Here is a 57671-nt window from a genome sequence, read left to right as displayed (position 1 = left end):
TCCTCTTCAGCGCTCAGGCCATGGTCTACGCGGCCGTCGCGGCACGCTCGGCCGACGGTCACCGCGCCACGGCGGTCGGCTGGGTCTCGGGCATCGGCCGCTTCGGCGCGGTGTTCGGCCCGTGGCTCGGCGGGCAGCTGGTCGCTGCCCACAACGAGACGTGGGGCTTCGGGGCGTTCGCGATCGCGGGCGTGCTGGCCACGGTCTTCATCAGCCTGACCGGTCTGCGCACCGCGCCTGCGACCCCGGCGAACGGCACCGTCCTCCCTCACTCGACCACCGCCTGACCCACCCTCTCCCGACACAGCGAGGAGCTCAACCGTGAAGCGCAGGACCGTACTAGGAGCAGCGGCCGCGGCGGCTGCCGTGCCGACGACAGCGGCCTTCGGAGCCGGTATGGCGAAGGCCGCCACGCGCTCCGCCGCACACGGGCTGGTCTTCGACGAGGCCACGTATACCACCGTGACGGAGACGATCACCACGGACACGGGCGACAAGGAGGTGACCTACCACTTCTACGGCCCGCTCACCTATGTCACCCGTCCTTCCGACGCGACCCACCAGTCCCTGGTCATCAGCGTGCCCGTGACGATCGACGGCAGAGCGGTGGACGCGACGCGAGCCCCGGTCGTGCTGGCCAACGGGATCGGGGGCTACTTCCCGTCGTCGGTCGCGAGCGCGACGGGCGTCGGCCAGTCCACGATGGAGATGGGCGGCGGCGCACCCGGTGGCCCGGGCGACGGCGGCGCTCCGGGCGGCCCCGGTGGTGGTGGTGCTCCGGGTGGCGGCGCGATGGTCAGCATCCCGAAGCTGGCCCTGGCGGCCGGTTACGTCGTGGCGGAGCCCGGGGCGCGGGGCCGGACCCTCACCGACGCCGGCGGTACGTACTACGGCACGGCGCCCGCCGCCATCGTCGACCTGAAGGCGGCTGTCCGCTACCTGCGCGCCAACAAGGGCCGGGTGCCCGGTGACACGGACCGAATCGTGTCGACCGGTACGAGCGCGGGCGGCGCCCTCTCCTCGCTGCTCGGCGCCTCGGGTGACAGTCACCTCTACACGCCGTACCTCAAGGAGGCGGGTGCGGCGGACGCGAGCGACGCGGTGTTCGCAACCGGCGCCTGGTGCCCGATCACCGACCTGGAGCACGCCGACATGGCATACGAGTGGTGCTGGAGCGACAACGTCACGCAGGCCACCGGCGCACAGGTGGACCGGACGGTGTCCAGGGACCTGACGAAGGCATTCGCCGACTACCAGACCTCCCTGCGGCTGCGGACGAACCGCGGCGTTCTGAGGGCGTCGGACCTGGACGACCACATCCTCCGCACCTACCTGCGACCGGCGGCCACACGCTACCTGGCAGCTCTGACGGACACGGCTCGTACGGCGTATCTCGCGGCCAACCCCTTCATCACCTGGTCGGCCGGCCAGGCCACCTTCTCCTGGCGGGACTTCACCGCCCACGTGGGCCCGCGCAAGAAGGGCGCCCCGGCGTTCGACGCCTTCGATCTTTCGGCGGGAGAGAACAACGAGTACGGGACGGGCACCACGGCCGCCCGCCACTTCACGACCTACAGTCTCCGCGAGGACACCGGCAGTTCCAGCTCACGCCTTGACGGCGACATCCCCGGGAAGCTCGCCCTGATGAATCCGATGCACCACATCGCCGTCCGGAACCCGTCCCGTTCGAAGCACTGGTGGCTCCGCGTCGGCACCGGCGACACGGACTCCTCACCGGTGATCGTCAGCAACCTGGCGCTGGCCCTGGAGAACCTGGGGGACGACGTCGACCCGCTGATGTACTGGGACGAGGGCCACGGCGCGAACACCGACGCGGCGGACTTCCTGGCCTGGATCGCGAAGGTCACGGGCCACCGGCAGGGGTAGCCCCCTCCTCTCGGAGAGTTCGGCGCCTGGGCACTTCGGCGCCTGGTCATACCGGAAAGCCCGCGCGCCACGGTCCTGGAGGCCGTGGCGCGCGGGCTTTCCCGGCCTTGCGCCGCCTCCCCCCGTTCAGTACGTCCGTTCCGGACCGGACGCCGGAGCAGCGGGTGCTCCAGGGGGAGCTTCCCTGCGTCGGGAACCTTCATTGTCGGACAGCCCTTCGCCGAGGCGACTCGGCGTTTCTGTGAATGTGAGGTTCTCTCTGCACACTTCTTGTGCCACCTGAGGGGCGGTGTTACGTTCCCATTACCGGTTGTCGGACAATCTTGGCGGCGCGCAGTGTCGCCGAAGGCCGCATCAGCGGGAGAGTCCAGCCGGGCCCGATGTCCGTTCGCGTGCATCGGGCGCACCACCTGTCACAGCACCGCCACCCACACATGCCGCCACAGGCGCGAGCGCACGGCCCCCGCTTCATCTCTTGCGAGGAGGAGGCCGAGGAGACAGATATGTCGACCACACAGCGCACCTCCCACCCGGAGGCCCTCCGTCTCGACCACGTCACTCTGGAGTTTCCCGGCACGCACCGGCCGGCGATCGAGGACGTGTCGTTCTCGGTCGACCGCGGCAGAGTCGTCGCCGTGATCGGACCCAGCGGGTGCGGGAAGAGCACCGTGCTCAACCTGGCCGCCGGGCTGCTCACTCCCACACAGGGGCAGGTCCACTACGCCGGCGAACCGGTCACCGCGGTCAACTCCGATGCCGCGTACGTGACTCAGCAGTCCCATCTGCTGCCCTGGCTGAGTGTCAGGGCCAACATCGGCCTGGCACTGAAGTTCCGCAAGGTGCCCAAGGAGGAACGCGAGGAGCGCATCGCTCACTGGATCGGGCTCGTCGGTCTGACCGGCTTCGAGAACCACTTCCCCCGGGAGCTGTCGGGCGGCATGCAGAAGCGCTGCGCGATAGCACGAGCGCTGATCTACAACCCGTCCATCGTGCTGATGGACGAGCCGTTCGGGCCGCTCGACGCCATCACCAGGCTCGAACTCCAGCAGGAACTGCTCAACATCTGGCGGGAGCAGAACGGGACTCTGATCTTCGTCACGCACGACCTCAACGAGGCCATCTACCTGGCCGACGAGGTCATCGTGATGTCCAAGGGCCCGGGCACGATCCGCCGTGTCATCCAGGTCCCCTTCGAACGCCCGCGCCAGATCGGCTCGCTCGTCGAGTCGCCCGAGTTCTCCGAGCTCTACAACGACCTCTGGGGGCTCTTCGCCGAGGAACGGAAGGCCGCCGCGTAACGCGGCCGAGCCCCTCCCGCCACCGGGGCGTCCCCCGTGCGCGCCCCCAGGTCCTGCGCCCGGAGTCCTGCGCCCGGAGTTCTGCGCCCCCGAGTCGCCCAAGTCGCCACGTAGCCCAGCCGCCCAGCCGGTTGCGCCGTCATGCCCTTCTGCCCCGACGCCGCGCCCGCCGCCGAGTGAGGTTCACAGCTTTGATATCGATCACGGAAGAGATCCTTGTACCGAGTCCGCCCGGACGTGTCTGGGAGGTGATCTCCGATCCCTCGGCCGTCGTGTCCTGCATCGGAGGCGCCGAACTCGGGCCTTCGCACGACGACGGGTCCTTCGACGGCACGCTGGCCATCAGGTTCGGCGGTCTGCGCGTCAAGTTCGCCGCCCGGGTCTCCCTCGACCTGGACGAGTCCGCGCACGAGGGCCGCCTCACAGCCCGTGGCGCCGACGGTCAGCGGGCCACCCGCTTCAGTGCCGGCGCCACCTTCCGGGTCGTCGAGGGGGACACCCCGGGCGGGTCACGGGTCTTCTGCGACGGCGAGATCAAACTCAACGGCAAGCTCGCCAAGTTGATCGAGTCGGGTGCGGGGATGGTGGTCTCCCGGATGACGAAGGAGTTCACCGAGCAACTGGTCCAGAAGTGCGCCGAGCCGGCCGGTCCGCGCCTGGCGGCCTCCGCCCAGCCGGACGTTCCGCTCGTGGCGGCCTCCGCCGAGGCACCCACGGCCGTCTCTCCCGCTCCCGCCGAGGCAGCCTCCGCCGAGCCGCTCTCCGCGGCATCCACCGCTGCGGCATCCACCGGCCCGGCATCCACCGGCCCGGCATCCACCGGCGTAACCACGGCCCCGCCCCGGCCGGCCGGACTGTTCGCACGTCTGCGGGCGTGGTGGACAGGGCGCCGGTCCGGGCGCCCGGGGCAACCGCCGCAGGCGACACGGCCCGCGGCCGAGAACACATCCGGTGAAGCACTGGGCCAGGGAGGCCGACGATGACAACGACACCATCCAGGTTCAACAAGGTGATCGGCGCCCTGGAAGCGGGGCTGCACGTCCTCGCCACCTTCTCGGCGGCCGACCCGGCGTCCGCGGTCGAGCTGAGCAACTCCGACTACGACGCCGTGGTGTTCGAGATGGAGCACAAGCCCTGGGACATCAACGCCCTCAAGGACAGCTTCCAGTACCTGATGAGCAGGCGCCGGGTCTTCGAGGCGGACAGCCTCGCCCCGGCCGTCACCCCGCTCGTGCGCATCCCCGCCAACGGCGCCGAGAAGGCACAGTGGCACGCCAAACAGGCCCTGGACCTGGGCGCGTTCGGCATCATCTGGCCGCACATCTCCACGGTGGAGGAGGCCAGGAACGCCGTCGCCGCCTGCCGCTACCCGCGGCTGCCCGACGCCCCCCGTTACGAGCCGGCCGGCCTGCGCGGGGACGGCCCGCACGCGGCGACCCGCTACTGGGGCATCTCGAACACCGAGTACTACGCCCGGGCCGACGTGTGGCCGCTCGCGCCGGACGGCGAGATCCTGGTGGGCCTCATGATCGAGGACCAGCTCGGCATCAAGAACCTGCCGGACATCCTCGACCAGGTGCCGGGCATCGGGCTGATCCTGATCGGCGAGGGCGACATGAGCCAGGAACTGGGCTTCCCCCGCCAGTACGAACACCCCCGCGTCCTGGAGTGCAAGCGGCAGATCCTCGACATCTGCAACGCACGCGGGATCGCCGTGGCCCATCCCCATGTGACCGCAGGCAACGTCCAGCAGGTGCTCGACGACGGCTACCGGTTCCTGATGTCGGCGCCGGTGCGCACCTACCCCGGCCTCAACAAGGCCCGGGAGCTGACCGGCCGTGCCTGACGGGGCCCTGCCGCCCCCGCCGTACACCGTGCGACCACCGCACAGCGAGTTTCGGAGCAATTCATGATCATCGACAGCCATGGCCACTTCACCACGGCGCCACCCGCGCTGGGCAAGTGGCGGGAGAAACAGATCCGGGCCTTCGAGGAGACCGGCGCCCGGGTCCCGCCCGGCGAACTGCGCATCAGCGACGACGAGATCCGCACCGCCATCGAGAACGGTCAGCTGAAGCTGCAGACCGAGCGCGGCACCGACCTGACGGTCTTCTCGCCGGGCGCGGGCAAGATGGCCCACCACTACGGCGACGCGCGGACCAGCCTCGACTGGTCGCACGTCAGCAACGACCTGATCGCCCGGGTGTGCGGTCTCTTCCCCGAGCGGTTCGTGGGCGTGTGCCAGCTCCCGCAGTCACCCGGCGACCAACTGGCCGCCTCCGTAAGCAACTCGGTCACCGAACTGGAGCGCTGTGTCGAGGAGCTGGGGTTCGTCGGCTGTCTGCTCAACCCGGACCCCTCGGACGGCTACTACCAGGGGCCGCCGCTGACGGACCGGGTCTACTACCCGCTCTACGAGAAGATGGCCGAGCTCGACGTCCCCGCGATGATCCATGTCGCCATGTCGAGGAACCCGGCGATGCAGGGCACCTGCGCCCACTACCTCGCCGGTGACACCGCGGCGTTCATGCAACTGTGCGAGTCGGACCTGTTCAAGGACTTTCCGACGCTGAAGCTGATCCTGCCGCACGGCGGCGGCGCCGTCCCGTACCACTGGGGCCGCTACCGCGGAATGATGCTGGACCGCGGCCGGCCGCCGCTGGAGGAGTCGGTCCTGCGCAATGTCTTCTTCGACACCTGCGTGTACCACAAGCGCGGCATGGAGCTGCTGCTCGACATCATTCCCGCCGAGAACGTCCTGTTCGCCTCGGAGATGATCGGCGCCGTCCGCAGCGTGGACCCGGAGACCGGGCGGCGGTTCGACGACACCAAGTACACCCTCGACTCCATCGGCAGCCTGAGCGAGACCGACCGGCAGGCGGTCTACGGAGGCAACGCGCTCCGGGTCTTCTCCCGGCTCGACGGCGTCCTGAAAGCGCGGGCGACAGCCGCGGCGAACGTGAAGGAGTCCCAGAAGTGAAGGTCTACGAAGCACTGGCCGAGGCGTTCGTCAAGGAAGGCACCAGCGATGTCTTCGGCATGATGGGCGACGCCAACATGCACTGGATGGCCGCACTCGCCGACCGCGGCGTGCGGTTGTACGAGGTGCGGCACGAGGGTTCCGGCCTCGGTATGGCGGACGGCTGGGCCCGTGGCACGGGACAGCCGGGCGTGGTCACCACGACCAGCGGCCCCGGTGTCTCGCAGCTGGCCACCTCGATGCTCTGCGCGAGCCGGGCGGGCACCCCGCTGGTCGCCTTCTGCGGGGAGACACCGCTGGGGGACGAGGGGGCCACCCAGTACCTCGACCAGCGTCGCTTCGCCGCCGCGATCGAGTGCGAGTTCATCCAGGTCACCCGGCCCGAGAACGCCCAGGAGGCCGTGCGAAGCGCCTTCTACCGGGCGCGGACCGAGTCCAGGCCGGTCATGATCAGCGCGCCCTTCGACGTCCAGGTCGCCGACCTGGACGACTACGACGAGGACTACGTACCGTCCACCGCCCTGATCGAGAGGCCCCGGCTGCTGCCGGACCCGGCGGGGATCGAGGCCGCCTGCGACCTGATCCAGGACGCCAAGCGTGTGGTGATCATCGCGGGGCGCGGTGCGCGCGGGGCGGACTCCGGCGAGGAGATCCTCGCCCTCCAGGAGCGGACCGGCGCCCTGCTGGCCACCACCCTCCAGGCGAAGAACTGGCTGTGCGACCGCACCGAGTTCCACGTCGGTCTGTCCGGGCTGTTCGGCGACAAGACGTCGATGGAACTGCTCCAGGAGGCCGACTGCGTGATCGCGGTGGGCGCCAGCCTGAACCACTACACCATCGAGAGCGGCTACCTCTACCCCGAGGCCAAGTACGTCCAGATCGACACCGCCCCGCATCTGGTCATGGGCAACGGCCGGAGGGCGGACTGCTATCTGCAGGCCGACGCGGTCACCGCCCTCACCGAGCTGACCCGGGTGCTGGCTGAGCGGTCCGTCCGGCTGGAGGGCTTCCACACCGACCAGGTCCAGCGGCATCTGAGCGCCCGGGCCCAGCAGCCGGCCGACTACGTCCGCGAGCCGGGACGCCTCGACCCGCGCGAGGCGATCTGGATCCTCGACCACGAACTCCCCGGCGAGATGGGGCTGGTGCTGGGCAGCGGCCACCAGACCGACTTCGGCACCATGCTCTTCCAGCGCTCCCGCGACGTGCTCTCCAACTACGGCATGTTCGGCGCCATCGGCCAGGCCCCGCTGATCGCCATGGGCCAGATGGTCGCGCGGGGCAACAAGCCCGGCTTCGTGGTCGAGGGCGACGCGAGCTTCATCATGCACCTGTCCGAGTTCGAGACGGCGTGCCGGTACGACATCCCCCTGCTGGTCGTCGTGATGAACGACCAGGGCCTCGGCGCCGAATACCACAAGGCGAAGGCGAAGGGACTCGACCCGGACCTGGCGACCATCTCCACACCCGAACTGGGCACGGTCGCCCGGGCACTCGGCGGCGGCGGGGCCACGGTCCGCACCCCGCAGGAGCTGCGCGACGCCCTGGCGGAGTACGTACGGGCCCCCAGGCCCACCGTGATCGACGTCCGCATCACCCGTGAGGTGCTCAGCACCCCGTACCGCCGTATCCAGTACGGCGAGGACGTGTGAGCGGCGTGGGCGGGGCTCAGCCGGCGGCGCTGGACGTACTGCTGGGCAACTACCCGCACACCCGGCCGCTGAAGGACGGGACCGTCCCGGTGGACGGCGTGGACTGCCGGTACCTGGAGTCCGCCCCGCTGCCCCCGGCCTTCGCGCGGATGGTCCGCGAACTGGCCTACGACATCTGCGAGATGCCGATGGCCACCTACCTCCAGGCCCGGGACGCCGGTGTGCCGGTGACGCTGTTGCCCGTGGTGCTGGTGGGAGGCACCCACCACCGCTCCCTGACCCGGCTGCCGGACTCCCCGGAGACCGGCCCCGGGGATCTCGCCGGCCGGCGCGTGGGCGTCCGCGCGTACGGCCAGACCACCGGTCTGTGGGTGCGGGGCTGGCTGCAGGAGGAGTACGGGGTCAGGTCGTCCGACGTCACCTGGGTGACCACCGAGGACGTCCATGTCGCCCAGTACGTCAACCCTCCGTACGTGGAACGGTCGGATGCCGGGCGGGTCGTGGACCTGCTGCGCTCCCACGACGTCTCCGCGGCGGTCCTGGGCCCCAAGGCGATCGGCGGACAGGGCGCGGGACTTGTCCCGCTCGTGGCGGACGCCGAGAACGCCGGCCTGGCGTGGGCGCAGCGGCACGGAACGATCCCGGCGAACCATCTGCTGGTGGTGCGCGACGACGTCCTGCGTACCCGTCCCGACGCCGTGCTCGCCTTCTACCGGTCCCTGCGGAAGGCCATCGCGGACACCGCGGGCGAGCGTGACGACTCACCCGCGGGGCGCGCGGTCGCGGCCGGGTGGGGCACATCGCTGACCGCCTGTGTGGAGATCGCCGGACGGTACGCCCTGGAGCAGAGCCTCATCGCGGAACCGGTGGATGTCGCGGAGGCGGAGCGGAAGACGGCCTTCCTCGACAGCTGAGGGGGCCGCACACAGGGGGTGCGCCGCCCGGCGGCGCACTGGTGAAGCAAGACCGGAACACCGAAAGGAGGAGCAGCGATGAGAGAGCCGGTAGGGCTGCGCAAGCGGGGCAACCCGCCCACGCGCGAGCCGGAGATCTGGACACCCGACCTGCTCGACAAGGTCGCCTGGCGGGTGAAGGCGGCCAACGAACCCTTCCGCGGGGTGGCCACGTCGGACGGCATCAGGCCAGGACTGTTCCCACTGCGCGACACGGGCGCGGACGTCACCCGGGTGCACCGGGCGGCGGAGGACTACCTGGCCGGCCTGACGGAGCAACAGCTCGCCGGCGGCCGCTTCCCGATGGACGACGTGAGCTGGCGCCACTGGAACAACGGCGCCCGCTACTTCCTGCGCCACGGCATATTGCTGGAGGACCTCGACGACGCGGGGCGCGAGCGGGCCCTGGCCGTCATCAGGGAGAGCCTCAGCGTGGACGGGTACCGCCAGACGGTCGACCTGATGCACCTCAACCTCACCATCGGCGAGCTGAGCGACAACACACACGGGCTCAACGAGTGGCTGTACTGGTTCTCCCTCTACGGCGAGCCGGAGAACGGCGGCCCGTGGGGCTGGCAGCTGGACGGGCACCACGTCAACATCAACTGCGTCTTCGTCGGGGACCAGATGGTCCTCACCCCCTCCTTCCTCGGCGCGGAGCCGGTGATCGCCGGGTCAGGGAAGTACGCGGGGACCGTGGCGTTCCGGGGCGAGGAGGCACTCGGCCACGAGCTGTTCACCCGGCTCGACGGACGACAGCGGGAGCGGGCGGTCATCGCGGACACGATGCCGCAGGAGCTGCTCGTCGGCGCCTTCCGGGACAACTGGGAGCTCGACTACCAGGGGCTGCGGCTCGCCGAGATGTCCTCGGGACAACGGGACACCGCGCTCCAGCTCCTCGGCCTGTACGTGAACCGAGCCGGTGACCAGCACGCCAGGGCGCGTATGGCGGAGGTGCTGGCCCACGAGGGGGACACCCGCTTCGGCTGGGCCGGGGATCCCGACGGCACCTTCTACTACCGCCTGCACAGCCCGGTGATCCTCATCGAGTTCGAGCACATGGCCGGCGTGCTCTTCGACAACGACTACCCCTCACGCCGGCACATCCACACCATCGTCCGCACCCCCAACGGCAACGACTTCGGCGCCGACCTGCTGCGGCAGCACCACGAGCGGCACCACAGGCCGCGGACGGCGCACCCCGACCAGTCCTGAGCCCCGGTTCCCGTGAACAAAGAGGAGAGACACATGAAGTTGGTGCTCGGCCGTGAGGATCTCGCGGCTGCCGCGCTTTCGGCGGCCCGCGAAGCGGGTTCGGAGCCGGAGCGTGTCGACATCAAGCCGGTGCACAGGGCTTCCCGGGGTTTTGTGAACGACTCGGACGTGGACCTGTGTGAACTGGCGATCGTGACCGTTCTGCAGGCCCTCGCCTACGGCAAGCCGGTGCTGCTGCTGCCCGTCACGACCCTCGGACGCCACCAGCACCAGACCCTGGTGACCCTCGGCAAACTGTCGGTCGCCGACGTGGAGGGCCACAGCGTCGGAGTCCGCGCCTGGAGCCAGACGACCGGGGTGTGGATGCGCGGATTCCTCACCGAGCAGTACGGGGTCGACCTGCGCAAGGCGAACTGGACGACGTACGAGGGCCACCACGTCGAGGGTGCCGAGGACCCGTCCTGGGTGACACGGGCGCCGCAGGGGGCCAAGCTGCCCGCTGACTTCCTGGAGGGCCGGGTCGACTTCGGGGTCATGGGCAACGAACTGCCCTCCGACGACCGCATCCGCACCGCGGTCGACAACGCCCATGAGGTCGCCGAACAGTGGTCGAAGGCCCAGGGGTTCATCCCGGTCAACCATGTGGTCGGGGTGTCCGAGGCAGCCGCCGCCGAACACCCGGCCGCCGTCCTCGCCGCGTACGACGCGATGCGGGAGGTGCTCACGGCGAAGGAGGAGGGCGGGCCGGTCGCCCTGCACCCCGTGGGCTTCGAGGGGCTGCGCGCCGCGTTCACCAAGGCGGCCGCCTACGCGCTGGAGCAGGACGTGATCCCGCGCGCGGTGGACTACGACGAACTCGTCGAGCGGACCTGCGCGGCGCTCGGCGTACCGGCGGCCCGCCTCGGCGGCTGAAGACCGCAGCGCGGGCAGTCGGACCAGAATCACAGACACAGCAAAGGACAGGGTATGGACAAGCTCACGGTGGTCGTCGGAGAGTTCCCGCACGCACAGCCGCTGCTGGACGGCGATGTCGAGACGGAGGGCTATGCGGTCGAGCCGGTGGAGGTCAAGCCGGTCATCGGCGCCTACCGGCGGATGATCAGGGACCTGGAGTTCGACGTGTGCGAGCTGGCACCGGTCTCGTACCTGATGGCACGTCAGGCAGGGGTCCCGCTCACCGCGATTCCGGTGTTCCTCAACCGGCGCTTCCACCACGGCGACGTGCAGTGCGCCGCCCACTCCGGCATCCGCGTGCCGCGGGACCTGGAGGGACGCCGGGTCGGCGTGCGCGCCTACTCGGTGAGCACCGGTGTGTGGGTGCGTGGCGTGCTGCGTGACGAGTACGGGGTGGACATCGACAAGATCACCTGGGTGGTGGACGACGACGACCATGTCGAGGGCCGCATCCCGGCCAACGTCGAGCGCGTCACCGACGGCCGCTCGCTGGGCGAGCTGCTGCGCGCCGGAGAGATCGACGCCGCGCTGACCGGGAACGCCGGAACGGGACGGGCGGGCGCGCCCAAGGCCGGCTGGACGGCGGCCGCCGAGCCGGAGCCCGGGAGCGACGACAGCCCCTACCCGCTCTTCCCGGAAGCCGGCACGCTCGCCGTGGATCACTACGTGCGGACCGGTGTCTACCCGCTGCACTCGCTGATCTCGGTGCGCACCGAGCTCGTGGAGCGCGACCCCGGCCTGCCGGCCAAGCTGTACGCCGCGTTCGCGGAGAGCAAGCGCCGGCACCTCGCGGACCGGCCCGAGTGGTCGGCGGTGCCCCGGCTGGCCCGGCAGGGAGCAGCGATCGGCGGCGACCCCGTCCCGTACGGCATCAGGGCCAACGACCCCAGCCTGCACGCGATGGTGCGGTTCGCCGGGGAACAGGGCCTGCTCGACGCGGACTTCCCCACCGACCTGCGCTCGCTGTTCGCCGCCGGCGACTTCCCCGACGCCTGAGCCGGCCCGTACGGAACCCACCCGAGACACCCGTACGGAACCCACCCAAAGACAAGGGAGCACCACACGTGGACATCGTCGACGCACACTGCCACATCATCTCCGAAGACCGGACCGGCTACCCCGAGGCCCCGCTCGGGGGCAAGCAGTCGAAGTGGGCCGCGACCCGGCCGGTGACCGCCGAAGGCATGGTCAGCCGCATGGACGAGACCGGCATCGGCCAGGCCGTCCTGGTCCAGGCCACCACGCACTACGGCTACGACAACTCGTACGTCCTCGACAGCAGCCGTCACCGGCCGGAGCGCTTCGTCGCGGTCGGCACGGTCGACCCGCTGCGTCCGGAGGCTGCCGCTGACCTCAGGGCCGCGGTCGGCGAAGGCGGCCTGGCCGGTGTGCGGCTGTTCACCAGCGGCAGTACCGTGCCCACACAGGGGGAGTGGTTCGTCGCCCCGGAGACCTTCCCCTTCTGGGAGCAGGCCGGGGAACTCGGCCTGCCGGTCTGCCTCCAGATGCGGCTCGGGCCTGCCACCGGGCAGCTGGTGGAACTCCTGGAGCGGTTCCCCGGCGTGCAGGTGCTCCTCGATCACATCGGCTACCCCGACATCGAAGCGTCGCCCGCCCGCGCCGGTGCCGAGGTCGCGGCACTCGCGGCCCACCCGGGCCTGCACCTCAAACTCACCCACCGCAACCTGGAACGGCTGCTGGACGCCGGGGAGCAGGCCGGTGACTTCCTCGGCCCGGTCGTCGGAGCGTTCGGGGCGGAGCGGATCGCCTGGGGGTCGAACTGCCCGGCGGCCGAGCAGACCATGCCGGAACTCCTCGACCTCGCCCGGAAGGTCCTCGCGGGGCTGCCGGAGCGGGACCAGCAGGAGATCTTCGCGGGAACGGCCCGGCGTCTGTACCCGTCCCTGGGCGGATACGGGAGCTGATGGAACATGCCGTCGGCTAGGGTTCCCGCCTCGGATCTCATCCCTACAGAAGGCAAAGGCGGCCAAGGTGGACAGCGACAGCATCGGTGCGGATTCCGGGGCGAAGACGCCGGGCACCCGCTACAGCCAGGCGTACGAGGGTCTTCGCGCACTGCTGCTGTCGGGGAGCATCGAACCCGGCACACGGTTGACCGAGGCGGACCTGACCAGGATGTTCAACGTCTCCCGCAGTACGATGCGCAGCGCGCTGGTGCGGCTGACGCAGGAGGGCTACGTCACCAGCGAGGTCAATCGCGGGGTACGGACGAGGAGCTTCTCCCCGGAGGAGGCGGCGGACATCCTGGAGGCCCGCGAAACGCTGGAGTCGGCCCTCGCAGGCAAGGCGGCGGAGCGGGCCACCGAAGAGGAGATCGAGGACATGCGCCGAACCCTCCAGGAGATGGAGGAGGCGCGGTCCCGCGGGGACCAGGACTCCTACTCCCGCGGCAACCGCCGCTTCCACCAGCAGATCAAGCACGCCGCGCACCAGACGACCCTCGCCCGCGCCTACGACACGCTGCTCTACCCCCTGGTGATGCGCCAGTACCGCAATCTCTCCGTACAGCACCCGCGAACCGGGTCGATGGAGGAACACCAGGTCATCTTTTTCGCCATTGTCACCCGCAACCCCGACGCCGCCCTCGCGGCGATGCGCCATCACGTCGGCTCCGCCCGCAGGGCGCTGCTGTTGGACAAGTCCCCGGTGACGCCAGCCACCTGAAGCGGCGCCGGGGCCGGAAGGACCCCATGCGTCACACCGTGGACACGGAAGCAGGGCCCGTCGAGGGCATACCGTGCCGGAACCGTTCCGTCACCGTCTTCCGCGGCATCCCCTACGCGGCCGCGCCCGTCGGCGACCTGAGGTGGCGGCCGCCGCAGCCGCCGCCACGCTGGGAGGGGGTCCGCCGGGCCGACCGGTTCGGCCCGATGTGCCCCCAGGCGCCGACCGAGGCGGCCGCGACCGGCGTCGACGTGCCGATGAGCGAGGACTGCCTGAGCCTGAACATCTGGACGGGCGCGCCCTCCTCCGCGGAACTCCGCCCGGTCCTGGTGTGGATCTACGGCGGCGGTTTCCGCGAGGGTACGGGGGCACATCCCCGCTACGACGGCGAGAAGCTGGCGGACAAGGGCCTCGTCGTCGTCACCTTCAACTACCGTCTCGGCGCCTTCGGTTTCCTCGCCACACCGGAGCTGAGCGAGGAGTCGGAGCACGGCGCGTCCGGGAACTACGGGCTGCTCGACTGCGTCGCCGCCCTGCGGTGGGTGCGCGACAACATCACGCGCTTCGGCGGCGACGCAGGCCGGGTCACCGTCGCGGGCCAGTCGGCGGGCGCCGGCGCGGTCAACTTCCTCGCGCTGTCCCCGCAGGCGAAGGGGCTGTTCCGCCGTGCGATCGCGCAGAGCCACGCCAGGTACGCACGCGATCCGGAACTCCGCTATCTGTCCACCTCCTACCGTCTGTCGGCCGACGCCGAGGCCGCCGGGGACCGGTACACCCGGGAACACGGCGCGCGCACCATCGCCGAGCTGCGGTCCCTGCACTGGCGGAAGCTGGTCGACGGGCACCATCCGCTGGACACGGCAGTCGAGACCGGAGGGGCGGCGGGGCCGCCGCTGTTCCGTCCCGTCGTCGACGGGTGGGTGATCCCCGCCGGCTACGACGAGACGTACACCAAAGGTCTGCAGAACGACGTCGACTACCTCACCGGGAACAACCTCGACGAGAGCGGGGCCGTCCCGCAGAGCATGGTCGCGGCCCTGCGCACCGGGCGTCGTACGGTCAGGCCCGGATCGCCTCCCGTGCATGTGACGCTCGACCAGCACACCGCGGCGGCCAGGCGGAAGTTCGGGGCTCTCGCCGAGGAATTCCTGCGGCTCTACCCGGCCCGCACGGACGACGAGGCGGCCCTCGCGAGCAGCTGTGCGGCACGCGACAACTCCCGTATCTCCACCTGGCTGTGGGGCACCGACTGGACACGCCGGGCCAGCGGCGGGCTGCACACCTACTTCTGGACCCACCGCACGACGGCCGCCGACGCGGGCCCCCGGCGCGCATCCCACGGCTCCGAGATCGACTACGTCTTCGGCAACCCGGCGGGCGGCACCGGGGCGTGGACCGGGACGGACCACGAGATCGCGCGGACCCTCTCCTCCTACTGGTCCAACTTCGTCGCCACCGGTGACCCCAACGGCGCCGGTCTGCCCCACTGGCCCGCCTTCTCGGCGGACGCCGGCAGCGTCATGGAGATCGGCGCCGCCTTCGGGCCCGTCCCGGTCGCGGACCGGGCGCACACCGACTTCTGGATCCGATTCTTCTCCACCCAACAGCCTTGGTGAACAAAGGAGTTCCCATGAATTACCGCAGGAACCGCCCCTTCTTCGCACTGTCCGCCTCCGTGGTGCTCAGCGCCGCGCTGATGACCGCCTGCGGCAACGACGGCTCGCCGTCGGTCGGTTCGGACGGCAAGACCACGGTGTCGGTGGGGGTGAGCGGCAATGTCTTCGACCTGTCCATTCGCCTGGCGGAGGAGAACGGCTACTTCGCCAAGCAGAACATCAAGATCAAGTACGTGACGCTGACCGCGGCGACGGGCACCTCGGCCCTGCAGTCGGGTTCGGTGCAGTTCCTCAACTCCAGTCCGACCAGCTATCTGGCAGGACTCTCCAAGGGGCTGCCTGAGCTGTCGGTCGCCACCAACGGAGGAGGCAATCCGCTCGGCGTGGTCGTCAGTACCAGGTTCGCGAAGAAGCACGGCCTGAGCGCCGCCAGCCCGGCCGACAAGGTGGCCAAGGCGCTGGCCGGCTCGACGGCCGGCGCCAGCTCCGCCAACACCAAGGCCGAGGCGGGCATCTTCCTCAAGGCGCACGGTGTCGCCCCGGACGGGCTCAAGTGGGTCTCCCTGCCGAGCCCGGCCGCCGACAAGGCCGCCCTCACCAAGGGCGAGGTCGACTGGTTCATCACATCCGAGCCGATACCGCTGCAGGTCCAGCACGAGGGCGACGGCATCGTGGTGGCCGATCCGCTCAAGGTCCCCCAGTGGTCCTACGCGGACGCCGGATACGGCCAGGTCGTGGCCGTGAAGCAGAGCTACGCCAAGTCCGACCCCACCACGGTGAAGGGCTTCGCCACCGCCGTACAGCAGGCCACCGCCTACCTCAAGACGCACGCAGCCGATGACAAGAACGTGCTGGGCGCGGCGCGCAAGACCCTGCCGGGCGTGCCCGACGACGTACTGAGCGCCGCGGTCAAGCAGGTGGACTGGCCCAGGAGCGCGGCGCAGGACGCCTCCGGGTGGAAGAAGACCGTCGCCTTTGTGAAGAACGGCATCGGCGCGGTGCCGGACGCGAGCGTGTCGTCCGGCGACTGGACCAACAAGTACCTGCCGTGACACGTCCGAACTCAACCGGAAGGGAGCAGACCATGGCGATCCTCACCGACAAAGCAGTGACCAAGCCCGAGCCCGGCACATCCGGGCGGCCCGCGAAGAAGAAGTACGCGGGCTGGCAGAGCACGACCAGTGTCATCGCCCTGCGCGTCCTGGTGATCGTGGCCGCCCTCGTCCTGTGGCAGGTGATGAGCGGTCCCGTTGTGCCCGAGTACGCGGTCAGCAAGCCCACCGACGTCTACGACGCGCTCGTCAAGATGTTCAGTTCGGCCTCCGGGTGGACCGACATCAAGGTCACCGCCACCGAGGTGCTGGCGGGCTTCGGTCTCGGCGTCGTCGCGGGGACGGTGATGGGCCTGGTGCTGGGCTCCTTCCCGCTCCTGGGACGGGTGCTCGAACCGCTCGTCGCGGCCGTCAACGGCATTCCGAAGATCGCGCTCGCCCCGCTGTTCCTGCTGTTCTTCGGTATCGGCCCCTGGTCGAAGATCACCATCGCGATGACCGGTGTCGCCTTCGTGGTCTTCTACAACATCTATCTCGGGCTGCGGCTGCGTGAACGCGAACTCGTCGAGGTCGTCCAGGTGATGGGCGGGCACAGGCACCACGTCCTAGGCTACGTGACGATACCGACGCTCGCCGCCCCCTTCTTCGCCGCGCTCAAGACGGGCGGCCCGCTGGCCATCCTCGGTGTGATCGGCGGTGAGTTCATCGCCTCGTCCGAAGGCGTGGGGCACGAGCTGTTCACCGCGGCCCAGAACCTCGACGCGGCAGCCGAGTTCGCCGGTCTCATCGTCCTCGTCGTGCTGACGCTCGCCCTCAACGGTGTGCTGAGCGCGCTGGACTCGTACGCCCTGAAACGGCTCGGCCTCGCGGCCCGCCGCCGCCCACAGCCCAAGGGCTGAGCCGCGCCGGCCGCAGGCCCCGACAACCGGAAAGGACAGTCCCACCGATGAACGAACTCCCGCGCACCTCACCGCCCGTCAGCCGGGGAGCGGGGTCGCCGCTGTCCCGGCGGCCCTCCCGCAGGGCGGTGCTCGCCGCGGCCACGGCGTCGGCCGCGACCGCCCTGCCACTGCTCTCCGCCACATCCGCCGCCGCATCCGCCGCGGCCGTGGACCGGCACGGTGACTTGCTCTACATCGGCACCTGGGGCCAGAACCAGGTGCATGCCGTCCGGTTCGACCCCGTCCGCGGCACCATGGACCCTCTAGGGGCCGTGGCGGAGGTCAGCTCGAACTGGGTCGCGGCGCACCCGGACCGCCCTGTCCTGTACGTCGCCGGCGGCGAACAGGGCGGGCTCGTCCGTACCTTCCGTGTCGACGACGCGTCGGGGGCCCTCAGCCTGACCGGCGAGATCGCGACGGAGGCGGTCCCCGGCGGCAGCGGCGGCCTGTCGTACATCGGGCTGAACGCGGACGCGGACACACTGCTGGTCGCCGACTTCGCGACCGGCTGCGCGGCGACCGTACCGGCCGGACCCGACGGCGGGCTCGGTGCCGTGGCCTCCAGCGTCCAGGACACCGGGTCAGGGCCGAATCCGCGTCAGGCCGGGCCGCATACGCACCATGTGGTCATCGACCCGAGCCGCAGGTTCGCCCTGGTCGCGGACTTCGGCGCCGACCGGGTGTTCGTCCGCGACTACGACCGGGCCTCGCACCGGCTGTCCGCCCGGACGCCCGCGGGCCGCGGCTCCTGGGCGACGGCTCCGGGGTCCGGCCCGCGGCGCCTGGTGTTCCACCCGGGAGGGCGGACGGTCTATCTGCTGAACGAACTCACCGCCGACATCCAGATCCTGGGATGGGACTCCAGGACCGGCGTCCTGACGCCCCGCCGGCTCCTGACGACCAACGCGCCGGGCCACACCGGCGCCACGAGCGGCGCCGAACTGGCGATCAGCCGGGACGGCCGTCACGTCTACACCTCCAACCGCGGTGACAACACCCTGGTCGTCTTCTCGGCCGACCCCGGCACCGGCCTGCTCACCGAGACACAGCGGCTGCCCTGCGGCGGCGTCACACCGTGGAGCTTCTCCCTGCACCCCGGCGGGCGCTGGCTGTTCGTGGCGAACGAGGCCAGCGGCACGGTCAACCTCTTCCGTGTGGACCCGGGGTCCGGGCGCCTCACGGACACCGGTACCTCCGTGGCCGTCCCCAACCCCGACTGCGTCGCGGTCCGTGTATCGAGGGGCTCGGCGGGCCCCAGCCGCTTCTGACCATGTGACTCCGCCGTACCGAACGAGCCTGTTTCACAGCGGGAGTTGAGGAGCTGAGGCCCTCAACTCCCGTTTGATTGTCGGACAACAAAATACGGACCCGTGGCTGTGCGTCGATGTGTGCACCGTGTTTGTGCGGGATCCCTTGTGGGGGGATTCCCCTGGTGTTACGGTCACGCCGAACTTGTTCGACAATCCATGCGACGGATGCATGTGATCCGCGAACCGAGGCGCCTCCTGGGAACCGGGCTGAGCCGCAGCCGGCAGAGCCTCCCCTCACCCACAACTGCCCTTCACCCGGTGCGCGGTGGTTCTCCCGGGCGGTCGTACGTCCGTCGCCGACGAAAGGACCCGAACAGCGATGTCACCTGACATGAAGCGTCGAGCGTTCCTCACCGCAGGGGCGGCCGTCGCCGGCGCAGCGCTGCTGCCCAGGCCGTTCGCCGTGGCGGCGGCCGCCGCCGGCAAGAAGGGGGTGATGCTGATGAACCGCATCGGTCCGTCCTCGTCCACCCTGTACCTCGCCGACGCCGACGGCTCCAACGAGCGTGTGCTGCTGCAGAACGCGGGGTTCGACTACCACGCGGCCTTCTCCGCCGACGGCGCCTCGGTGTTCTTCACGTCGGAGCGGGCGGGCGACGGCAACTCCTGCCTGTACCGGGCCAGTACGGACGGCTCGGGCGTCCAGTCCCTGGTCACCGGCCCGGCGATGAACGACTGGGCCGTGCCGTCCCCCGACGGCACGAAGGCGGCCTTCGTCTCCACGAGCGGGGACCACAGGACACAGATCTGGCTGCTCGACCTCACCACGAAGAAGCTGACGGACCTGACCGGCACCGCGGCACTCGCCGGTGACCCCGCGAGCCCGGACGGACACTTCCGGCCCTCCTGGTCACCCGACGGCCAGTGGATCGCCTTCTCCAGCGACCGCAACACGGCCTGGCGCGGGCACGGCAACGGCACCGGCTGGGAGCACACGCAGGAGCTGAGCATCTACCTGGTACGCCCGGACGGCACCGGCTTCCGCCAGGTCGCGACCCGGGACGGGTACTGCCTCGGCTCGCCGAAGTGGTCGCCGGACGGCTCCCGGATCGTCTTCTACGAGATCACCGTCGAAGGAACCTGGGGTGCGCACCGCCCGGAGGACATCGGGACCGTGGAATCCCAGATCGTCTCGGTCGATGTGGCCACGGGCGCCCGTGTCGAGCACACCTCGGGCCCCAACCTGAAGGTGGCGCCCCAGTACGTGACCGCGACGGAGATCGGTTACCTCGTCAAGGGCGGCGCCGACGAAGGGCTGGCCTATGTCTCCGGTACGCTTCCGGCCGTCAAGCGGACGCTGCGCTCTCCGGTCTGGTCGCCGGACGGGACATCGGTGATCTACGAGAAGCTCGACTACACGACGCGCGCTCTCGACGCGCCGCTCCACAGCTGGGACGAGGACTGGGACTACCGCTTCTGCGACGTCTTCCCTGTGCTGTCCAAGGACGGGCGCCTCGCGATCACGGACAAGCAGGTCGGCACGTCCTCGATCGTCACCATGCGCCCGGACGGTTCGGACCAGAAGGTCGTCTTCGACAGCTCCACATCGGGCCTGGACCCGGTGATGGTCGCGCAGGGGCTGGCCGGTGCCTTCCGGCCCGCCTGGTCGCACGACGGCAAGTGGATCGCGTTCGGTGTGGGCGGCTGGTTCCAGACCCGCGCGACGAGTGGTGCCGTGCTCGTGCGGGTGCCCAGCGACGGCTCCTCGCACGAGGTGCTCACGGACGGCACGGTCAACTCCGGCTTCCCCAGCTATTCGCAGGACGGCAAGCGGATCGTCTACCGCGTGTGGGGCCAGGAAATGGGCCTGCGCATCCTCGACCTGGACACCGGCGCGACGACGGTCCTCACCACCGAGTCCGACAACCTCCCCGACTGGTCCTGGGACGGCAAGCTCATCCTCTTCACCCGGAAGACGAGCCCGACCAACTTCGACGTATGCACCATCAAGCCCGACGGCAGCGGCCTGAAGATCCTCACCAGCAGTGGTGCCAACGACGCCCACGCCGTCTGGAACTACGACGGCCGCATTCTCTACAGCAGCGGTATGTACGGCTTCCAGGAAGAGGCCGCGCTGTACGACGACACGTTCCAGCCGTACGGCCAGATCTTCAGCATGAACGCGGACGGTTCCGACAAGAAGATGCTGACCGACAGCCAGTGGGAGGACTCCATGCCGCTCTTCCTGACCCAGGACGTCCTGTCCAAGTGACCTGACCGGCACCCGCAGGGGCGGCCGAAGCCGGTGACAGGGGATTCGGCCGCCCTTCGCGTGTCCGCCGAGGCCAGGGGGGAGGACCGGGCCGGCGGCGGATCAACCTGATCGTGCTCAGCTCTTCAGCACGTTCTGCTCTTTCAGCTCTTCAGTCGGGCCTCCTGTCCGTGGCGGTCAGTGCTTTGAACAGCCCGGCCCTGACCGTGGTGAGGAGCCGGGACGACATCTTGCGTTTGGGTACGGCCATGGGAATTCCTTGAACGTGGTGTCGTGTCCGGATGGGGCGGCAGGGGAGCAGCCGTGCAGGGCAGCACCGCCACCCGCGGGCGCTGGCGTCCGCTCAGTGGGCGGGGTCGAGAAGGCTGTCGAAGGCCGCCGGAAAGTCCTTCCAGGCTTCGGCTCCGCCCTCCATCTCGTGGTCGGTGAGCAGGCACGATGTGAGGACGGCGGTCAGCCGGTCCCGGTCGAGGCCGGGTGAGGTGAAGACCAGGTGCTGGCAGCGGTCCCCGTGTTCGGGGTGCCAGTCGAGTGCGGCGGCCGCCCGGCGGACCGCCGGTACGAGGTCCCATGCCGCGTCCGGCAGCGAGGCCAGCCAGGGCCCTGTTCCCTCCACGCACAGGGCGCCGCCCGCCGCGTCCCAGGACAGGAGCGTGTCGGGCCGGTCGGCCAGCCAGAAGCGGCCCCGGCTGCGCGTCGCCGCGCAGCAGAGGTCCTCCAGGGCGTCGTACAGGCGCTCCGGGTGGAACGGGCGTCTGCTGTGCCAGACCAGCGTGGCGACTCCAGCCTCGTCCGCGTCCTGGGGGAGCAGGGCGCAGGCCGGGTGCTGCGCCGCGGCGGCGGCGCCCACGTCGAAGCCGGCGAACGCCAGGCGGGCGAGCTGCGGAGAGTCGAGCGCGACGCGGCGCGCCGTCGGGTGCAACTGCCGCAGCAGGGCGAGGTCGGCCGGGTCCGCGTCGTCGTGGTCGACCAGGACGTGCACGGCCGGGTATTCGAGCTGGCGGGCGAAGGTGTCGCCGACGGTCCTGCGGTCCGTCCCGGCGGCCGCCAGGCCGGCCTCCGCGAGGTCGTCCCCGTTGCCGAGGCAGGCGAGCAGCAGGGACGGGTCCACGGCCGCCATCACATTGGTCACCCGCAGGAAGCCCTCTCCGTGGGCGGCCACCAGCTCCGCCATGGCGCGTGGTTCGACGGAGTCCCAGAGTTCGACCACCGCGAGGCGGGTCGTACCGTCCTCGGCCAGCCGTTGCAGCTCAGGGACCAGGTCCTCCCGCAGGGCGCAGCACGCACAGTCGTTGATCAGCGGCGTCTCGCCGTGTGACCAGGTGTCCGCGGTGTCGCGGAGGCTGCGCAGCACGGTTCCGGAGGGGGCCGTCGACAGATCGTGATGGAGAGCGACGCTGCCGGGTACGTCGAACAGCAGCCGGTTCACGGTCCGTCCGCGTGCCTCGGCGTGCAGCCCGGCGACGATGACGACCGGCAGCTCGGCGGGGTGCGGAGCCATCACCGGGCTCCGTGGCGGTGGCGGGAATGCGGGTCGGATTTCACAGCGGTTCGGTCCTTGTCGGGGTGGGGTCGGGGTCGGCGTACGGCTCGGGGGGTGCCGTACAGGGCCGGGAGGCTCACCGTTCTTCGCGGAACTCGACGTGCCTGCGCACGACCGGGTCGTACTTCCGCAGGGTCAGGCGGTCGGGGTCATTGCGCCGGTTCTTCCGGGTCACGTAGGTGCAGCCGGTGCCTGCTGTCGAGCGGAGTCTGACGATCGGGCGGATCTCGTTGCGTGCCATACGGGTAGCATACGACAACGATTTTCATTTCCGATAGGGGTTCGCCCCGGGGAAGGACAGCCCTCCGTATGTCTGCGCACTGCCAACTGACCGGCGCCCGTCCGGGCTTCGGCAACAACATCTCCCATTCGCACCGCCGCACCCCGCGCCGGTTCGACCCGAACATCCAGCGCAAGCGGTACTGGCTCCCGAGCGAGGGCCGTCACGTCCGGCTCGTCCTCAGCGCCAGGGCGATCAGGACCGTCGACACCATCGGCATCGAGGCCGCCGTGGCACGTATCAGGGCGCGAGGGGGGCGTGTCTGATGGCCCGCAAGAGCAAGATCGCGAAGAACGAACAGCGCAGGGAGACCGTCCGGCGCTACGCCGCCCGCCGGGCCGAACTCAAGGAGACCGTCCGCAGGCCGGACACCGGTGACGCCGAACGGGCCGCCGCTCTGGCCGAGTTGCGCCGCCAGCCGAGGGACGCCAGTGCGACCCGGGTCCGCAACCGCGACAGTGTGGACGGCCGCCCGCGCGGGCACCTGCGCAAGTTCGGTCTCTCCCGGGTGCGGATGCGGGAACAGGCGCATGCCGGTTTCCTGCCCGGAGTGACCAAGTCCTCCTGGTGAGGCCACGACAAAGCCCCGAGGTCCCGAGGTCCCGAGGTCCCGAGGTCCCGAGGTCCCGAGGTCCCGAGGCCCTGAGGTGCTGATGCCGTGAAGCCGGCCGCCGGGGTCCGGTGAGGTTCCCGGCGGGCGGGTCCGTGGCCGTACGGGCCCGCCCGCCGGGGCTCAGCGCCGTGCCCGTCCTCCGGGGGACGCCGTCGTGCGAGCCGGGCCTCCCCGAGTGTCCCTGGGTGATCTTGCAACTGGCCCCGATGAACGGCATCGTGCGTGGTTCGGTCGCGTTACCACCAGCACACCGCCGGGGCGTCCCGGACGGCCGAGGGTACGGCCGACGAAGCGCCCGAAGGGGCGCCCGAAGGCACCGGGCGGCGTGCACCCCGCGCACTCTGGAGGCCACCATGGCAAGCCGTGATCCGCTGCATCCGAATGTTCTCGTCATCCTCAGTGACGACCAGGCCCATTGGGCGCTGGGCTGTGCGGGCAACGAGGAGATCATCACCCCCCGGCTGGACGCGCTCGCCGCCGGAGGCACCCGCCTGGAGAACTTCTTCTGTACCTCCCCGGTCTGCTCGCCCGCCAGGGCCAGCCTGTTCACCGGGCAGATCCCGTCCCGCCACGGCGTGCACGACTGGCTCTCCGGCGGTCATGTGGGAGAAGGCGGTACCGACTTCCTGGCCGGGCAGCGCCTGTTCACCGACGACTTCGCCGCGGCCGGGTACCGCCTGGCGCTGTCGGGCAAGTGGCATCTCGGCGCGAACGACCGGCCCCGGCAGGGCTTCACCCACTGGTACTCCCACGAAAGCGGCGGCAGCCCGTACCACGACGCCCCCATGTACCGCGACGGCGTACGGGCGCCGGCCGACGGATACCTCACCGACCTGCTCGCCGACGACGCCCTGGGCTGGATACGGACCGAGGCCGGCAGCGACTCACCCTTCTATCTCTCCCTGCACTTCACCGCCCCGCACAAGCCCTGGAAGGGCCAGCACCCGCCGAACATCGAGAGTCTGTACGCGGACTGCGCCTTCGACAGCTGTCCGCAGGAGGCGCCGCACCCCTGGCAGCCGCTGGTCGACGGGGTGCCCGTCGGGGGCGAACCCGATGTACGCGCGGCCCTCGTCGGCTATTTCGCCTCGGTCACCGCCATGGACACCGGCATCGGCCGGGTGCTCGACACCCTGGCCGAAGAGGGGCTGACCGACAGCACCCTCGTCGTCTTCTCCAGCGACAACGGGTTCAACTGCGGCCACCACGGCATCTGGGGCAAGGGCAACGGCACCTTCCCGCAGAACATGTACGACAGCTCGGTCAAGGTCCCCGCGATCATCTCGCAGCCGGGCCGGATCACCGCGGGCCAGGTGCGCCAGGAGCTGCTGTCGGCCTACGACTTCGCGGCCACGCTCATGGAGTGCGCGGGCCTGGACCCCGAGCCGTACGAACAGGGGCCGGGCAGCTCCTTCGCGGGGCTGCTTCTCGGCGACGAGCCGGAAGGGCGGCCCGCACCGTCCCGGCCCGTGGTGGTCTACGACGAGTACGGGCCGGTCCGCATGATCCGGACCACCGACTGGAAGTACGTCCACCGCTATCCGTACGGCCCGCACGAGCTGTACCACCTGGCCGTGGACCCGGGCGAGCGCGTCAACCTGGCCGGTGATCCGGCCCACTCCGGGCGGACCGGGGCTCTGCGGCAGCGGCTGGACACCTGGTTCCTTGAGCACGGGGAGCCCGGACGGGACGGGAGCCGGCTGCCGGTCACCGGGGCGGGGCAGTCGGCGCCGCTGGACGGTGACCCGACGGGAGCGTTCGACGCCCCGGACTGGCCGCTGCGCTACCCGCCGCTCGGCCCGTCCTGACCAGGGCGCCTTCACCGGCCCGTCCTGACCAGGAGACCTTGACCGGCCCGTCCGGCCGGCCCTTCCGTGCTCCGCCGTGCGGGCCGGGCCGGACCCCGTCGTCACCGTAGAACCGACCCCGTTACCATATGAGCACTGCCTAGCTCGAAAGATGCACCTGTGACTGTCAATGACGACTCGTTCACCCATTGGAAGACCCGCGAGGAGATCGCGGAGTCGATGATCCCCGTCATCGGGAAGCTGCACAGGGAGCGGGACGTCACGGTCCTCCTCCACAGCCGCTCCCTGGTGAACAAGTCGGTGGTCAGCATCCTCAAGACCCACCGGTTCGCCCGGCAGATAGCCGGCGTGGAACTGTCGGTCACCGAGACACTGCCGTTCCTGCGGGCTCTCACCACGCTCGATCTCGGGCCTTCCCAGATCGACATCGGGCTGCTCGCCGAGGCGTACAAGACCGACGACCGCGGCCTGTCGGCCGAGGAGTTCACCGCCGAGGCCGTCGCCGGCGCCACGGGCGACAACAAGATCGAGCGCCGGGAGCCCAGGGACGTCGTCCTCTACGGCTTCGGCCGCATCGGCCGCCTCGTGGCCCGCCTGCTGATCGAGAAGGCCGGCTCGGGGAACGGGCTGCGGCTGCGCGCCATCGTCGTCCGCAAGGGCTCGGCCGATGACGCCAAGGACATCGTCAAGCGCGCCTCGCTGCTGCGCCGTGACTCCATCCACGGCCAGTTCCAGGGCACGATCACCGTTGACGAGGCGAACAACACGATCATCGCCAACGGCAACGAGATCAAGGTGATCTACTCCGACGCCCCGACTTCGGTGGACTACACGGATTACGGCATCAAGAACGCCATCCTCATCGACAACACGGGCAAGTGGCGCGACCGCGAGGGGCTCTCGCAGCACCTGCGGCCCGGCATCGCCAAGGTCGTCCTGACCGCGCCCGGCAAGGGCGACGTCCCCAATGTCGTGCACGGTGTGAACCACGACATGATCAAGCCGGACGAGCAGATCCTGTCCTGCGCCTCCTGCACCACCAACGCGATCGTCCCGCCGCTGAAGGCCATGGCGGACGAGTACGGCGTCCTGCGTGGCCACGTGGAGACCATCCACTCCTTCACCAACGACCAGAACCTGCTGGACAACTACCACGTGGGTGACCGCCGCGGCCGCTCGGCGCCGCTCAACATGGTCATCACCGAGACCGGCGCCGCCTCCGCCGTCGCCAAGGCGCTGCCGGACCTCCAGGCCACGATCACCGGCAGCTCGATCCGTGTCCCGGTGCCGGACGTCTCCATCGCGATCCTCAGCCTGCGGCTCGGACGTGAGGCCGCCCGCGATGAGGTCCTCGACTACCTCCGCAATGTGTCGCTGTCCTCGCCGCTCAAGCGCCAGATCGACTTCACGAGCGCCCCGGACGCCGTCTCCAGCGACTTCATCGGCTCGCGCCACGCGTCGATCGTCGACGCCGGAGCCACCAAGGTCGACGGCGACAACGCGATCCTCTACCTGTGGTACGACAACGAGTTCGGCTACTCCTGCCAGGTCATCCGCGTCGTCCAGTACGTCTCCGGGGTGGAGTACCCGACCTACCCGGCGCCCGCGGTCTGACCCGGCCCGGTGGGCGACCCGGTCGCCGCGGCCGTGGCCGGGGGCCCACCTGTACCGGTGGCCGCCTACAGGGCCCGGCCGCGGCTCGCCCTCATCCGGCGGGGGTGGTGCGGATGGCGGCGATGTCGAACTGGAGGCGGACCTTCTCGCTCACCATGGCTCCGCCCTCGGCCAGCCTGGCGTTGTAGGTCAGCCCCCAGTCGGAACGGTTGATGGTGGTGGTGCCGTCGAAGCCGACCCGTTCGTAACCGAACGGGTCGGTGACGTGACCGATGTAGGTGAACTCCAGGACGACGGGGCGGGTGGTGTCCTTGATGGTGAGGTCACCGATCATGCGGAAGACGTCGTCGTCCGCCATCTGCACGGCGGTGCTGCGGAAGGTCATCCGCGGGTACTCCGCGGCGTTCAGGAAGTCCCGCCCCACCAGGTGGGCGTCGCGCTGCTCCACACCCGTGTCGACACCGGCGGTGGACAGGACGATCTCGGCCCGGGAGCGGGCCGGGTTGCGGCCGTCGAAGTAGAGGCGGCTCTCGTACTCGGTGAAGGCGCCGCGCACCGTCGTCACCATGGCGTGCCGCACGGAGAAGCCGATCCTGCTGTGTGCGGGGTCGATGATCCACTCTCCGGTGAGACCCGCCATGGCGGGATCCGGCAGGGCCGGGCCGGTGGGAGCAGCCGGAGCGGCGTACGCCGCGCGTCGGGCTGAGGGGCTGCGGTTGAAAAGGTTCATGGCGCAGGTAGCTAATCCGGAACGGCTGACGCCCGCAAGGCATGGTCAGGAAACCCGCCACCCCCCGGAGTGGATCTTCACAGTTTGGAGGTCACGGCCCCGCGGACTACCAGTGGCCGTGGTAGATCCGGCCCAGGGCCAGGACGGCCACCGCGGTGACGAGGAACACGATCCCGCCCACGATGTTGCGGGAGCCCACCCGCAGATGGGCGATGATCGCGCCGATGAAGTACAGCACCAGACCGGCCGCGGCGAGGGTTCCCAGCAGCGGGACCGCGAGCCCGGCCAGCAGCCCGGCGGTGCCCGCTGCCAGCAGCAGGCCGAGGACCGGCACCCACGTCCGTGGCACCCCCTTCATGTCGGCCTGGGCCTTGGGGTATTCGTGGCCGATCAGATAGGTGACGGCGGCGGCGCCGTTGAAGACCGCGCCCAGGACGGTGACCGTGAGGTAGGCGGCGAACATGGTGTCTCCCTTGCGTACGGAATGGCGTTGCCGGGCGCTCCCTCGGGGGATGCCGTTGTGGGTGCCATCACCTGGAAGACCGACCGGCGGGCCCGATGTGTGACATCGGCGCCGTCACCGCCTCATCGGCCGTTCCCGATGCCCTCCCCCCGAAGCGGAGTTGACGTGGCTTCATATGTTTCCCGGAGCTCCGTTCGCGGCGTAAAGTCCGGCAAAGTCGGTTCGGTGACCAGGGGAGGGCCCGACGTGCTGGAGGTTGTGGCGCTGAGCGCGCTGACCGCGTTTCTCACCGCGGCGGGTAACGGGGCCGCGGGGGAGATGGGCAAGCAGCTCCTCCTGACGACCGGCGCACTGGCGAGGAGAACCCTCGGCAGGGAGGCGCCACTGCCGTCGGGGCCGGACGAGTGGCGGTCACTGGCGGGCCAGGTGCACGCACGGCTGGGCGGCGACCCGCAGCTGGCCGACGAGTGGGCGCGGCTCGTCCGCAGCCTCCCCGAGCAGCCCACGGAACTGGCCCGAGCACGTGAACTGCCCTCCGCGACACGGTATTTCACCGATCGCCAGAAGGTGCTCAAGAAGTTGAAGCGGGAAGCGACCCGGCCGGCTGCCGGGCGGCCGCGGGTCGCACTGCTCCATGGGCCGCCCGGGGTCGGTACCACCGAGGTCGCCCTCCGGCTGGGCTCCGAGCTCGACTCCCGGTTCCCCGACGGGCAGTTCTATGCCGACCTGCGGGACACATCGGGCGGTCATGGTCCGGATCCGGCCACTGTGCTGCTGCGTCTGCTCCGGCAGATGGGTGTCACGCCGGACCGGATGCCGACGACCGCGCCCGGACGCGAGCAGCTCTACCGGCGGCTCACCGCGGGCCGCAGAGCCCTGGTGGTGGTCGACCACGCGTCGTCCGTCGCCCAGGTCCGCACCCTCGTCCCGGCCACCCCCGATGTCTTTCTGCTGGTGGTTGTCTCCGGGCGGCCCTTCGCTCTGGAGGCCGAACGGGTCGCCGTCCCCGCCCTGACCGACCGGTACGCGGTGCAGATGATGCGCAAGGTGGCGGGGCGGCAGGAGATCGCCCGGGCCAGGGCCCGGATGCCCGGGGTGCTGGAACACTGCGCGGGCAACGCCTACGCGCTGAAGGCCGAGGCGATGAGCCTGCTGGCCGAGGAGACCGTCGCGCAGCAGCGGGCCGCGGGGCCGTCGGCCCGCCACCCGGTGCGCGACGCCGCCCGGCGCGCCTGTGACCGCCTCGGGCCGGAGACGGCGCGGCTGGTCAGGCTGACGGCGCTGGGCGGCTGGCCCGCCATCGACGCGTACCTCGCCGCCGCTGCCGCCGACGTCGGGCCACAGGAGGCGGCTCGGATGCTCGAAGACGCGGTGGCGGCCCAGCTGCTGGACTTCGTGGCCGACGGGCGTTACCGCTTCCGCCCCGAAGTAGGGCGTTATCTGGCCGAAACGGCAGGCCCCGAGCACGGTGTCGCCGAATGCTCCGCCGCCGTGGAGCGCGCCCTCGACGCCCTGCTCAACCGCGCCCTGCACGCCGCCCATGCCGCCCTGCCGCAGAGCTGGCGCACCGAGCCCGCGCCGGATGCCGGGGAGGCGTACCCAGACGAGGCACAGGGCGTGGCGGTGCTGGCGGCGGAGGTGGGCAACCTGGTCCGCGCGGTGTCCGTGGCGGAGGAGCACCAGCACATCACGACGGCGCTGCGGCTGGCGCGCGCCCTGTGGCCACTCCAGCTCAAGGCCGGGTACTGGGACGAGGTGCTGCCCGCGCTGCGGGCGGCCGCCCGGTGCGCCGACGAGCACCAGCCGCGTTCACGTACAGCGGCGGGGATCCACTTCCAGCTCGCCCACTGTCTCGGTGAGCTGAAGCAGGGGGAGGAAGCAGGGCGGTCGGCGCGTGCGGCCGTCGAGTGCGAGCGGGCGGCGGGGCACGTACGGGGCGAGGCGTCGTCCGTCGAGTTGCTGGGCCTGCTGAGCCTCTACCAGCTGCGGTGGGAGGCCGCGTACGAGCGGTTCACCGAGGCCGAGGGCATCTACCGGCGGATCACTCCGGGGCAGGAGGGGGAGCGGGATGTGGCACGCGCCCTCGCACTGGCCGAGCGGCATCAGGGCCGGGCGCTGCGGGGCCTGGGCCGCTTCGCGGAGTCACAGCGCCTCCTGGAGTCCGCGGCCCGCTTCTTCGGTGAGCAGGGCGAGGACTACAACCGGGCACGCGCCCTCACCGACCTGGCCGACACCCTCCACGACGCGGGCGAGAACGCCGAGGCGCTGACGAAGGCCGGCGAGGCGGAGGGGCTGCTCACCCCGGCGGCCGCTCCGCATCTGCGGTATCTCGCGGGGCTGCGGCTGCGCTGCGAGGGCGGCCGCTAGGGCCTGTCGTCAAAGGGCCGCCTGCCGCGCGGCGCCCGGCACGCGCTCTCGGGCTGTTGTCGAGGGCTGCTGATCCGCTCCGGCGTTCGGGCCGGTCAGGCTTCCGCGACGGTCACCGGGTGCACGCCTTCGGCCGTGTGGACCCGGAGCGTGACGCCGCCGGGCGGCACGCTCTGCCCGTCGGCCAGCCAGGCGTGCAGCGACGAGGCGTACGCCGCGGGGTCGGCGTCCGCGTCCGGGCCCGCGGACAGCCGGAACAGGCCGTGCCGCCGACTGCGTACGGTGCAGTCGTCCGGTCCGCTCACGTAAGCGGCGACGCGACAGTGCGGATGCCGGCCGAGGATCTCGGCCGTCCACACCCCGGGCCCGCCCAGCCGCGGATCGTCCGCGGACCCGGCGCGCACGATCACGTCGGCCAGTTCCAGGTCGCCCGGGTCACGGGTGTCCTCGTGCACCGCGAGGTGGACGTCGCCCTTCGCGTCGTAGGGGAGTCCGGTGGACCGCTCGATCACGATGTCCGTGCCGCTGACGCGGGTGAGCACCCGCAGCGGAGCCGTCCGGTGCGGTGGATCGTACGGAGGCAGGGGCAGCGGTTCGAGGAGGGCGGGGGCAGCGGGCTCGGGAAGGTCCATCAGTGTGTAGAAATGGCGCCGCAGGAGCGCCGCGGACGCGCCGGGGGCCGAGGTGACGAACTCGGCGGGGTCGGCCGCCGGGCGGTGGCCGGACAGCAGCTGTTCGATCTGGGGGCGCAGCGGGCCGTGCGGATCGAGCCGCGGGGCGTCCCGGACGAACGCGGCGAGCGGCGTCTCCGGGTCCAGCCGCTCCTGTCCGGTGGCCGCCAGCAGCACCGGGACACCGAGAGCGGACGCGTAGTAGGAGACGGCACCGAAGTCACCGATCACGGCGTCGGCGGCCAGGAGCGCCTGCCGCCAGGCGTGTGCGGGGTCGACGAGGGCCAGCCCGCCGCGGCGGGCCCGGTCCAGCCAGGCGCGGACCTGGCCGGGGCCGTGTCCGTACCAGATGTTGGGGTGCAGGACGGCGGCCGGCCGGTAGTCGTCGGCGGGCAACTCCGCGGTGAGCCGTGGGAGAAGACCCGGCAGGACGTCGTGACCGCCGCCGCTGCCGAAGAAACCTTCCGGGTTCCATGTGGAGTTCAGTACGACGAGCCGTTGGCCTCGCCGTACGCCCAGGGCCCGCCGGAAGCGGTCGCGGTACGGGCGCGCGGCGAGCATGCGGTCGAAGCACGGGTCGCCGGCGAGCACGGAGATGTCCACGGCCTCGGGGCAGACACGGCACAGCCGCTCCAGCTGTTCCGGATGGGAGAGCACGAGGCCGTCCATGAACGGTTTGCCGTCCGCGAGCAGCCACTCGGGCGACAGACCGAACGTCGGCTCCCGGCTCCCGGCTCCCGGCTCCCGGCTCCCGGCTCCCGGCTCCCGGCTCCCGGCTCCCGGCTCCCGGCTCCCGGCTCCCGGCTCCCGGCTCCCGGCTCCCGGCTCCCGGCTCCCGGCTCCCGGCTCCGCGAGCTTCTTAGTGTATCCCACGCCATGGGAAATGATGGACAATTTCCCCTGAATCAAAGGGAGTTGACCGCCGAAACTCGCCGAGACCGCGAGGTCGACGGGCGTCGAGAGCGCCTGCTCCCACGGCAGCACGGGGAGAGCCAGGCCGTCGAAGAGCTCGTCGAGTCCGCCCTGGAAGGCGGAGGATCCCGTCGAGGTGACGAGCAGCTGGACGCGGAAGTCGTCATGGAAGAGTGACAGCACGTCCAGCAGGCGGCCGGCGGAGGTGGCGTTGTGGACCACCACCAGGACCCGGCGCTGCACCGTGCGGCTGGTCCAGCGTCCGGACTCCCGCCCGACCGGCACACGTATCGGCAGGGGTTCGGCCCGCACTTGTGCTCCTCCCGGGCGTATGTGGTCCCATCGGGCGATCACCCTAGCCGTACGCCGCTCCCGTCCGCGGGGCAGGGCACACGCCGTCTGCCGCGGCCCAGGTCACCTGCCGCGCCGCTCCCGTACTCCGTCGAGCAGCCGGCTCCGCTGCTCCGGTGCGGCCGCCAGCGCGGCGCCGGTCAGCGCCAGCGCGGTGGCGCCGTCGAGGACCGCGCGGTCGGCGCCCCCGCTCTTGCCGTACGCGGTGAACTCGGGGGTGTGCTGCCTGGCGCCGCCCGTCTCGTAGCCGATCGTCGGGTGGATCGTGGGGACGTACTGCGAGACGTTGCCCATGTCGGTCGACGCCATCGACTCGCCGTGCAGCGGCGTCGCCGTGCGGCCCAGTTCGCCGAGCGCCGCCACGTACGCCTGCGTCATCACTGCGTCCTGGCGCAGGTCGTGGAACTCCCGCCCGTGCGCCTCAAGTTCCAGCTCGGCACCGGTGGCCAGCGCCCCGGCCTCGAAGCAGGCGCGTACCCGCTGGTGCGCCGCGCCGAGCTGTTCCACGGTCAGCGCCCTGACCTCGCAGCGTGCGCCGGTGCGGGCGGGGATGATGTTCACGGCCTGCCCGCCGTCGGTGACGATGCCGTGCACCACCACACCCGGCGGCAGCTGCTGGCGCAGCAGCCCTATGGCGGTGTGCGCGACGGTCATCGCGTCGAGGGCGTTGATCCCTTCCCAGGGGGCCATCGCGGCGTGCGAGGGCTTGCCGCGGTAGGTGACGTCCCAGGCTCCGACGGCCAGCGACGAGGCACCGACCGTGTCGTCAGGTGCGGCGTGCACCATCATCGCCGCGGCCACGTCGTCGAAGACTCCGGCGTCGAGGAGGAGGACCTTCCCGCCGATGTCCTCCTCGGCGGGTGTGCCGATCAGCTTGACGGTCAGGCCGAGTTCGTCCGCCACGGCGGCGAGACCGAGGGCTGCGCCGACGGCCGCGGCCCCGTTGACGTTGTGCCCGCAGGCGTGCCCGATGCCGGGCAGGGCGTCGTACTCGGCGCAGAACCCGATGACGAGTTCGCCGGTTCCGCGGGTGGCGACGAGCGCCGTGGGGAGGTCCGCGACCCCCCGGGTGACGGCGAAGCCCGCCGTTTCGAGCAGGTCCCCGATCCTGGCGGCCGCGCGGTGTTCCTGGAGGGCCGTCTCGGGTTCGTCGTGCAGGGCGTGGCTGAGGCCCACGAGCTGTTCGCTCCAGGAGCCGACCGCATCGGCCACAATCCTGCGGGTGTCCGAGGCGTCCAGGGCGTCCAGTGTGTCCGGGGTGTCGGTCATGCGAGCTCTCCGCTCTGTGTCAGGTGCTGATCATGGGTGGCGTCCGTCCCGCGCGAACCGCGGTAGCGCAGGGCCAGGGCCGTACCGGCGACGGCCACCGCCGCGCACGCGCCCCAGCCCCACAGGTAGCCGGACTCGGCGACGTGCGAGGTGCCCGGTGTGACGTGGGCCTCGAAGAACGCGGCGATCACCGCGGCGCCGATGGCCGCGCCGAGCGACAGGGCCAGTTCGTTGAGGCCGACCGCGAGGGCCGTCTCCCGTTCCGCGACGGCCTCGGCCGACAGGGTCCGCGAGATCGACTCGAAGAGCCCGGTGGCGAGCCCCACCACCAGGGCGCAGACGACGTACTGGGGGAGGGTGCGGTGGAAGACGGCCATCCCCACGAAGCCCAGCGCGATGAGGCCGCCGCCCGACGCGAGGACGGCGCGGTCGCCGAGCCTCCGGGTGAGGCGCGGGGTGAGGGCGGATCCGGCGAACCCGGCGGTCACCATGGCGAGCGAGATCGTGGCGATGGCCTGCGGCCCCAGGTCCATGCCGTAACCGGTCTCCGCCCGCGAGGCGCCCAGGAAGAGGGCGTTGGCGCCGAGGAAGCCGATGGTGCCGAAGGAGGCGCAGAAGGTGAATCCGCTGACCACCGCGAGGCGCGGGTTGCTCAGCATCCGTACGCTGACCAGCGGGTGCGCCGAGCGCCGCTCGACCGCCACCCAGGCCGCCAGGACGACGACGGCCCCGACGGCGAGAGCGAGCGTACGCGGCGCCCCCCAGCCCCAGGTGCCGCCCTGCGCGAGCACCAGGACGAGCGCCACCAGCCCCGCTGTGAGCAGCACCGCGGCCCCGTAGTGGAAGCGGCCGCCGCGCGGTGCGTCGCTGGCGGGCAGCGCGATGGCCGCGACCACGGCGAGTACGGCGACCGGGACGGCCGTCCACAGCCCGGCCTCCGCGTGCCGTTCGCTGAGCGAGCCCGCCACCAGGCCGCCGACGCCGATCGAGAGGAGCAGGACCCCGACGAGGAGGGAGATCCCGGTGCGGTTCCGCTCGGGTGCGCGGGAGCGCAGGATGCCCACGAGCAGCGGGAAGAAGCCGACGAGCGCGCCCTGCAGTACGACGCCGACGGCCAGCGTCACGGCGGTCGGCCGCACGGCGATCAGCAGCGAGCCGCCCGCCACCATCGCGACGCACACCCGCAGGAGTCTGCGGTGCCCGTACAGGTCACCGAGGCGGGAGAGCAGCGGCGTCATCACCGCGAAGGCCACCTGGGACAGCAGATAGATGTTGTTCTGTCCCACGGTGCTGATGTGCAGACTGAGGCCGACCTCGGGCAGCAACGGGGTCAGATAGCCCTGGACGATGCCGCCCAGCAGGATCACGACCGCCATCGTCCCGAGCATGCCGGGTCCGGAACTGAGCGCTCCGGGTCCGCGTTCCGTTCCAGATATGCGTGTGTGCACAGCTTCACCTCTGGATCACTGGGGGTCCGGGGAACTTTGGTGGCCGGAACCGAATGTGGTGGCTACTGTGCGGGCGGGGACACAAACGTCCTCGAATATTCATTGATTCGTCCGTACGAAGGGCTTGTGATGCGAGAAACGGTCACCGCCAGCGAACTCGACCTCGCCCTGGTGAACGCCCTCCAGCTGCGCCCCAGGGCTTCGTGGTCGGAGCTGGCTCCGCTGCTCGGGGTGACCGCGGGCACGCTGGCGCGGCGCTGGGAGCGGCTGACGGGGGAGGGGCTGGCCTGGGTGTACGCGGCGCCGGGCCGGGAGTTCTCCCGTAACCGCTGCTCGGCCTTCGTCCTGCTGCGCTGCCTTCCCGGGGACCGGACCCGGCTGATGGCGGAGCTGAGCGCGCTCCCGGAGGCCGTGACGATCGAGCTGACCGGGCACGGCACCGCCGACCTGCTCCTCGACGTGCTCGCCCCGGATCTGACGGCGCTCACCCGGTTCCTCGGCGAGAAGCTGGACCGGATGGCGGGCATTGTCTCGGTGACCTGCCTGTTCACCACGTCCCTGTACGTCGAGGGCAGCCGCTGGCGGCTGCGCTCGCTGGCCCCCGCGCAGCTGACGGCGCTCGGCAGCCCGTCGGCCGCGCGGGGGGAGCCCGCGGGTACGGTCCCGCTCGACGCCGTCGACCGGGCCCTGCTGCACGAGCTGGTCCGGGACGGCCGGCTCGGCCTTGCCGAACTGGCCGAGCGCACGGCGACCAGCCCGGCCACCGTCCGCCGCAGGCTGCGCCGCCTCACGGATTCGTCGGTCCTGACCTTCCGCTGCGACATCGCCTCCGCGCTGGCCGGCCGTCCGGTCCCGGTCTCGCTGCTCGGGCAGGTGCCGGCGCGGGACATCGGCACCACCCACCGCACCCTCGCGGCCCTGCCCGAATGCCGCCTGGTCGCGGCCGTGACCGGGCCGGCGAACATCTTCGTCACGCTCTGGGTGCACGACCTCGGTGACATCCAGCGCCGCGAGACCGCCCTGTGCGCCCGGCTGCCCACCCTCACGGTGACCGACCGCATCGTGGGCCTGCACACGGTCAAACGGATGGGGCATCTGCTCGACGACGAGGGCCGCCGGGTGGGGGTGCAGCCGATCTCGCCCTGGTAGCCGGGACCGGCTGCACCCCGGCGTACCGGGCCGGCGGCTGCTCTCAGCCGTTGAGGTGGGCGCCCACCAGGTGGAACGCCTCGACCAGCGGGACCTGCGGCACCGCCGGTGACATGACCTGGGAGCCGAAGTGCACGACGACGAGGTCGAGTCCGGGGGAGACGAACAGGCGCTGCCCGTGGATGCCGCTGGCCATGAAGGAGCCGTAGGGGTCGTTCGGAATCCACCACAGGTCGTGGTACGAGAGTGTGGCGGGTGTGCTCGCGGGCGCCGCGGGGAAGCGGACGCGCCGGGCGTACTCGGGGACGGGCGCGGTGATGGCGGCGGCCACCGATTCCGGCACCACCTGACGGCCCCCGGACGTACCGCCGCAGCGGATCATCTCGCCGAGCCTGGCCACGTCCCGTGCGGTCGCGCTGAACCCGCCGCAGGCGGACTCGGCGCCCTCGGAGTCCAGGATGTAGTAGGCGTCCTCCTCCGCCCCGATGCGGGACCAGAGGAGTTCGGACAGCAGCGCCGATACGGTCGTCCCGGTGACGCGGCGCAGGACGTGGGCGAGTGCCTCCACGTTGCCGTTCTCGTAACGGAATCCGGTGCCGGGGGCGGCGGTCGCCCGTGCGGTGGCGAGGTGTTCGCGGATGGTGGCCGGGCCGGTGTAGCCGTACGGGCGCAGTTGCGGGGCGAGGATGGCGGCGTAACGCTGCGCCTCCAGGGCCTTGTCGTAGGGGCGGCCCGCGTAACTCATCTGGGTGCCCATGTGGAGCAGGTGGCCGACTTCGGCCTCTCCGAAGGCCGTTGCGGCCAGTTCGGGTACGTACGAGGAGACCCGGGCCGTCCGGTCGACCAGTCCCTGGTGTTCGAGTATCGCCGTCAGCAGGCCGATGTACGACTTCGCCGCCGACGCGTTGAAGTGCGGGACGTGGGACTCGTAGCCGTGCAGATAGGTCTCGTGGACGACGGTTCCCCGGTGGAGGACGAGGAAGGCGTCCGTCTGCGCCGCGGCGAACACCTCGGGCAGCGGGACCGTGCGGCCGTCGCGGGTGGTGAGCCGGAGGCTGTCGATGCCCGAGTCCCGCTCCGCCACCGGCAGTTCGCGTGGCCGGTCCTGGCCGCGCCAGACACGGCGGCTGGGCACCGTCTCGCGGCCCGCGGTGCTGTGCCGGCGCACCCACGCCGGATCCGTGAAACCCCGTGCCCAGACGAGGTCCGCCAACGAGGACATCTCCACCGGCTGCGTCATGCGCTCACTCCTGCCTATCGGTTGAAGTACCGATAGATACCATACGGACTGTTCAGTAAGTGAGGGGTGTGGGCGGCGTACGGGGGTCAGGGCGTGCTGTCGACGGCCCCCGGTGCGTCCGAGGGGGCGAGGCCCGAGGCCCACACCCGCCCGTACACGGACAGGTCCCGCAGATGCCCGGTGATCTCGGCCGCGCTGTACCCGGTGTCGTTCTCCACCCACCAGGTCAGCAGACCGAGCAGCTCGCCGGTCCAGGCCCGCGCGATGACGTCGAACGGAATGCGCGGGGTGACGCCGAGCTCCCGGGCGCGCTCGCGGAACAGCCGCTCGACCCGGTCGCAGGTGATCTCGGTGAACTCCCGCAGCGCCCGGCCGTCGCCCTCGCCCCGCAGGATGACCCGGTAGACGGGCCTCTCCTGCTCCGCGTGCTGGAAGATGTAGAGCACCGGGAGGCCGGTGAAGCCCTGGGCCTGGGCCTGTTCGACGGCCGGCAGCAGCCGTTCCCTGTCCGCGGCGAGGTCCCGGACGACGTCCACGAGCAGGTCCTCCTTGTCGCGGTAGTGGGCGTAGAAGGTGGCGCGGGCGACATCGGCCCGCTCCGTGAGCTCCTCCACGGTGATCGCGTGGAATCCCTGCTCCAGGACCAGGCCGACGAGGGCCGAGCGCAGTGCGTGACGGGTGCGGCGGACACGGCGGTCCTCGGCGGGCTTGGGGGCTGCGGGCTTCATGGCCGGATCATTTCCTCTTCGTGCGAACCGTTGACCTGACACTAACGCTGCATTTACGTTCTCGTACACCAAGATAGTTTCTGAACAACTTGTTCAGGAACTGATCGTTGAGAACTGTGCATGGAGCGCGATGAACCTCGGACGGTACGTACGCAGGACAGCCGGCCACCAGCCCGACGCCGAAGCCGTGGTCTGCGGGGTGACCCGGCTCAGCTACGCGGCCCTCGACGAGCACAGCGACCGGCTCGCCACCGCACTGCGCGACCTCGGCCTGCGCAAGGGCGACTGTGTGGCGACCCTCGCGGGAAACCGCGCGGAACTCGTCGTCACGGAGCTGGCCCTCTACAAGGCGGCGCTGGTGCGCGCCCCGGTCAACGCCCGGCTCGGCGAACGCGAAGTGGCCCATCTGCTGCGCGAGTCGGGCGCGCGCGTCCTGCTCACCGACGCCGCGCACCTGGACGCGGCACGGCACGCGGTGCCCGGCAGCGGCGTGCGGACGGTGATCGGCTACGACGGCCCGAGCGACCTCGGACCCGGCTACGCCGGTGTACTCGCCGACGCTGCCCCCGAACCCGTCGACACCGGCTGCGACGACGGCGACCCTGCCGTACTGCACTTCACCTCCGGCTCGACCGGCAAGCTCAAGGCCGCGATCCAGACGTACGGCAACCGCGCCGCGGTGATGCGCAAGATGGTGATGGGGCCCGACACCCGGGTCGGCCCCGGTGACCGGCAGATCCTGGCGGGTCCCGTGACCCACGCCTCCGGCATGCCGCTGCTCGGCATCTTCTTCGCGGGCGGGTGCGCGGTCGTGCTGCCGAGCTGGGACGCCGAAGGCTTCCTCGCCACCGTCCAGCAGGAGCGCGCGACACACGCGTTCGTCGTCCCCACCATGGTCAACGCCGTGCTCGCGCTGCCGGACGCCCGCTCCTACGACCTCTCCACGCTGCGCCAGCTGATCTACGGAGCCGCCCCCATGGCGCCCCAACGCATCCGCGAGGCATGGGAGTTGTTCGGCCCGGTGCTCTCCCAGGGGTACGGCTGCGGGGAGACCACTTCGGGTGTGCTGTTCCTGTCGACCGACGACCACCGGCGCGCCATCGAGGGCGAGGACGAGGAACTGCTGCTGTCCTGCGGCCGCCCGCGTGCCGAGGCGGAGGTCGCCGTCGTGGACGAGCACGGGGCGCCGGTGCCGGACGGCGAGATCGGCGAGATAGCCGTACGGGGCCCCGACGTCGTACCCGGGTACTACAACGAACCCGCCCTCACCGCCGCGTCCTTCCGCGACGGCTGGTTCCTCACCGGCGACCTCGCGCGCCGCCGTGCGGACGGCTATGTCTTCATCGTCGACCGCAAGAAGGACATGATCATCTCCGGCGGTTTCAACATCTACGCCGTCGAGGTCGAGTCCGTCCTGCACCAGCATCCGCAGGTGTACGCGGCTGCCGTCGTCGGTGTCCCCGACGACCGGTGGGGCGAGGCGGTCAAGGCCGTCGTCGTACCGCGCGAGGGCAGCAAGCCGACCGAGGCCGAACTCATCGCGTTCTGCGCCGAACGGCTGGCCCGTATGAAGAAGCCCCGCTCGGTCGACTTCGTCGCCGCACTGCCGCACAACCCCAACGGCAAGGTCGACCGCCGTGCGATCCGCGACCCCTACTGGGCGGGCTCGGAGCGCCGCGTCCACTGAGGTCTGCCACCGCTGCCCCGACCCCCGCCGAACAGGAGCCACCCATGCCCTTCACCCTCGAACCCTCCTACGACGACAACCCGCGCCTGCAGGCCCTGGTCACCGGCCTGCGCCGCTACCTCCACGAGGAGCTGATCCCCTACGAGCGCGAGCGGGGCCTCACCCCGGAGACCAGGCTCGACCGGCCGACCCTCGAACACGTCTGGAAACGCAGCCGCGAACTCGGCTTCTACGGCGTCAGCCTCCCCGCCGAGCTGGGCGGACAGGGCCTGAGCCTGACCGAACTCTGCGCACTCAAGGAGGAGCTGACCGCGTCCGGCGCCGTGCTGTCGCACTCGGTCCTCGGTGACATGGGCGGACCGCTGCGCGCCGGCTCCATCGTCAAGTACGCCACCGACCACCAGAGGGAGCGCTATCTGCTGCCCGTCATCCGGGGCGAGCGCGCCTGCTGCTTCTCCATCACCGAGCAGGACGCGGGCTCGGACGTACGGCGCATGACCACCACCGCCACACCCGACGGCGACTCGTACGTCCTCACCGGCCGGAAGGTGTTCAGCTCGGCGGCCCCCTTCGCCGACTTCGCCGTGGTCGTCGCCCGCATGGCCGGTACGGAGGAGTCGTACAGCGCGTTCCTCGTCGACCTCGACAGCCCGGGCTGCCGGGTCCTGGACGGTGATGTCCCCATGTCCGGGCAGCAGATGGAGGGAGACCTGGACTTCGACGGCTGCCGTGTCCCCGCCGCGAACCTCCTGGGCGAGATCGGCCAGGGGCTGCGCATCGGCATCGGCCGCATCACCCTCAACCGCCTCCTGCACTGCCCCTCGCTCATCGGGGCGGCACGGCGCGCCTGGGACCTGTCCGTCGCGTACTCCAGGAGCCGCGTCGCCTTCGGGCAGCCGCTCCTCGCCCTCCAGGCCATCCAGCACAAGCTCGCCGACATGGCCACCGACATCTACGCCGCCCGCTCCGCGGTCATGGCCACGGCCGCCCGCGCCGACCAGGGGGCGGACATCGGTGTCGAGGCCAACATGTGCAAGCTGCTCACCGCCGAGTCCTGTTTCCGCGTCGCCGACCAGGCCGTACAGATCCACGGCAAGGCCGGGCTCACCCGCGGCCACGAGGTCGAGCAGATCTTCCGGACGCTGCGCATGTTCCGTGTCGTCACCGGCACCAGCGAGATCCACAAGAACGCGATCGCCAAGTCGCTGATGTGAGCGGCGGCGGCCGGCCGGCTGGGGGCGCGCCGGGCGGGGGACCGCCCGCCGCCCCTGGCCCCCCGCTCCTCCCCGAACCCGCAGGAGTCACTCGTGGCACCCCGACCTCAGCCCCAGCTCTCCGCCGACGGGGACACCGACGGCCGCACCGCGCCACTCCCCGCCCACGACCGCCGCCGCGCCTGGCTCGTCACGGGCCTCATCGTGGCCTTCATGGTCGTCAACTTCGCCGACAAATCCGTCCTGGGCCTGGCCGCCGTACCGGTCATGGACGACCTGCACATCAGCAACGGCACCTACGGGCTCATCTCCAGCTCCTTCTTCCTGCTGTTCAGCCTCTCCGGTCTGGTCGTCGGGTTCTTCTCCTCGCGGATGTCCAGCCGGCTGCTGCTGTTCGTCATGGGGCTGCTGTGGGCGGTGGCCCAGCTCCCGGTCCTCGTCGTGGCCACGGTCCCCACCCTGGTCGCCGGGCGGCTGCTGCTCGGCGCCGCCGAGGGCCCCGCGGCCTCCATGTCCATGCACGCCCTGTACAAGTGGTTCCCGCCCGAGCGGCGCGGGCTGCCGTCGGCGCTGCAGATCGGCGGCGCGGCGCTGGGCACCCTGATCGCGGCACCGGTGGTCACCTGGCTCATCAGCGCCTTCGGCTGGCGTTCGGCGTTCGCCGCGCTCGGCCTGGCCGGTGCGGTGTGGAGCCTGCTGTGGTGGAAGGGCGGGCACGACGGCCCTTACGACGACGCCCGCCGGCCCAGCGAGGAGACCACCGGGCCAGGTCACGAGCCGGGCCACGAGCCGGGCCAGGAGCCAGGTCACGAGCCGGGCCAGGAGGGCGCCGTACCGCACCCCGCCGACCGGCTGCCCTACCGCAGGCTCCTGTTCACCGGCACGGTGCTGGGAAGCATATCCAGCGCATTCGGCGCCTCCTGGGCGCTGTCCCTGAGCCAGGCCTGGCTGCCCGCCTATCTCCGGACGCAGCTCGGTATGGCGCCGGGGGCGGCGGCGACCACGGTCAGCGCCGTCGCGGCCTTCAGCCTTGTCCTCCTGCTGACGGTCTCGCCGTTCGTGGACCTGCTCAAATCGCGGGGAGTGTCCAGCCGTTGGTCGTGCGGGGCGCTGCAGGGCGCGGTCGTGTGCGTCGCGGGCGCGGCCATGGCGGCTTTCCCGTTCGTGGACGCCCCGGGGCCGCGCTTCCTGCTCATCGCCGTGGCCTTCGGCTGCGCCGGTGTCGCCGTGCCCCTGCACTACATGACCACGGCCGAGGCGGTCCCCACCGCGCAGCGGGGCGCGGTGTTCGGCATCGTCGCCGCGACCGGCACCCTGCCCGGCCTCGTCGCTCCCGCGCTCACCGGGCATCTCATCGACGCCGGGGCCACACAACAGGGCGGATACAGCGCCGCGTTCCTCCTCACCGCGGGCGTCATGCTCGCCGCCGGGGCGGTGGCCATCACGGTCATCAGACCGGAACGCGACGCGCGGCGCCTGGGCCTGTGCGTGGGAGGAGGCCGGGGCGGGGCGTAGGCCGAGGCGTGGGTCCGGGAGGGGACGGGAAGTACTAGGCGTACGGAGAAGGGCGGCCGGGGCGTACGGCCGCGCGGGTTCTTCGGCCGCTGGTTCAACACTTGCGGCGTGGCCCGCGTATCCCCTGAGGAATACGTCGTCTCCGGGAATGGATGCACCATGGCAGCGTGGCGCGGAATGGGATGCGGGCAGCCGTGGCGGTGAGCGGTGGTCCGCTGCAGTGGTTTCGCGGGCGGTCCAAAGTGGTGGACCCGGAGCCCGGGCCCGCCGGAATGCGGACCGAGCGCGAAGTGCGGGCTGCCTACGATCTCTACGGCGGCGAGCTCTTCGGGTTCGCCTTCAGGGCTCTGGACGACCGGCAGCTCGCCGAGGACGTCGTACAGGAGACGTTCGTCCGGGCCTGGCGGTCACCGCGTGGTTTCGATCCGGACCAGGGCAGCCTGCGGACCTGGCTGTTCGCCATTGTCCGTAACGGAGTGGTGGACGCCATACGGCGGCGCAAGGTCCGGGAGGGGCCGGGGTGTTCGCCGTGGGACGCGGTGCCCGAGCAGTCCCCGGGGTTCGACCCCGTGGACCAGCTTCTTGAGCGGATTCAGCTCGCTGAGGCACTGGAGCGTTTGAGCCCGCAACACCGGGAGGCGGTGGTGGAGGTGTACTTCGGTGGTCGTACCTGCGCGGAACTGGGTGAGGAGCTGGGCATCTCGGCGTCCACCATGCGCAGCCGGCTGTATTACGGGGTGCGTTCGCTCCGGCTCGTCCTGGAGGAGAACGGGTGGCTGGCGTCATGAACAAGGAGTGCCTGCTCTACGGCCCGTTGCTGACCGAGCATCTGCTGCTCGGGACACCGCTGCCGGAGGAACTGTCCCGGCACGTCGACGGGTGCCCCGAGTGCGCCCGTGAAGTCTCCCTGACGGACGACGTGGTGCGGACCCTGCGGCGGGCGGACCCGCTCGCCGGCCGGATCGCGGCGCGCGCCCCCGCACCGCGTGCGCGGCCGTCGGAGGATCTCGTCGACCGGATCCGCCGGGACATGGACGCCGGCCGCGACGACGGTGACGCCGGCCGGGACATGCACGCCGGCCGAGACGTGTACGCCGGCCGGAATGGGTACGCCGGCCGGTCCCGGCGTCCCGGCCGGCGGTTCGCCCTCGGCGTCGCCGCCGCCTTCGTCACGGCGGCCGCCGTGGCCGTCCCGCTCACCTTGCACCAGGACCGGCCGGCTCCGGCGACGTCCGCGGCGTCGGTGGTACTGCACCGCCAGGGCCGCATGGTCGAGCGGCCGTGGGGCACCGAAGTCCCGGTGGCGCTGTCCGGGCTCCGGCCGGGAGAGACGTACCGCATGATGACCGTCAACGCCGCCGGTAAGCGGGTTCCCGGGGGCAGCGTGCGGGCCGCGACCGGTGATCCGGTGTCCACGCGGATGGTGACGGCCATGCGCCGGGCGACCATCACCGGCCTGATCGTCGAGGACGCCCACGGACATGTCGTGGGCCGGGTCCCCGTCGTGAAGCTGCCGCCCCCGTCGGCCTGACAGCCGCGAAGAACACCTCCTGGCGCTGGATTCCCCTGGGCCGTCAGGCGATGCGGCATGTGCATGCACATGGTCCGCAGGAAAAAGAGAATGTGACGGGGGTGGGAGGCGGAGGACCGGCCGCCGTCCCTGACCCGGGCCATCCCCGAACCGGCAGGCGCCAAAGCCACTTCAGCCGCGTCGGCCACCTCAGCCGCGTCGCCTGCTCCGGTGGCTCGGCCCCCGCACCCGGTTGCGGTGTCGGGCCGCGACCGCGTCTGCACGGCCGACCAGTCGTCCGACACGGTGCCGGTCCGGGTGGGGTGCTCAGCGAGCCGGCAGCCGGAGCGATTCCTCGTTCCGTGTGCGTACGGAACCCGGCAGCCGGTCGACGAGTCCGGCGACACTGACCGAGCGCAGGGAGGCGCGCCAGGCTTCGTCGGCCTGGTCCATCACGGTGTTGACCATGCAGGCGCGCCGGCACTCCTCGGGGGATGAGGCCCCGGTTCCGCGCTGCCGGATCTCCTGGCACACGAAGGGGGCGGCGGTGCCCTCGATGGCCTCCACCACATCGAGGACGGAGATCGATTCGGCGGCGCGCGCCAGCCGGTAGCCGCCCTTCGGGCCGGAGTTGGCGAACAGCACACCCGCCCGGGTCATCGCCTGGAGGTGCTTGGACAGATACGCCTCGGGCAGACCGAAATGACCGGCCAGCGCATCACGGCGCATCAGCCCGCCGGGCGGCACCTGCGCGAGCAGCACGGCACAGTGCAGCCCCCACTCCACGCCTTGGGACAGCTTCATGCGGTCAGTCTAGTCATCGCGATATCCGCAATAGCCGGAAACCGTTCCCGCTCCGCGTCGGCCCAGGGCGTCGCTGTTCGATGTGGCCGAGGGCGGTGTGACCCTGTGCGGACCGGGGGCGCGGTTCGTTGTGGCCATCCGGCTGCCTCCCCTTCGGGCTGCCACTGTTGCGACTTGTTCGCCATCGCGGAGGCAACATACCGACGGTGAGGGCCAGTTCGGCCCTGATCGAGGGGGAGCGCCGATCACAGGATCTCCGGTGTCCCGGCTCGCCCGGTGCCACGCCGCAGAGGCTGTGGAGACCGCGGAGGTGATGCGCGCGGGCACGCAGACCGCCATGTCGCGCATGTCCGACATGGCGGAAACGGCCTGGGCGGGAGCCCTCAGACTCCGGAGCCGCCCGGCGCCCCGCCGGTGTCTCCGCCGGTCATCAACCAAGGCCTGACCTGCTGGCGGGCGCGGTGCAGACGGGACTTCACCGTGCCGACGGGCAGGTTCATCCGGTCGGCGATCTCCGCGTAGTCGAGTTCGCAGATGTCCCGGTAGACGAGCGGTGTCACCAGCTGCGGAGCCTCGCGCTCCAGCCGTTCGAGCGCTTCGAGCAGATCGACGCGCGAGCCCGCGATCACGCTGGTGGTGCGCGGGTCGGGGTGGGTCGTCTCCGCCGTCGTGAGCGGGGTCTCGGCGGCGCGCCGTTTGAGCTCGCGGTACTTCTGCCGCGAGCAGTTGGCTACCACCGTGTACAGCCAGGTGCTGAACTTGCTGCGGCCCTCGAAACGGTGGATGTTGCGCGCCACCTGCACGAGCACGTCCTGGGCCGCTTCCTCGGCGTCCTCGCGGTACAGGAGGAACCGGGCGCAGCGGCGCAGGACATCGGGACTGATGTCCCGGAGCAGGGCGTCCAGAGCCTCCCGGTCGCCGCCGGACGCTCGGACGGCCAGGGCCTCTGTTCCATCGGCGGGCCGGGTCACGGGAGGGTTTCCGCGCGTCGGGCCGGCTGGACTCGCTGGGGGATCACCCATGCATGATAGCCACATGTCCGTACCAGAAGAGATTGGCCGGTACCGCGTTCTGCGCCGTCTCGGCACGGGGGCGTTCGCCGTGGTGTGGCTGGCCCACGACGAACGGCTGCACGCCGATGTCGCGGTGAAGGTGATGGCCGACAACTGGTCGTACCGCCTGGACATCCGGGAGCGCTTCGTCGCGGAGGCGCGACTGCTGCGCCGAGCGAACTCGGGTGGCGTGGTCCAGGTCTTCGACATCGGTGATCTCCCTGACGGACGGCCCTACTTCGTCATGGAGTACGCGGACCACGGCACCCTGGACGACCTGTTGACCGCGGGTGAACTGGGTGTGGACGAGGCGCTGCGGCTGACCGCAGAGGCGGCGCGCGGGGCAGCCGCACTGCACGACGCGGACATCGTGCACCGGGACATCAAACCGTCGAACATCCTGCTCAAGGGCCGGCCGGGCGGCCACGAGCGGGTACTCATCGCCGATCTCGGGCTGGCGAAGAACCTGGCGCAGGCGTCCGGTCTCACCGTGATCGCCGGCAGCAGCGGCTATATGGCGCCCGAGCAGGCGGAGCCGTACGACGGGATCGACGCGCGCGCCGACGTCTACAGCCTCGGCGCCGTCCTGCACCACCTGCTCACCGGTACGGTCCCCGGGCCGCCCGGGAAGGTGCTCCCGGCCGACGAGCTGCGGCCCGGTCTGCCCGCGCCGGTCGTGGCCGCGGTACAGCGGGCCATGGAGCCGGACCGGGAGAACCGCTGGGAGAGCGCGCGGGCGTTCACGGACGAGCTGGAGCGGCTGCGCACCCTGCCCGTGCCAGGGGCGGCGGGAGCGGCCGCGGCGCCGGTGCCGGGTGTCTCGGGCAGCTCGGGCAGCTCGGGTGTCTCGGGTGTCTCGGGTGTCTCGGGTGCCTCGCCCGCGTCCGCGGCGTCGGGCGCGCTGCCCATACCTGACGTCCCGGGCAGCTCTTCTGCCTCTTCTGCCACCCCGGCCCTGGGCGGCTCGCCCGTATCTCCTGCCTCAGGTGCCTCGCCCGTGCCTGACGTCTCCAGCGCATCGCCGGTACTGGGTGCCCCGGGAGACTCACCGGCGCCGGACTTCCCGGGCAGCCCCTCTGCCTCTTCGGTCCCGGGTGCCTCACCCGTACCTGGTGCCCCGGGGATCTCGCCCGTACCCGGTGCTCCGGACACCTCGTCCGTATCGCGTGCCCCGGACGGCTCGCCCGTCCCCGGCTTCCCGGGTGACTCCGGCGTACGGTCGTTCTCCGCGGAGCCTGCCGGGTATCCGGAGTTCCTCCCGTACCCCGGACCTGACGCGGCCGCGGAGCCGCCGGCCTCCACGATGTCCCCTGCACCCGCCGCACCCGCCGCACCCGGCAGCAGCGCCGGTGCCACGCCCCGGACCCGGCGCCCCAGGACTCGGCGGACCGTACTGACGGTACTGACAGCCGTCGTTGTCGCCGCCGCCGCGGGCACGGCGCTGACCCTCTGGGAGCGCAAGGCGCCGAGCACGGAACGGGTCAGCGACGCGACCGGGAAGCTCAGCCTGGAAGTCCCGCACGCCTGGGCCACGCAGCTCGCCGACGCCGGCTGGTCACCCCGTGTCCTCGGTCTCGACAGCCCGCACCGGCCGGGCCTGACGGTGGCCGGCTCCGTCGCCGGCTGGTCCGATCTGCGGACCGACGACGACGGGGTGTTCGCCGGTTCGGCCGCCCCGGGTACGGCCGACTCCACGGCCCTGACCTCGAAGGTGAAGCAGAGCAAACACCCCGGCTGCCGGGACGCGGGGACCGCGACGTACGCGGACAGCAGGTGGCACGGCACGGTCCACACGTGGGATTCCTGCGGAACCGGGGGCAGAAGCCTCAAGGAGATCGCGCTGGTCCCGGTCTCCAAGGGCAAGCCGCCGGTGTACGTACAGATCAGGTGCGCCGAGACGTTCGGTACGGACGGCACCGACCGCATTCTGCGGAGCGTGCGGACGGCCGCGTGAACTTTTTGGCCCTTCCGGTCATCGGAGGTAGACAGAGAGACATCGGAGAAGGGACGGTCGGCACCATGCCGAATCCAGGACAGCGGGGCAGGGAAGACCACGTGACCGGGGCCGGCGAGAGGACCGGACGCGCGGGTCGCCGGGGCCTGGTCGTCGGGGCCGCCACGGCGGCCGTCGCGGGAGCGCTGCTGCTCAGCGGCTGCGGCAACGGCGACTCGGGTCCGCAGAAGGTGGCCAGCGTCGGCGGCCCGGTGACGAGCGGTGCCTCGGCCGCCGCGTCCGGCGGCAGCGACAAACCGACCCCGCAGTCGTCCGCACCGGCGAACGGGTCGCAGCCGCCCCCCGTCCCGTCCGGGTCGAAGAGCTCCGGCACCGGCGTGTCGTCTCCGCCGGGGAGCAGCACGGGCGTCGGCGGGAAACCGCCCACGGCGGCGGGCCCGGCCCGCTGCCACACCTCGGAGCTCAAACTTACGGTCGGCGACGACCACCCCGGCGCCGGACAGGAGAACTTCGCGCTGGTCCTCACCAACACATCCGGCCACACCTGCACCGTCAGCGGCTTCCCCGGCCTCGCCTTCGTGGACAACGGCGGCAGCCAGGTCTCGGTGGATCCGGCACGCACCGGCGCCTCCGGCGGCGCGGTGAAGGTGGCACCCGGCGGGAGTGCCTGGGCGCCGCTGTCGTTCACCAACCCGGAGGTGTCCGGTTCGGGCACCGTGACTCCGCCGACCGTACGGGTCACTCCGCCGGACGAGAAGGTGGCGCTGATCGTGCCGTGGAACGGCGGCGCGGTGCCGTCGGGCAGCAAGTCCGGGCCCAGCGTCGGGGCGTTCGTGGCCGGTTCGGGCGGCTGAGAGCGGGACACAGATGGGGGCGGACCGCATCTGCGGCCCGCCCCTTCCGTGTGCTTGCTGCCTGATCAGCCGCTGACGCTGATGTGCGAGGCGAGCGCGGTGACGTTGAGGTCACCGTTGTCGACCCACTGCGGGAACTTCAGCGTCTTGTGCGTGGTGGACGCGGGCGGCGTGACCACCAGATAGGCGGCGTGCCGGGCGCCGGAGGTGCCGGTGTTGGCGTGCGTCCAGGCGATGACGGCCTCGGCGCTCTGGCCGTTCTTGAGGGTCAGCGTCTGCTTGGCCGGGCCCTTGGCGTACCAGGTGCTGCCCCAGTGAACCGAGGACGCGAGCGTGTGGTGGCCGGCGTCCTGGAGCCCGAGGCCCGGGTAACCCCGCAGGTCACAGGTGTGGCCGCTGGTGTTCTTGAGCTTGAGGACGACGCCCTCGTGGTTCATCCCGCCGGCCAGGCCCTGTCCGAAGGAGGCCGTCAGTCCCGAGGTGGCACAGGTGGGCACGGAGGCCGCCTGCGCGGCCCCGGCCCCGGCGAGCCCGAGTCCGGCGACAGCGACGACGGCGAGCCCCGCGCCGCCTATACGGCGGGCCGTACGGGTGCGGACGCCTGTGCGCCCGGCGGTGCTGTTCCGATGCTGCTCAGCCATGTCGATCGATCTCCACTCTCAATGGTGCGCTTCTCGATGGTGGGGCGCGCGTTCTCTCCGCGTTCTCCAGAATGTGGGATGCGGCAGGGGGTCAGAAAGTTCACGGTAAATCCGCCCAGATGCCATGGGCGTCCCGGCCGCCGCCTGCGGTATCCACGTGGTTGGTGAGCGGGCGTGCGCCGTGGCGTGCGCGGGACAGGCCCTAGCCGAAGAAGGCCGCCATCCGCTCGGCCGCGTCGGGCGCGAGACCCATGCTCTCCATCTGCGCCGAGTCTGCTCCGATCGTCTCCGCGCGGTCGAACATCTCGGTCTCGTAGGCGGCGACCGCGGCGACAAGGTCACCGCCGTTCTCGGCGATCGCCCCGGCCAGCAGGACGCCGTCCAGCATCGCCTGGTTGGCGCCCTCGCCCACCGGTGGCATCAGATGGGCGGCGTCCCCGAGCAGGGTCACCTGCGGATGCGAGGGCCAGCGGGTGCCGACCGGCAGTGCCTCGATGTTCCGCCCGACGAGCGATCCGGCATCGCAGGCGTCGATCAACTCGGTCAGCCCCGGGTCCCAGCCGGCGAAGAGATCGTGGAGGCGTGCCACCGTCCGCGCCCAGTCCGTGCCGCCGAAGCGCTGCCGGCCGAGCCACCCGTCGTCGGTCCGCACGGTCACCGAGACGCGGATCGTGCCGTCGCCGGACCGCTGCGCTCCCAGGTTGAGGTTGTTGCCGAGGGCCATGATGCTGCCCGGTCCGACGAAGTCCGCTGTCCTGGGCCGGCGCCGGTCGGCGTCGGTGATCGTGAGTTGGAGGTAGGCGGCCAGGTGGGCCGGCCGCGCGTCCGTGAGGAGGGGGCGCACGCGGGAGCGCCCGCCGTCCGCGCCGATCAGGAGGTCGCAGTCCACCCGGCTGCCGTCGTCAAAGGCCAGCCGGTAGCCGCCGGCGGGCAGTTCGCCGACGCCGGTCAGGTGGCGTCCCCAGCTCATGGCGGCGGCCGGCACCCTCGTCATCAGCAGCTTCCGGAGAATCCCGCGGTCGATCTCCGGGCGGGTGCCGCTGCCCGGCTCGGGAGCGTGGTGGCCCAGTGTTCTGCCGGCCGGGTCGAGGATCCGCAGATTCTCCCCCTCGGGCCGGGCTTCGGTGCGGAACGCCTCGGTCAGCCCCAATTCCTCCAGGGCGCGCTGTCCTGACTCGGGGTGCAGGTCGAGGGCGCCTCCCTGCTCGCGGGCATCGAGTCCGGTGTCCCGTTCGTACACCGTGGCCGCGATCCCGTAGCGATGGAGCATCCCCGCCAGCACCAGTCCGCCGATGCCGCCGCCGACGACGGCGATCCGCGGCTCCTTGTTCCCGTCGGTCGTGTTCATCCCAGCTCCCCAGCAGTTTCTGTACAGCGTACGGAATCTACCGTACAGCGTACGGAAAGAGGCGGCGTACGGTAGTGCCGTGAGTCTGATCTGGGAGCGCCCCGAACCGCGCGGCCGGACGATCGCGCCCACGGACCGGGGCCGGATCGTGGCGGCCGCGGCCGCACTGGCCGACGCCGACGGACTGTCCGGGCTGTCGATGCGCAAGGTCGCCGCCGAGCTGCGTGTCAGTCCGATGCGGCTGTACGGCTATGTCGCCACCAAGGACGAGTTGCTCGACCTGATGGCCGATTCTGTCTACGGCGAGATCGCGGCCGCCCTCGGCGACCGGGCCGAGTGGGAGGAGGCGCTCCGCGCGATCGCCGTCGCCACCCGGGACCGCGCCCTGCGGCACGAATGGTTCGTCGAGCTGATCGGCGGCCGCCCGCACCTGGGCCCGAACGCTCTGACGGTGATGGAGGCCACCGCCTCCGCCCTCGCCCGCGCCCTGGGGCCCGGCGGCGGCGACCGCCTCATGGCGGCCCTCGGTGTCTTCAACGCCTACCTGATCGGCGCCGTCCGCAACGAGGTCACCGAGCGGCGCCTCAGCCGGGAGACCGGTGCCGACGAGACGCAGTGGCAGGCGTCGGTCGGCCCCTACATCAGCCGGCAGCTCGCGACCGGGCGCTACCCGACGATGGAACGAGTCCTCGCCGCAATGCCCGAGGGCGACCCCGCCGAGACGTTCGCATCGGAAGTCGCGATCATCATCCGCGGTGTGACCCGCACCGAGTGATCACGGCGGCCCGGCCGACGGTGAAGGGCGACGGGCGCCCTCCGCCGCCCCCTGGGCCGCCCGCATGCGGCCGGCCCCGACCAAGGGGGCGCGGGGGCCTACGCGAAGGCGCGCTCCGCCTCGATCTCCTCCAGTGACTTGCCCGCCGTGTCCGGCATGAAGAAGAACCCGACCGATCCGCTGATCACCAGGAACACCGCCAGCAGTCCGGCCACCGGCCGGATGCCCGTGCTGGCGAGCGCCGGTACGAACAGGCTCCAGATGCCGACGAAGGTCCGCGACAGGCCGAAGGTGAAGCCCTGGGCCGTGCCGCGCAGCATGGTCGGGAACAGCTCCTGGCTGAAGATCTTGTAGAGCGGCTCTCCGGCGAAGGTGCCGCCCACCGCGAAGAGCACGATGTTCAGGATGATCACCGGGATGGTGAACGGCAGGACCAGATAGCTGACATACGCGGTGACCTGCATGGCGCCGCCCGCGCCCCACATCCACTTGCGGGTGAGGTGGCTGCGGTCGACGTAGCTCATGAACACCAGCGCCGCCCCGATGCTCACCACGAACCCGCCGCAGGCCAGGGCGACGCCGGCGGACTGGCTGCCCGCGTGCAGGGTCCTGATCATGTACGGGGTGAAGATGCCGTTCGTCGCGGCGGCCAGCCCCCAGAAGAGGTAGATCGTCCCGGTCCAGATCAGCGCGTTCCGGTTGGGCCCCCGGAAGAGGGCCCGCGCCGTGGGCCTTTTCGCCGCCCCCGAAGCGAAGGCCCTTTTCCAGCGCGCCGATTCCGCGAGACCGCGCCTGAGCGCCCAGGTCACCAGCGCCACGACGAACAGCTGGAGAAACACCAGCCGGATACCGAGTAGACCGAACGGCGCGAGAACGAGCGCGAGCAGCAGCACAATGACCGGGCCCAGGCTCCAGGCGATCTGGGTGAACCCGAGCAGCTTTCCGCGGGCCGCGGCGGGTGCGAACTCGCCCACCAGTGCGAGGGAGGTGGGGACGTCCGCACCCACGGCGAGTCCGACGACAAAGGTGCCGAGAAAGAGCATCAGCGGGTTGACCGCGAGTGCGATGCAGAGAATTCCCGCCGCATAGACGAGCAGGTCGTACTTGTAGATGCGTTTGCGGCCCAGCGTGTCACCCAGCCGGCCGCCGATGAACGCGCCGATCGCACAGCCCAGCGCATTGGGCCCCAGCGCCGCGAGCAGCCCCACCGCATTCGAACTCAAGTGCAGATACGACTGGAACATCACGAGTCCCGCGCCGAGCGCGACGATGGATCCGGCATCCATATAGGAGGCCATACCGGCCAGCACGGACCATTTCCACTGCTCGGATGTGACCTTACCGGCCTCGCCGTCCGCCGTTTCCCCCGCTGCCGTACCGAAATCGCCTGTCTCCTGGGGGATCATGCCTTTCTCCGGATCTGCTCGTGGTTCGCGGTGGTCAGCGGCCTGCGATGGATGTCCCGGCCGTAAGCCGGGCTGTTCGAAGCTGCATTGTCGCGGCAATACCGGGTACGGGGTGGTCCGGCACTCCGTATTACGGACGGTTGTGTGTGAGGGCGCGCCGACACACGGTCCCCTGTGTTTCTCCGATGAAACTGGACAGGGGAGACCGAAGCGATGATGAACGCGGCAATGCCGCTCTGCAGACGGGATGACATGAGCAAGGGACGCCCCCGCCGAGATTCACGGCCGTCCGGCGGATCGAACTCCGCCAACGACCGGCTCCTCCGTATCCTGCTACGGCGCCGCAAACAGTCACTGAGCGCCGACGACGTGACGGTCACCGACAAACCCGAGGTGCGCAGGGCGGTGTCCGCGTCCGCTCTGGGCAACATGATGGAGTGGTTCGACTTCGGCGTGTACGCCTATTTGGCGGGCACTCTGGGGAAGGTCTTCTTCCCTTCCAGCTCACCCGGTGCGCAGGTCGTGTCCACCTTCGCCACGTTCGCCGCCGCATTCCTCGTACGGCCCCTCGGCGGCCTGGTGTTCGGCCCGCTCGGTGACCGTATCGGCCGTAAACGGGTACTCGCCGCGACCATGATCATGATGGCGATCAGTACATTCGCCGTCGCGTTCCTGCCGAGCTATGACTCGATCGGATTCGCCGCGCCGATCCTGCTGCTCATCTGCCGTCTTGTGCAGGGTTTCTCCACCGGTGGTGAATATGCCGGTGCGACCACCTATATCGCCGAGTACTCACCCGACAAGAGGCGTGGATTCCTGGGCAGTTGGCTGGACTTCGGCACGTTCGTCGGCTATTCGCTCGGTTCCGGCATCGTCACCATCCTGACCGCGGTGCTCGGGGACGACGGAATGGTGCACTGGGGCTGGCGTATCCCGTTCCTGGTGGCCGGGCCGCTCGGGCTCATCGGTCTGTACATGCGGCTGCGCCTGGAGGAGACGCCGGCCTTCAAGCGGCAGGCCGAGGAGGACGCGGCCGAGTACGCGTCCGAGCAGCACGAGGAGGGCGACGAGGATCCGGTGGAGGTGGCCAGGCAGTCCGGTCACGGACGGCTGAAGGAGATCTTCACCGAGCACTGGGAGGCGGTGCTCATCTGCATGGGGCTCGTCCTGCTCTACAACGTCACCAACTACATGGTGACCTCGTACCTGCCGACCTTCATGACCGAGACGCTCCACCAGGACGCGCTCACCGCCCAGCTGCTGGTGCTCGGCACCATGGTCGTGGTGGTGCTCACGATCACCACGGTGGGCCGCAGCTCCGACCGCTGGGGCCGCAGGCCCGTCTTCATGGCGGGCAGTATCGCGCTCATCGTGCTCTCCGTCCCGGCGTTCCTCCTGATCAGGGAGGGCGGCATCCTGCTGCCCGCGTTCGGCTGCCTCATCCTGGGCCTGCTGCTGGTGTGCTTCGCCGGCACGTCGGCGTCCACGCTGCCCGCGCTCTTCCCGACCCGGCTGCGGTACGGGGCGCTGTCGATCTCGTTCAACGTCTCGGTCTCGCTCTTCGGCGGTACCACGCCGCTGATCGCGTCGGGTCTGGTCGAGGCCACCAAGAACGACATGGTCCCCGCGTACTACCTGATGGTCGCCGGGGTCATCGGGTTCATCGCCACCTATTTCCTGCACGAGACGGCGGGCCGGCCCCTGAGCGGCTCGGGCCCCATGGTGGAGACCCATGCCCAGGCGCGCTCGCTGGTCGCCGCCAGCCGTACCGAGGCCGGGCGGCGGGCGCGCGATGTGTGGATCCATCTGCGGCATCCGTGGGCCAGGCACCACGACAGCGACAAGCAGGACTGATATCCGCCGGGGACGCACCGTTCGCACGGGGTGAGAGGGGCGTCCGGTGCCGCCCCCGGCCGGGGGTGTGCACCGGCACCCCTGACGGCAATATATAATTGCGATATGCATCTATCCCCGGCCTCCGACGAACAGCGGATCGAGGACGCCGCCCGAGGGCTCCTGCGGGGCATCGGACGGCTCTCCCAGGCCCTGTTCAGGGCCGGGGAATTCGGACTTCCGCGCAGCCACACCGCCGTACTCGACGCCCTGGAGCCCACACCGCGCCGGGTCACCGAGATCGCCGCCTACACCGGCATCGCCCAGCCGCGGGTGACCGTCGTCCTCCAGGAGCTGGAGGAACGCGGGCTCATCGAACGCGAACGCTGCTCCAAGGACCGGCGCGTCGTTGAGGCGTCCCTCACATCGGCCGGCGGCGAACTCCTGGAGCGGGCACGGCAGCGCATGGCCGCGGCCCTCCTCGAAGGGCTGCGTACGAACGTCGACGATCCGGAGCGGGCCGTGGGACTGGCCCGGGATGCGGTATCCACCCTTCTGCACGCCGTCGAACCGGAGGTCAGTTGACCACCCCAGCCACCCCGGCTGCCTCAGGCACCTCAGCCACCTCAGCCGTCTCAGCCACCGAAACCGCTCACCCGGACCGCGCGGCCGAACAGGGCGGGGGCCGGCCGCCCCGTACCGGAGGCTCCGTCGCACCCCGCCGGGTCGGCGGGCCGAGACGCTGGTGGGACGGCGTACTCGCCGCCGACCCCGGGCTCGGCCAGCTGCAGGCCGGCTGGCGCTCCCTGGTCGCCATCACCACCGGCCTCGCCGTCGGTTACGGGATGTCCGTCGCCCTGACCCTGCCGGCCATGCTCGGCATGATGGTCGGCGGCATGATGGGCCTGATGAGCGCGTTCGCCATCGCCGAGAACACCCCGCTCCGGCTGACCCGCTCCATCCTGTGGATGCCGTTCCCCTACTCGGCCGTGCTGCCGCTCGCCGCGTGGCTGCACGACGACCGTGCGCTGGAACTCACCCTGATGGTGGTGGCGCTGGCGCTCACCTTCTTCCTCGCGCGGTTCGGGTCGCTGGCACTGCTCACCGGCATGATGCTCTTCAACTCGTTCATGGTCGGCATGATGGCGAACATCCCGCTGAACCTGTGCGGGAAGCTGTTCGTCGTGGCGCTGGTCTCATCGGCGGCCATCCTCGCCGCCCGGCTGCTGCTCTGCTGCCCGATGCCCCGCGAGGACCTGCTCCGCACCCAGCGCGCGTTCGTCGTCGAGGCGCGCCGGGTCGGGGACGCCGCCACCGCCGCGCTCGACCCCGACGCCGACCACGAGGTCGCGATCAAGCGGATGCGGCGCAGCCTGCGCCGTCTCAACATCACCACCGTCACCATCGACGGCCGCCTCGCCCAGCCCGAGGTCGCCGCCGACCCGCACACCGCCGAGCTGCTCCACCAGTACCTCTTCGACGCCGAACTCGCCCTGCAGGGCATCGGCCAGGCGGTGCAGCGGCTCACCCGGCTCCCCGTGCCGCAGCGACTGCGCGAGGCGATGGTCGTCGCGCTGGTCGTCGCCCGCGACACCCCGCTCGGCCGGGCCGACGCACTGCACCCGGCGGCCCGGCTCATCCAGCAGCAGGCCGACGACGTACTCGCCGACCGGAGCGCGAGCCCCGACGAAGCGGAGGCCGCGGTGCTGGCCCGGCGGGTCGGTCATCTCCTCGACTCGCTCGCCGACTCCCTCGCACACTGGCTCGACCTCGGCTGGAACGCGCCGAAGGCCCGCGCCAAGGTCCCCTTCCAGCCCACGGTCGCCCTGGAGCAGAACCGCCCGGCCGGGACCGGCGCGGTCGCCCGAAGGATCGCGGCGGCCCAGGAGCTGAAGGGCTGGCGGCGCGTCGTCCCGTACGTACGCGTACCGCTGCACGCGGCGGTGGCCTGCGCCATCGTCTGCCCGATCACCGACGCGATCGACCCCAGGCGTTTCTACTGGGGCCTGGTCGGCGTGATGATCACGCTCTTCGGCACCAACACCACGCCCGAGCGGCTGCGCAAGCTCGCCCACCGCATGGTCGGCACGGCCGTCGGCGCGGTGGTCGGCATCTGGCTGCTCCACGTCATAGGCCCCGGCCACATCTATCCGACGCTGCTGGTCATCGTGGCGGGCCTGACCCTGGGCGCGTGGGGCATGCAGCGCCAGTACGCCTACTGGGTCGTGGGGCTCGTCGTCGCTCTCGTCCAGCTGTACGGGATGACCACGCCGTACAGCGGCATGGACCACCTGCTCGCCGAGCGCCTCCTCGACAACGGGATCGGCATCCTCGTCGCCACCGCCTGCGCCGCGCTGATCTTCCCGCTCTCCACCCGGAAGGTCGCCCAGGAGGCCGACCGCGGCTATGTCGCTGCGCTGGAGCACCTGGTCACCCAGATCCGTGAGCGCTGGGAGGACCCCGAGGCCCCGGTCCGGCTGCGCGGCGCGGCCCGCGGGGTCGACGCGGCCCTGTTCCAGGTCCGCAGTGTGGCCAGGCCGCTGGTCCGGATGCCGATCGGGGTACGGGGACGCGGCGCCGAGAACCGGCTCGCGCTCCTGGCCACCGCCACGGCGCACGCCCGGGCGCTCGCCGCGGCCGCCGATGTCGACATCGACCTCGGGCCCCGGCTCACCGGGCACATCGAGCGGATCACGCAGACGCTGCTGGACTCGCTGCGCGAGCTCGACCGGCACTTCTCGACCGGGGAGCCCGAGGGCACCTGGGTGCGGGTGAGCCCGCTCGTCCGTGACCTCGAAGGGGAGCTGCGGGCTCCGGCCGGCCCCCGGGCCGACCGGCTGCACATCGCGCTCAGGGAACTGGCCGCGCTGGACGAGGTGCTGGCCGGATACGCCGAGGGCCGCGGTCTGCGGACCGTCGCCCCCGCGCCCGCCCCCGTCGTGGCCGAGCAGGCGAAGACACCCGCGGGTGCTTCACGGACCGCGCCCGCCACACCGCGGGAGCGCCGTACCCAGGAGGTCCTGGCCGCGGGTCTGACGGAAGTCGGCCACGGTGGAGCGGTGCGGACAGAAGGTGGACGACTCGATGCCGATGCCGCCGATGGCTATGCGCAGACGGCGGGCGGGGGTGGCGGTGGT

General features: G+C 71.0%; 48 protein-coding genes and 2 pseudogenes (1 of these 50 running past the window's edge). 35 read left to right on the top strand and 15 right to left on the bottom strand.

Translation table 11 applies throughout. The annotated features are described in order from the left end of the window. From G3I19_RS04405 to G3I19_RS04320, 18 genes are all read left to right on the top strand, one after another. Positions 1-287, top strand: the 3' portion of a protein-coding gene (locus tag G3I19_RS04405) for an MFS transporter (protein WP_164259658.1). 1045 nt of this gene lie to the left of the window's left edge; 287 of the gene's 1332 nt are visible here — the last part of the coding sequence; its start codon lies off the left edge, out of view; its stop codon occupies positions 285-287. A gap of 34 nt (positions 288-321) precedes the next feature. Then, positions 322-1887: a subtype B tannase gene (locus G3I19_RS04400; protein ID WP_164259579.1), complete on the top strand. Its 1566-nt coding sequence runs from the start codon at positions 322-324 to the stop codon at positions 1885-1887. 503 nt (positions 1888-2390) lie between these two features. Then, positions 2391-3185 carry an ABC transporter ATP-binding protein gene (locus tag G3I19_RS04395; protein WP_164259656.1) on the top strand — a complete coding sequence of 265 codons (795 nt, stop codon included), beginning with the start codon at positions 2391-2393 and terminating at the stop codon, positions 3183-3185. Positions 3186-3376: 191 nt separating this feature from the next. Beyond that, positions 3377-4168, top strand: coding sequence for an SRPBCC domain-containing protein (locus G3I19_RS04390; RefSeq protein WP_164259654.1), 792 nt, complete (start codon positions 3377-3379; stop codon positions 4166-4168). Further along, positions 4165-5031, top strand: a complete 867-nt coding sequence (locus tag G3I19_RS04385) for an aldolase/citrate lyase family protein (protein ID WP_164259653.1) — start codon at positions 4165-4167, stop codon at positions 5029-5031. Before G3I19_RS04390 ends, G3I19_RS04385 begins: the two co-directional genes overlap by 4 nt. 63 nt (positions 5032-5094) lie before the next feature. Then, positions 5095-6165, top strand: a complete 1071-nt coding sequence (locus G3I19_RS04380; RefSeq protein WP_164259651.1) for an amidohydrolase family protein — start codon at positions 5095-5097, stop codon at positions 6163-6165. After that, a complete protein-coding gene (locus tag G3I19_RS38205; RefSeq protein ID WP_164259649.1) occupies positions 6162-7817 on the top strand; it encodes a thiamine pyrophosphate-binding protein in 1656 nt (551 codons plus the stop codon). The genes G3I19_RS04380 and G3I19_RS38205 overlap by 4 nt, the downstream gene beginning before the upstream one ends. A 5-nt stretch (positions 7818-7822) precedes the next feature. Continuing rightward, positions 7823-8731: an ABC transporter substrate-binding protein gene (locus tag G3I19_RS04370; protein ID WP_164259647.1), complete on the top strand. Its 909-nt coding sequence runs from the start codon at positions 7823-7825 to the stop codon at positions 8729-8731. Positions 8732-8809: 78 nt separating this feature from the next. Then, positions 8810-9985 carry a DUF3500 domain-containing protein gene (locus G3I19_RS04365; protein ID WP_164259645.1) on the top strand — a complete coding sequence of 392 codons (1176 nt, stop codon included), beginning with the start codon at positions 8810-8812 and terminating at the stop codon, positions 9983-9985. 33 nt (positions 9986-10018) lie between these two features. Next, a complete protein-coding gene (locus tag G3I19_RS04360; protein WP_164259643.1) occupies positions 10019-10897 on the top strand; it encodes a hypothetical protein in 879 nt (292 codons plus the stop codon). Between the two features lie 54 nt (positions 10898-10951). Further along, positions 10952-11935: an ABC transporter substrate-binding protein gene (locus G3I19_RS04355; RefSeq protein ID WP_164259641.1), complete on the top strand. Its 984-nt coding sequence runs from the start codon at positions 10952-10954 to the stop codon at positions 11933-11935. A 68-nt stretch (positions 11936-12003) separates the two neighbouring features. Beyond that, on the top strand, positions 12004-12864 hold the full coding sequence (locus tag G3I19_RS04350; protein WP_164259639.1) for an amidohydrolase family protein: 861 nt from the start codon (positions 12004-12006) through the stop codon (positions 12862-12864). Between the two features lie 67 nt (positions 12865-12931). Next, positions 12932-13624 (top strand): GntR family transcriptional regulator, encoded by a 693-nt coding sequence (locus G3I19_RS38200; protein WP_164259637.1) that lies wholly within the window; start codon positions 12932-12934, stop codon positions 13622-13624. A gap of 26 nt (positions 13625-13650) precedes the next feature. Continuing rightward, positions 13651-15240 carry a carboxylesterase family protein gene (locus G3I19_RS04340; protein ID WP_164259635.1) on the top strand — a complete coding sequence of 530 codons (1590 nt, stop codon included), beginning with the start codon at positions 13651-13653 and terminating at the stop codon, positions 15238-15240. Positions 15241-15254: 14 nt separating this feature from the next. Continuing rightward, positions 15255-16292: an ABC transporter substrate-binding protein gene (locus tag G3I19_RS04335; RefSeq protein ID WP_164259633.1), complete on the top strand. Its 1038-nt coding sequence runs from the start codon at positions 15255-15257 to the stop codon at positions 16290-16292. A gap of 32 nt (positions 16293-16324) precedes the next feature. After that, complete coding sequence (locus G3I19_RS04330; RefSeq protein WP_239073955.1) at positions 16325-17191, top strand: ABC transporter permease; 867 nt, start codon at positions 16325-16327, stop codon at positions 17189-17191. 47 nt (positions 17192-17238) lie between these two features. Next, positions 17239-18501, top strand: coding sequence for a lactonase family protein (locus tag G3I19_RS04325; protein WP_164259631.1), 1263 nt, complete (start codon positions 17239-17241; stop codon positions 18499-18501). Between the two features lie 373 nt (positions 18502-18874). After that, a complete protein-coding gene (locus tag G3I19_RS04320) occupies positions 18875-20755 on the top strand; it encodes a PD40 domain-containing protein (RefSeq protein WP_164259629.1) in 1881 nt (626 codons plus the stop codon). A gap of 343 nt (positions 20756-21098) precedes the next feature. Here the strand turns inward: G3I19_RS04320 and G3I19_RS04315 are convergent, their stop codons facing one another. Together G3I19_RS04315 and rpmG are read right to left on the bottom strand one after the other, a co-directional pair. Then, positions 21099-22256: a GTP-binding protein gene (locus G3I19_RS04315; protein WP_164259627.1), complete on the bottom strand. Its 1158-nt coding sequence runs from the start codon at positions 22254-22256 to the stop codon at positions 21099-21101. A gap of 118 nt (positions 22257-22374) precedes the next feature. Further along, positions 22375-22539, bottom strand: coding sequence for a 50S ribosomal protein L33 (gene rpmG / locus G3I19_RS04310; RefSeq protein WP_164259624.1), 165 nt, complete (start codon positions 22537-22539; stop codon positions 22375-22377). Between the two features lie 68 nt (positions 22540-22607). On the opposite strand from rpmG, the gene rpmB reads away from it, so the two are divergent. The 4 genes from rpmB (at position 22608) to G3I19_RS04290 (ending at position 26613) form a co-directional block, all read left to right on the top strand. Further along, a complete protein-coding gene (gene rpmB / locus G3I19_RS04305) occupies positions 22608-22844 on the top strand; it encodes a 50S ribosomal protein L28 (protein WP_164259622.1) in 237 nt (78 codons plus the stop codon). Continuing rightward, complete coding sequence (gene rpsN / locus G3I19_RS04300) at positions 22844-23149, top strand: 30S ribosomal protein S14 (protein ID WP_164259620.1); 306 nt, start codon at positions 22844-22846, stop codon at positions 23147-23149. The genes rpmB and rpsN overlap by 1 nt, the downstream gene beginning before the upstream one ends. Positions 23150-23544: 395 nt before the next feature. Beyond that, positions 23545-24999 carry a sulfatase-like hydrolase/transferase gene (locus G3I19_RS04295; protein WP_164259618.1) on the top strand — a complete coding sequence of 485 codons (1455 nt, stop codon included), beginning with the start codon at positions 23545-23547 and terminating at the stop codon, positions 24997-24999. 159 nt (positions 25000-25158) lie between these two features. Beyond that, positions 25159-26613, top strand: coding sequence for a glyceraldehyde-3-phosphate dehydrogenase (locus G3I19_RS04290; protein WP_164259616.1), 1455 nt, complete (start codon positions 25159-25161; stop codon positions 26611-26613). A 91-nt stretch (positions 26614-26704) separates the two neighbouring features. Here G3I19_RS04290 and G3I19_RS04285 read toward each other — a convergent pair whose 3' ends face one another. Continuing rightward, on the bottom strand, positions 26705-27343 hold the full coding sequence (locus G3I19_RS04285; RefSeq protein ID WP_164259614.1) for a YceI family protein: 639 nt from the start codon (positions 27341-27343) through the stop codon (positions 26705-26707). A gap of 106 nt (positions 27344-27449) precedes the next feature. Then, entirely contained in the window at positions 27450-27806 is a 357-nt protein-coding gene (locus G3I19_RS04280) for a DoxX family protein (RefSeq protein WP_164259612.1), read from the bottom strand. A gap of 246 nt (positions 27807-28052) precedes the next feature. Here G3I19_RS04280 and G3I19_RS04275 point away from each other — a divergent pair, with 246 nt between their 5' ends. Beyond that, positions 28053-30173: an ATP-binding protein gene (locus G3I19_RS04275; RefSeq protein WP_164259610.1), complete on the top strand. Its 2121-nt coding sequence runs from the start codon at positions 28053-28055 to the stop codon at positions 30171-30173. A gap of 95 nt (positions 30174-30268) precedes the next feature. Here G3I19_RS04275 and G3I19_RS04270 read toward each other — a convergent pair whose 3' ends face one another. The 3 genes from G3I19_RS04270 to G3I19_RS04255 all read right to left on the bottom strand — a co-directional run bounded on the left by G3I19_RS04270 (position 30269) and on the right by G3I19_RS04255 (position 34752). Then, positions 30269-32068 carry a hypothetical protein gene (locus G3I19_RS04270; protein ID WP_343234982.1) on the bottom strand — a complete coding sequence of 600 codons (1800 nt, stop codon included), beginning with the start codon at positions 32066-32068 and terminating at the stop codon, positions 30269-30271. Positions 32069-32170: 102 nt separating this feature from the next. After that, positions 32171-33376, bottom strand: a complete 1206-nt coding sequence (locus tag G3I19_RS04260) for an amidohydrolase (protein ID WP_164259609.1) — start codon at positions 33374-33376, stop codon at positions 32171-32173. After that, positions 33373-34752, bottom strand: coding sequence for an MFS transporter (locus tag G3I19_RS04255; protein WP_239073954.1), 1380 nt, complete (start codon positions 34750-34752; stop codon positions 33373-33375). The genes G3I19_RS04260 and G3I19_RS04255 overlap by 4 nt, the downstream gene beginning before the upstream one ends. Positions 34753-34953: 201 nt before the next feature. On the opposite strand from G3I19_RS04255, the gene G3I19_RS04250 reads away from it, so the two are divergent. Further along, on the top strand, positions 34954-35973 hold the full coding sequence (locus tag G3I19_RS04250) for an Lrp/AsnC family transcriptional regulator (RefSeq protein WP_164259605.1): 1020 nt from the start codon (positions 34954-34956) through the stop codon (positions 35971-35973). Between the two features lie 43 nt (positions 35974-36016). Here the strand turns inward: G3I19_RS04250 and G3I19_RS04245 are convergent, their stop codons facing one another. Then, the gene (locus G3I19_RS04245) at positions 36017-37213 is read right to left on the bottom strand and encodes a serine hydrolase (RefSeq protein WP_239073953.1); all 1197 of its coding nucleotides are present in this window, start codon (positions 37211-37213) and stop codon (positions 36017-36019) included. A gap of 86 nt (positions 37214-37299) precedes the next feature. Then, positions 37300-37941 carry a TetR/AcrR family transcriptional regulator gene (locus G3I19_RS04240; RefSeq protein ID WP_164259603.1) on the bottom strand — a complete coding sequence of 214 codons (642 nt, stop codon included), beginning with the start codon at positions 37939-37941 and terminating at the stop codon, positions 37300-37302. Positions 37942-38071: 130 nt separating this feature from the next. Here G3I19_RS04240 and G3I19_RS04235 point away from each other — a divergent pair, with 130 nt between their 5' ends. The 5 genes from G3I19_RS04235 to G3I19_RS04215 all read left to right on the top strand — a co-directional run bounded on the left by G3I19_RS04235 (position 38072) and on the right by G3I19_RS04215 (position 43888). Next, entirely contained in the window at positions 38072-39628 is a 1557-nt protein-coding gene (locus G3I19_RS04235; RefSeq protein ID WP_164259602.1) for a long-chain fatty acid--CoA ligase, read from the top strand. Positions 39629-39672: 44 nt separating this feature from the next. Then, positions 39673-40842 (top strand): acyl-CoA dehydrogenase, encoded by a 1170-nt coding sequence (locus G3I19_RS04230; RefSeq protein ID WP_164259600.1) that lies wholly within the window; start codon positions 39673-39675, stop codon positions 40840-40842. A 93-nt stretch (positions 40843-40935) separates the two neighbouring features. Continuing rightward, entirely contained in the window at positions 40936-42357 is a 1422-nt protein-coding gene (locus G3I19_RS04225) for an MFS transporter (RefSeq protein ID WP_343234981.1), read from the top strand. A gap of 167 nt (positions 42358-42524) precedes the next feature. Next, positions 42525-43145: a sigma-70 family RNA polymerase sigma factor gene (locus G3I19_RS04220; protein WP_343234980.1), complete on the top strand. Its 621-nt coding sequence runs from the start codon at positions 42525-42527 to the stop codon at positions 43143-43145. After that, a complete protein-coding gene (locus G3I19_RS04215) occupies positions 43130-43888 on the top strand; it encodes a hypothetical protein (RefSeq protein ID WP_164259599.1) in 759 nt (252 codons plus the stop codon). Before G3I19_RS04220 ends, G3I19_RS04215 begins: the two co-directional genes overlap by 16 nt. A gap of 306 nt (positions 43889-44194) precedes the next feature. Here the strand turns inward: G3I19_RS04215 and G3I19_RS04210 are convergent, their stop codons facing one another. Together G3I19_RS04210 and G3I19_RS04205 are read right to left on the bottom strand one after the other, a co-directional pair. Next, positions 44195-44671, bottom strand: a complete 477-nt coding sequence (locus tag G3I19_RS04210) for an Rrf2 family transcriptional regulator (RefSeq protein ID WP_164259597.1) — start codon at positions 44669-44671, stop codon at positions 44195-44197. 383 nt (positions 44672-45054) lie between these two features. Beyond that, positions 45055-45642 carry an RNA polymerase sigma factor gene (locus tag G3I19_RS04205; RefSeq protein WP_343234979.1) on the bottom strand — a complete coding sequence of 196 codons (588 nt, stop codon included), beginning with the start codon at positions 45640-45642 and terminating at the stop codon, positions 45055-45057. A gap of 64 nt (positions 45643-45706) precedes the next feature. On the opposite strand from G3I19_RS04205, the gene G3I19_RS36780 reads away from it, so the two are divergent. Both G3I19_RS36780 and G3I19_RS04195 read left to right on the top strand, forming a co-directional pair. Beyond that, positions 45707-47677 carry a serine/threonine-protein kinase gene (locus G3I19_RS36780; RefSeq protein WP_203599163.1) on the top strand — a complete coding sequence of 657 codons (1971 nt, stop codon included), beginning with the start codon at positions 45707-45709 and terminating at the stop codon, positions 47675-47677. A 65-nt stretch (positions 47678-47742) separates the two neighbouring features. Beyond that, positions 47743-48531, top strand: coding sequence for a DUF4232 domain-containing protein (locus G3I19_RS04195; protein ID WP_164259593.1), 789 nt, complete (start codon positions 47743-47745; stop codon positions 48529-48531). A 65-nt stretch (positions 48532-48596) separates the two neighbouring features. Here G3I19_RS04195 and G3I19_RS04190 read toward each other — a convergent pair whose 3' ends face one another. Beyond that, on the bottom strand, positions 48597-49172 hold the full coding sequence (locus tag G3I19_RS04190; protein WP_164259591.1) for a DUF4232 domain-containing protein: 576 nt from the start codon (positions 49170-49172) through the stop codon (positions 48597-48599). A 202-nt stretch (positions 49173-49374) separates the two neighbouring features. Further along, positions 49375-50520 (bottom strand): NAD(P)/FAD-dependent oxidoreductase, encoded by a 1146-nt coding sequence (locus tag G3I19_RS04185; protein ID WP_164259589.1) that lies wholly within the window; start codon positions 50518-50520, stop codon positions 49375-49377. 79 nt (positions 50521-50599) lie between these two features. Here G3I19_RS04185 and G3I19_RS04180 point away from each other — a divergent pair, with 79 nt between their 5' ends. Continuing rightward, the gene (locus G3I19_RS04180) at positions 50600-51295 is read left to right on the top strand and encodes a TetR/AcrR family transcriptional regulator C-terminal domain-containing protein (protein WP_343234978.1); all 696 of its coding nucleotides are present in this window, start codon (positions 50600-50602) and stop codon (positions 51293-51295) included. A gap of 98 nt (positions 51296-51393) precedes the next feature. Here G3I19_RS04180 and G3I19_RS04175 read toward each other — a convergent pair whose 3' ends face one another. After that, on the bottom strand, positions 51394-52701 hold the full coding sequence (locus tag G3I19_RS04175; protein ID WP_164259585.1) for an MFS transporter: 1308 nt from the start codon (positions 52699-52701) through the stop codon (positions 51394-51396). Positions 52702-52953: 252 nt separating this feature from the next. Here G3I19_RS04175 and proP point away from each other — a divergent pair, with 252 nt between their 5' ends. The 3 genes and pseudogenes from proP to G3I19_RS38195 form a co-directional block, all read left to right on the top strand. Beyond that, positions 52954-54555: a glycine betaine/L-proline transporter ProP gene (gene proP, locus G3I19_RS04170; protein ID WP_164259583.1), complete on the top strand. Its 1602-nt coding sequence runs from the start codon at positions 52954-52956 to the stop codon at positions 54553-54555. A gap of 105 nt (positions 54556-54660) precedes the next feature. After that, positions 54661-55119: a MarR family transcriptional regulator gene (locus G3I19_RS04165; protein ID WP_164259581.1), complete on the top strand. Its 459-nt coding sequence runs from the start codon at positions 54661-54663 to the stop codon at positions 55117-55119. Between the two features lie 260 nt (positions 55120-55379). Continuing rightward, positions 55380-56867 (top strand): annotated as a pseudogene (locus tag G3I19_RS38195) (FUSC family protein); the annotation flags it as partial. A gap of 681 nt (positions 56868-57548) precedes the next feature. Here G3I19_RS38195 and G3I19_RS04155 read toward each other — a convergent pair. Further along, a pseudogene (locus G3I19_RS04155) lies at positions 57549-57647 on the bottom strand (M81 family metallopeptidase); the annotation flags it as partial. Positions 57648-57671 lie beyond the last annotated feature (24 nt).

Source organism: Streptomyces sp. SID10853 (assembly GCF_010548145.1).
Taxonomy (GTDB): Bacteria; Actinomycetota; Actinomycetes; order Streptomycetales; family Streptomycetaceae; genus Streptomyces.
The sequence above is the reverse complement of the archived record's forward strand: the minus strand, read 5'-3'. Positions and strand labels throughout refer to the sequence as shown.

Excerpts from the sequence above, each read along its gene's own strand:
- G3I19_RS04395 (WP_164259656.1), top strand. The coding sequence starts at position 2,391 with ATGTCGACCACACAGCGCACCTCCCACCCGGAGGCCCTCCGTCTCGAC.
- G3I19_RS04385 (WP_164259653.1), top strand. The coding sequence starts at position 4,165 with ATGACAACGACACCATCCAGGTTCAACAAGGTGATCGGCGCCCTGGAA.
- G3I19_RS04380 (WP_164259651.1), top strand. The coding sequence starts at position 5,095 with ATGATCATCGACAGCCATGGCCACTTCACCACGGCGCCACCCGCGCTG.
- G3I19_RS04365 (WP_164259645.1), top strand. The coding sequence starts at position 8,810 with ATGAGAGAGCCGGTAGGGCTGCGCAAGCGGGGCAACCCGCCCACGCGC.
- G3I19_RS04360 (WP_164259643.1), top strand. The coding sequence starts at position 10,019 with ATGAAGTTGGTGCTCGGCCGTGAGGATCTCGCGGCTGCCGCGCTTTCG.
- G3I19_RS04355 (WP_164259641.1), top strand. The coding sequence starts at position 10,952 with ATGGACAAGCTCACGGTGGTCGTCGGAGAGTTCCCGCACGCACAGCCG.
- G3I19_RS04340 (WP_164259635.1), top strand. The coding sequence starts at position 13,651 with ATGCGTCACACCGTGGACACGGAAGCAGGGCCCGTCGAGGGCATACCG.
- G3I19_RS04335 (WP_164259633.1), top strand. The coding sequence starts at position 15,255 with ATGAATTACCGCAGGAACCGCCCCTTCTTCGCACTGTCCGCCTCCGTG.
- G3I19_RS04330 (WP_239073955.1), top strand. The coding sequence starts at position 16,325 with ATGGCGATCCTCACCGACAAAGCAGTGACCAAGCCCGAGCCCGGCACA.
- G3I19_RS04325 (WP_164259631.1), top strand. The coding sequence starts at position 17,239 with ATGAACGAACTCCCGCGCACCTCACCGCCCGTCAGCCGGGGAGCGGGG.
- G3I19_RS04320 (WP_164259629.1), top strand. The coding sequence starts at position 18,875 with ATGAAGCGTCGAGCGTTCCTCACCGCAGGGGCGGCCGTCGCCGGCGCA.
- G3I19_RS04315 (WP_164259627.1), bottom strand. The coding sequence starts at position 22,256 with ATGGCTCCGCACCCCGCCGAGCTGCCGGTCGTCATCGTCGCCGGGCTG.
- rpmG (WP_164259624.1), bottom strand. The coding sequence starts at position 22,539 with ATGGCACGCAACGAGATCCGCCCGATCGTCAGACTCCGCTCGACAGCA.
- rpmB (WP_164259622.1), top strand. The coding sequence starts at position 22,608 with ATGTCTGCGCACTGCCAACTGACCGGCGCCCGTCCGGGCTTCGGCAAC.
- rpsN (WP_164259620.1), top strand. The coding sequence starts at position 22,844 with ATGGCCCGCAAGAGCAAGATCGCGAAGAACGAACAGCGCAGGGAGACC.
- G3I19_RS04295 (WP_164259618.1), top strand. The coding sequence starts at position 23,545 with ATGGCAAGCCGTGATCCGCTGCATCCGAATGTTCTCGTCATCCTCAGT.
- G3I19_RS04285 (WP_164259614.1), bottom strand. The coding sequence starts at position 27,343 with ATGAACCTTTTCAACCGCAGCCCCTCAGCCCGACGCGCGGCGTACGCC.
- G3I19_RS04280 (WP_164259612.1), bottom strand. The coding sequence starts at position 27,806 with ATGTTCGCCGCCTACCTCACGGTCACCGTCCTGGGCGCGGTCTTCAAC.
- G3I19_RS04260 (WP_164259609.1), bottom strand. The coding sequence starts at position 33,376 with ATGACCGACACCCCGGACACACTGGACGCCCTGGACGCCTCGGACACC.
- G3I19_RS04255 (WP_239073954.1), bottom strand. The coding sequence starts at position 34,752 with ATGGCGGTCGTGATCCTGCTGGGCGGCATCGTCCAGGGCTATCTGACC.
- G3I19_RS04250 (WP_164259605.1), top strand. The coding sequence starts at position 34,954 with ATGCGAGAAACGGTCACCGCCAGCGAACTCGACCTCGCCCTGGTGAAC.
- G3I19_RS04245 (WP_239073953.1), bottom strand. The coding sequence starts at position 37,213 with ATGACGCAGCCGGTGGAGATGTCCTCGTTGGCGGACCTCGTCTGGGCA.
- G3I19_RS04240 (WP_164259603.1), bottom strand. The coding sequence starts at position 37,941 with ATGAAGCCCGCAGCCCCCAAGCCCGCCGAGGACCGCCGTGTCCGCCGC.
- G3I19_RS04235 (WP_164259602.1), top strand. The coding sequence starts at position 38,072 with ATGAACCTCGGACGGTACGTACGCAGGACAGCCGGCCACCAGCCCGAC.
- G3I19_RS04230 (WP_164259600.1), top strand. The coding sequence starts at position 39,673 with ATGCCCTTCACCCTCGAACCCTCCTACGACGACAACCCGCGCCTGCAG.
- G3I19_RS04210 (WP_164259597.1), bottom strand. The coding sequence starts at position 44,671 with ATGAAGCTGTCCCAAGGCGTGGAGTGGGGGCTGCACTGTGCCGTGCTG.
- G3I19_RS36780 (WP_203599163.1), top strand. The coding sequence starts at position 45,707 with ATGTCCGTACCAGAAGAGATTGGCCGGTACCGCGTTCTGCGCCGTCTC.
- G3I19_RS04195 (WP_164259593.1), top strand. The coding sequence starts at position 47,743 with ATGCCGAATCCAGGACAGCGGGGCAGGGAAGACCACGTGACCGGGGCC.
- G3I19_RS04190 (WP_164259591.1), bottom strand. The coding sequence starts at position 49,172 with ATGGCTGAGCAGCATCGGAACAGCACCGCCGGGCGCACAGGCGTCCGC.
- G3I19_RS04185 (WP_164259589.1), bottom strand. The coding sequence starts at position 50,520 with ATGAACACGACCGACGGGAACAAGGAGCCGCGGATCGCCGTCGTCGGC.
- G3I19_RS04175 (WP_164259585.1), bottom strand. The coding sequence starts at position 52,701 with ATGATCCCCCAGGAGACAGGCGATTTCGGTACGGCAGCGGGGGAAACG.
- proP (WP_164259583.1), top strand. The coding sequence starts at position 52,954 with ATGAGCAAGGGACGCCCCCGCCGAGATTCACGGCCGTCCGGCGGATCG.
- G3I19_RS04165 (WP_164259581.1), top strand. The coding sequence starts at position 54,661 with ATGCATCTATCCCCGGCCTCCGACGAACAGCGGATCGAGGACGCCGCC.